We start from the raw sequence: 57,671 nt of genomic DNA on the forward strand, positions 1-57,671 counted from the left end.
GACGGCAGGTCGAGGTCTCCGGCGTCCTTGGCGGCGGCCTCGAACTCCTTGAGCGGCTTGCCGGTCCCCTTCGCCAGCGTCTTCAGGGTGTCGGACAGCCGCAGCCCCTCCTTGATCGTCACCGGGTCGTTGACCAGGCGCTTGTCCGGATCGAGCAGGGCCACCGCGGCCACGGCCGACATCTGGCGGCGCATCTTGTACTCGCCGGGCTGGAGCTTGTCGCTCTTCTGCGCGTTGGCGATGGCGTTGGCGAACGCCCTCGCGCTGGCCACGACGCCCTGGCGCTCGAGTTCGACGGCCACGTCGGAGGCGCTCTGCCCGTCCTTGATCTCGATGACGATCTCGTCGGTGCCCTGACCCGTGTAGTCGTCGGGCGTGATCGCGTCGTTGATCCAGTGGTAGCCGTAGTACCCGCCGCTGCCGAGAATGCCGGCGAGGACGACGAACGCGAGCAGCGGCGCCACGAACCGGCCTCTGCTGCGGCGCTTGCGCCGGCGTCGGGCCGCGCGTCTACCGCGCCGACTGGTCTCGTCGTCCTCGGCACCGAGCAGTGCGTTCAGGTCGAGATCGTTCATAGCTGCGCTGGCCAATCTCCCGGCGCCGCCCGCCTGACGTCAAGCGTAAGCGCCCAACCGGCTGGGGTCACCGAGCGGAACTGGGGGGGCCGCTGGGCATGGTCCCACGACCAGCGGAGATCTCTCTGGGCCATCGTAGAGGACAAAAAGGGGACATATGACCCAAATGTGAATCTTCGTACCGGAATGGGGGGGAGTCTATCGAACATCAGTTCGTCCCGAGGTTCTTGTTCAACTCTTCCCGGTATCTCACGAACTCGCTCTCTTTGTCGGTGAATTTGGTGATTCTATGGGCTGGATCAGTCGTCACGAACCAATGCCAATCGCCTTTGGCCGGGTTCAGCGCGGCTACCAGCGCCTTCTCTCCGGGGTTGGCGATGGGGCCCACCGGTAGCCCCTTGTGACGGTACGTGTTGTAGGGAGAGTCGACCTTGGTGTCCTTCTCCGAGACCTTCAGCGTCCGGCGGTTCTGGGCGTACAGCACCGTGCTGTCGATCTCCAGCGGGGTGTCCTTCGCCAGCCGGTTGTAGATGACCCGCGCGATCTTCGGGTAGTCGTCGTCGGTGCCGCCCTCGGCCTGGATGAGGCTGGCCACCGTCACGGCCTCGAACGGGGTCAGGTTCACCTGCTTCGCCCGTTCCTCCAGGCGCACGTGCCGGGCCGCCTGCCTGAAGCGCTCGACCATCGCGGCCAGCACGTCCACGGCCGTGTCGCCCGGCTCGACCTCGTACGTGGCCGGGAAGAGGAAGCCCTCCAGGCCCTTGGCGTACGAGGGAAGGCCGACCAGCTCCTTGTCGACGCCCTGGAGCTCGGCGAGCGGTATGCCCGTCGCCTTGGCCACACGGGGCAGCACCTCCGACACCCGCAGGCCCTCCGGCACCGTGACCCGTGTCACGACCCGGGACGCGGGCGCGAGCAGCAGGTCGAGCGCCGCCGTCGCGGCCATGCCCTTGCGCAGGCGGTAGTGACCTGGCCGCAGCCGGTCGCTCACCGAGCGGGCCTCCGTCGCCTCGACGAACGACTCGGCGCTCGCCACGACCCCCGCCTTCTCCAGCGTGGAGCCGATGCTCGCGGCACTGGAACCGGGCGTGATACGCACCGTCACGGCGCCACTGCCCGTCCCCTCGAAGTCCTCAGGACTGAGGTACGGCTTCAACCACACCACCGCGCCGACACCCAGCGCCAACGCCCCGACCAGTACCCCCGCCGCCAGCAGTCCCACCTGCCGCACGGCCCGCCGCCTACCGTCGGACGCCTGTGCCTCCGCGGCCGCCGGCACGCCGCCGTCGCCGCTTGGGCTGCCGTCGGGCGTCTGCCCCGCGGTACCGGACCTGTGGGCCGCCTGGCCGGGCTCGTCGCGCTCGGTGCTGCCCTCGGCATGCACGTCCGCGCGGCCTTCACGCCCTGCGGCGCCCTCCCGGCCCTGGCCGCTCGCGTGCTCCACCGGGCCTCGGCCGGACTCGTCGCCGCCCTGGCCGGACTCCGCAGGGCCTGGGACCGCGTCCGCGAGGCCGGGGTGAGGGCCGGGATCGGCAGTTCCTGGCCCGTCGGAGAGCCGGCCACCGTCTGTGGCGCCCGCGACGCCCGCGGGCGCGGGCTCCGTGCGGTGGTCGCCGTCTTGGGACGGCGCCGCCCCGGTCGCGGGCTCCGGATCGTCGAGGAACGGGATCATGTCACCCGCGTCGTCGTACTCGGGAGCGTCGTCGGGTGGCCTGTTCACACGACCACCCCGCCGGCCCGCCGGGCGTCCGCCCGGTTCCAGTGCCGGGCGTTCACGAGGCAGGTCCGTCGGCCGCGGTGGGCGGTTCGACGGGCCTGCCTGGTGGTCTTTCCGTGGCACGTTCTGAGTCGAGCGCGTCCTGCAGCAGCACGACCGCGGCCGCCTGGTCGACGACGCCGCGCTGCTTCTTGGCGCGGACGCCGCTGGCCCGCAGGCCGTGTTGCGCCGCGACCGTGGTGAGCCGCTCGTCGAACAGACGTACCGGTGTGGGCGCGAGCCGGGCCGCGAGCCTGGCGGCGAACTCGCGCGCCAGCCCGGCCGCCTGGCCCTCGCGTCCGGACAGCGAGGTGGGCAACCCCACCACGACTTCGATCGCCTCGTGCTCGGCGACGATCGCGGCGATACGTTCCAGATCGCCCTTGCCTCGCCGCACCGTCTCCACCGGCGTGGCCAGCAGCCCAGAAGGGTCGCTGCGGGCCACGCCGATACGTACGGATCCGACGTCGACGCCGATCCGTGAACCGAACCTCATGTCAGCCGAGCTGCCCCGCGACGGCGTCCTCAACCAGACGCAGCGCGTCGCCGATCGCCTCCGGTCGTGTGCCGCCACCCTGCGCGACGTCGTCCTTGCCGCCACCGCCACCCCCAAGAGCCTTGGCGGCGACGCCGACCAGCTGTCCGGCCCTGAGCCCCCGCTCACGTCCCGCCTCGTTGACCGCGGCAACCACCACGGGCCGGTCGGAGGGGGCGCCGGCGATCACCACGACCGCCGGCCGGTCGGCCGGGAACCTGCCACGCACATCAAGCGCGAGCTTACGCAGATCGTCGGCGCCGGTTCCATCAGGCGCGCGGTGCGTCACCACGGCGACGCCCTGCAGGTCGCGGGCCTGCGCGACGAGATCGCCTGCCACCTCGAGCACCTGGGCCGAGCGCAGCTTCTCGAGCTCCTTCTCGGCCGTGCGCAGCCGGGTGACGATGCCATCGATGCGCTCGGGCAGCTCTTCCCGACGCGCCTTGAGCTGCTCGGTGAGCTGGGCCACCAGCACGCTCTCGCGGGCCAGGAAGCGGAAGGCGTCGATGCCGACGAGCGCCTCGACCCGGCGCACGCCCGCGCCGACCGACTGCTCGCCCAGCACCTTGACCAGGCCGAGCTGGCCGGAGCTGTGGACGTGGGTGCCGCCGCAGAGCTCGCGGGAGTACTCGCCGATCTCGACGACGCGGACCTCGTCGCCGTACTTCTCGCCGAACATCGCGAGCGCGCCCATCGCCCGGGCCTCCGCCTGCGAGGTGTAGAAGGCGTTGACCTTGAGGTCGTTGATGAGCACCGCGTTGACCTCGTCCTCGACGTCGCGCAGCACGCTCGCCGGCACGGCGCCGGCCGCGGTGAAGTCGAAGCGGAAGCGGCCGGGCGAGTTCTCCGAACCGGCCTGCGCCGCGGTCTCGCCGAGCGCGTTCTTGAAGCCGCGGTGGACGAGGTGGGTGGCGCTGTGGCTGCGCGAGATCGCGCGCCGGCGCTCGATGTCGATCTCGGCCTGGGCCTCGTCGCCGACCCGGAGCTCGCCGCTGCGCACCTTGCCGCGGTGGACGACGAGCCCGGCCAGCGGCGACTGCACGTCGAGGATGTCGACGTGGGCCCCGCTGGTGCGGATCACGCCCTGGTCGGCGAGCTGGCCGCCGCCCTCGGCGTAGAACGGGGTGCGCTGCAGGACGATCTCGACCGTGGCGCCCTCGCTCGCGGTCGGCACGGACGCGCCGTCGACGAGGATGCCGACCACGCTGGTGTCGGCCTCGGTCTGGTCGTAGCCGAGGAACTCGACCTTGCCCGCGCTCTCCAGCAGGTGGCCGAAGACGGAGATGTCGGCGTTGCCGGTCTTCTTCGCCGCGGCGTCGGCCTTGGCCCGCTGCCGCTGCTCCTTCATGAGCCGGCGGAAGCCCTCCTCGTCGACCTTGAGGCCCTGCTCGGCCGCCATCTCGAGGGTGAGGTCGATCGGGAAGCCGTAGGTGTCGTGGAGCTGGAAGGCCTGGTCGCCGGAGAGCGTCGTGCCGGACTTGCGCTTGGTCTCCTCGACGGCCACGTCGAAGATCGCGGTGCCGGTGCGGAGCGTGCCGAGGAAGCTCGCCTCCTCGGCGTCGATGACCGCGTGGATCTGCGGCGCGTCGATCTTGAGCTGCGAGTACTGCTCGCCCATGACGTTGATCGCGACGTCGGTGAGCTCGTGCATGTAGCGGTCGTCGCCGGAGCCGAGCAGGCGCAGGTTGCGCACGGAACGGCGCAGGATGCGGCGCAGGACGTAGCCGCGGCCCTCGTTGCTGGGCAGCACGCCGTCGGCGACCAGCATCGTGCCGGTGCGGACGTGGTCGGCGACCACCCGCAGGCTCACGTCGGCGCGGTCGTCGCGCCCGTAGCGGGTCTTGGTGAGCTCGGCCGCCTTGTCGAGGATCTTGTAGGTGGTGTCGATCTCGTAGATGTTGTCGACGCCCTGCAGGATCGCCGCCATGCGCTCCAGGCCCATGCCGGTGTCGATGTTCTTCGCCGGCAGCTCACCCGCGACGTCGAAGTCGACCTTGGTGCGGACGGTGCTCAGCTGGTACTGCATGAAGACGAGGTTCCACACCTCGAGGTAGCGGTCCTCGTCGGCGACGGGGCCGCCCTCCTTGCCGTACTCCGGGCCACGGTCGTAGTAGATCTCGGAGCAGGGGCCGCCGGGGCCGGGCACGCCCATGTGCCAGTAGTTGTCCTCGAGGCCGCGGCGCTGGATGCGCTCGTCGGGCAGGCCGACCTTGTGGCGCCAGAGATCGTAGGCCTCGTCGTCGTCGTGGTAGACGGTCGCCCACAGCTTCTCCTCGGGGAAGCCGAAGCCGCCGTCGGACTCGGACCTGGTGAGCAGCTCCCACGCGAACGGGATGGCGTCGGACTTGAAGTAGTCGCCGAAGGAGAAGTTGCCCAGCATCTGGAAGAACGTGGCGTGCCGGGTGGTCTTGCCGACCTCGTCGATGTCGGGCGTACGGACGCACTTCTGCGCCGTGGTCAGCCGTGACGCCGGAGGCTTGCGCTGCCCCAGGAAGTACGGCTTGAAGGGCACCATACCGGCAGGGACCAGGAGGAGCGTGGGGTCCTCGGCGATCAGGCTGGCCGAGGGCACGACCTTGTGCCCACGCTCCTCGAAGAAGCGCAGGAAGCGGCGGGCGATCTCTGCCGACTCCATGGTGGCCATCCTTTGCGTTGAGTCAGTCGGGGTTGTCAGCTGCGGTTCTCAGCTGTGGTTCTCAGAGTTGCCGAGCCCGAAGCGTGCCCGCAACTCGGTTTCGCGCTCCGCGGCCTCGCCGAGCACGTCGTGGGTAAAGTCTCTCACCTGCCGGAGCATGCCCGTCGCGCGGTCGGCCGTACGGCGGGCGACGTGGTCGGGTTGCAGCGCCTGCAGCCTGCGCACCACCCACAGCGCGAGGAACGCGCCGAGCGACAGGTAGAACAGCCGCCTGATCACGACGGCCTCCCCTGGCGGACCGGGGGCCGCGGGCTCGTCGAACGGCGCACCTCGATGGCGCGGCGCACGCCGTGACCCAGCGCCGAGACCTTGATCAGCGGGCCGGTGAAGATGGTCTGCGTCACACCGGTGAGCTTGGCCGCATGGCCGGTGACCTGCTTCACATCGTGGGCGATGGCCTCGACGGCGACGAGCTGCCGGTTGGTCTCGGCGACCGTGCTGCTGACGTCGTCGAGCAGCGGCCCCAGCCGGTCGTTGAGCTCCGAGACCGCCTTGGTGGTGGCGGTGAGCAGCTTGGCCAGCCTGACCAGCACCATGACCATCACGCAGACCAGGACGATCCAGCCCACGGCCGCGATCAGCCCGGCGACCTCTCCAGCGGTAAGCATCCGCGTATCTCCCTCGTACGCTGGGCCGGAACGGCAAGACCCTATCGCGTTCGGGTGACAACGTTAGTCCGGAAATCGACCATGACCCGGCAGCCACGTCGGCCGAAACCCTTTCACGACGCCGGTACGCGTTCGGCGGACGACCAGCAGCAGCGGCGTGTCCCCCGTCAGGAGCCGCGGAGGAAGTCGCGGATCTTGGACCAGCGCTCGGCCACCGGCGCCTCGGCGCCGTGCCGCGTCGGCTCGTAGTAGCGCCGGTCGCGCACCTGCTCGGGCGCGTAGTCCTGGCGGACGAGCCCGTGGTCGTAGTCGTGCGGGTACTTGTAGCCCTCGCCGTGGCCGAGCTTGGCCGCCCCGGGGTAGTGGGCGTCACGCAGGTGGGACGGCACCTGGCCGATGAGCCCCCGTCGCACGTCGCCGATCGCGGCGCCGATGGCCTTGACCACGGCGTTGGACTTCGGCGCCAGCGCGCAGTGGATCACCGCCTGCGCCAGGTTGATCTGCCCCTCGGGCAGCCCGATGAGCTGCACGGCCTGCGCCGTGGCGACCGCGGTCTGCAGGCACGTGGGGTCGGCCATGCCGACGTCCTCGGAGGCGAAGATGACGATGCGGCGGGCGATGAAGCGTGGGTCCTCCCCCGCCTCGATCATGCGGGCCAGGTAGTGGAGCGCGGCGTCGGCGTCGGAGCCGCGCATCGACTTGATGAACGCGCTGATCACGTCGTAGTGCTGGTCGCCCTGCCGGTCGTAGCGGACGGCGGCCTTGTCGACCGCCTTCTCCACCACCTCGGCGGTGATGTCGTCGGCCAGCAGTGCCGCGGCCTCCAGGTACGTCAGCGACCGGCGTGCGTCGCCGCCCGCGAGGCGTACGAGATGGTCGAGGGCCTCGGGGGCCAGGGTGGCGCGGCCGCCGAGGCCGCGCGGGTCGGACACGGCGCGTTCCAGCACCGCGCGCACGTCGTCGTCGGACAGCGACTCCAGCGTGAGCAGCAGCGAGCGCGAGAGCAGCGGCGAGATGACCGAGAAGAACGGGTTCTCGGTGGTGGCGCCGATGAAGGTGACCCAGCGGTTCTCCACGGCGGGCAGCAGGGCGTCCTGCTGGGCCTTGTTGAAGCGGTGCACCTCGTCGACGAACAGGACGGTCTGGCGGCCCGTCATGCCGAGCTCGCGGCGGGCGTCGTCGATGGCGGCCCGCACGTCCTTGACGCCCGCCGACACGGCCGAGATCTCGACGAAGCGGCGCTTGGTGACGTTGGAGACGACGTAGGCGAGCGTGGTCTTGCCGGTGCCCGGCGGGCCCCACAGGAACAACGACATGGGGGCCTCGCTCTCGACCAGCCGCCGCAGCGGGGTGCCCTGGCCGAGCAGGTGACGCTGGCCGATCACCTCGTCGAGCGTGCGCGGGCGCATCCGCACCGCGAGCGGCTGCGGGGTGGCCTCCTCGGCGGCGGAATCGAACAGGCTGTCCACAACGCGAGATTACACGCTGGCCGCGGCCCACCGGTCCGCCGCCGGAGCCCGGCCCCCTACCCCCAGACGGCTCTCGCGCCGCTGTCGCCGGCCCGGAAGACGAAGTACGCCACCACGAGCGCCAGAGCCACCGTCAGCACGGTGAGGAGCACCGTGACGGGACGACCGAGACGGTCACGGCCCACCGAGTCGCGGGCGGGGCTGGTGGCGTACACCAGCAGGAGGGACGCGACGGTGAGGCCGAGCACCGACAGCAGCAGGGGCGTCGCGAAGCTCTCGTGGGTGGTGATGCGGGCGGCCAGTTCGCCCTCGGCCGTGCCGAAGCGGGCCTCCTTGAGTCGCTCGCCGCTCTGCCTGGCCGCGAACACCGCCAGGGAGCCGGCCGGCGCGAGCAGCACCAGCGCCCAGGCGACGTTTCCCCTCCAGCGGGGCACGAGCGCGTAGGCCACGGCGACGGCGACGAGCAGTGGCGTCAGCACGACCGCGAAGTGGATGATCAGGGGATGGGCCGGCAGGCCCAGTATCTGGTCGAACAAGGTCCCTCCTTTGGTGCTCATTTCAACTACGTGTGGGAGCGCGATATGGTTCGCGACCTCAGGAGTCAGTTCGCATGGCTTTCGCCACTTACGTCCGCCACATATCGAGGGCCGGTAGCATGCGCGGAGCTGTTAGGTCATGCGTTGGCAAAAGTGAAGGGACATAGCGGTGAGCGGCGACGACCGCCAGAACGAAGAAGACCGCCAGAGCGAGCTGGCGCGGGCGCACAAGGAACGGCAGGCCAAGCGAGCCTCCGAGCAGACCGGCAAGTCCAGGCGGAACACCTTCATCGGCGCCGGCGTTGCCGTGGTCCTGGTCGCGGGCGGCATCTTCGCCGCGACCACTCTGGTCGGCAAGAACGCGGACCCGGACCCGGTCGCGGCGGAGAGCAGTGCGTCCCCCACGGCTTCCACCGGGATCCTGCCCGACCCGTCGCCCACCCCGACGCGGACGGGCCCCGTGACCTGCTCCTACAAGCGGGACACCTCGGTGCCCAACAAGTTCGTCGGGCTGCCCCCCAGGAAGCCGACCGTCATGAAGTACAAGAAGATGACGATCGTCCTCAACCGGGGCACCGTCACCGTCGACCTGATGACGGACGCCGCGCCCTGCGCGATCAACTCGATCAATTTCCTGGCGAAGAAGAAGTTCTACACGAACATGAAGTGCCACCGCCTGGTCACGCCGGACGTCTCCGGCGTGCACATGCTGCAGTGCGGTGACCCGCAGGCCAAGGCCGACGGCAAGAACCCGACCGACGGCCAGGGCACGGCCGGCTACGTCTACGCCGACGAGAACATCGACATCCCGCTCGGCCAGGGCGTGGTGTTCATGACGCAGCCGGGCGACGCGGCGGGCCAGAACAACAGTCAGTTCGCCTTCTCCCTGTCACCCGAGAACCAGCAGATCGGCTCGGGCTACTCGGTCATCGGCATGGTCAGCGAGGGCATGGACACGCTGCTCGGCCTGGCCAGCAGCGGCAAGGACCTGATCATCAACGACAGCGACATCACCGGCGACGGCGGCACCACGGCCCCCAAGAACCCGGTGATCATCAAGCGGATCATCTTCTCCTGACCCGCGGCGGGACGGTCCTCCCCAGGCCCGTCCCGCACGGAACGCACGACAAAGGGCGGGCGTCGCACGCGACGCCCGCCCTTTGTCGTGTCTACTGCTGCTTGGGGGCGGCGTCGACGCCGGCCTCCTTGCGCTGCTCGGTCGTGATCGGCGTGGGCGCGCCGGTCAGCGGGTCGAAGCCCGAGGCGGTCTTCGGGAACGCGATCACGTCACGGATCGAATCGCCGCCGGACAGCAGCATGCAGATCCGGTCCCAGCCGTAGGCGATGCCGCCGTGCGGGGGCGGGCCGTACTTGAACGCCTCCAGCAGGAAGCCGAACTTGCTCTCCGCCTCCTCCTTGGAGATGCCGAGCACGTCGAAGACGCGCTGCTGCATCTCGGCCCGGTGGATACGGATCGAGCCGCCACCGATCTCCATGCCGTTGCACACCATGTCGTAGGCGTACGCGAGGGCCTCTCCCGGGTGGTCCTGGAAGTTGTCGGCCCACTCCGGCTTCGGCCCGGTGAACGGGTGGTGGACGGCCGTCCAGCCGCCCTCGCCGTCCTCCTCGAACATGGGGGCGTCGACCACCCACAGGAACGACCACTGCGACTCGTCGATCAGGCCGCAGCGCCGACCGATCTCGAGGCGGGCCGCGCCGAGCAGGTCACGCGAGGCGCTCCTGGCGCCGGCGGCGAAGAAGATCGCGTCGCCAGGAGCGGCGCCGACCTTGGCGGCCAGCCCGGACAGCTCCTCCTCCGACAGGTTCTTCGCGACCGGACCGCCGAGCGTGCCGTCCTCCTGCACGAGCACGTACGCCAGGCCCTTGGCGCCGCGCGAGCGGGCCCACTCCTGCCAGCCGTCGAGCTCCTTGCGGGTCTGCGAGGCCCCGCCGGGCATGACGACCGCGCCCACGTAGTCGGCCTGGAAGACGCGGAACGTGGTGCCGGCGAAGTAGTCGGTCATCTCGACGAGCTCCTGGCCGAAGCGCAGGTCGGGCTTGTCGGAGCCGAAGCGGGCCATGGCGTCGGCGTACGTCATGCGCGGCAGCGGCAGCGGGATCTCGTAGCCGACGATCTCCTGCCACAGCCGCCCGATCAGCTTCTCGCCGACCGCGATGACGTCCTCCTGGTCGACGAAGGACATCTCGACGTCGATCTGGGTGAACTCGGGCTGCCGGTCGGCCCGAAGGTCCTCGTCGCGGTAGCACTTGGCCAGCTGGTAGTAGCGCTCCAGGCCGGCGACCTGAAGGAGCTGCTTGAACAGCTGCGGCGACTGCGGCAGCGCGTACCAGTTGCCGGGCTGCAGGCGCACCGGCACCAGGAAGTCGCGCGCGCCCTCGGGCGTGGAGCGGGTCAGCGTGGGCGTCTCGACGTAGACGAAGCCGAGCTCGTGCATCACCTCGTTGGCGAGGTAGGTCGCCTTGGAGCGGACGCGCATCGCGTTGGCCACCTGCTGGCGGCGGATGTCGAGGTAGCGGTACTTCAGCCGCGCCTCCTCCGACACCCCCACGTTGCCCTCGATCGGGAACGGCAGCGGCGCCGACTCGCTGAGCACCTCGACGGTGTCGGCCACCACTTCGATCGCGCCGGTCGGCAGCTCGAGGTTCTCGTTGCCCTCGGGCCGTACCCGGACGTTGCCGACGACCTTCACGCAGTATTCGGCGCGCAGGTCGTGGGCGTGGTCCTCCTCGCGGAAGACCACCTGCGCCGAGCCGGAGGCGTCGCGCAGGTCGATGAAGACGACGCCGCCGTGGTCACGGCGACGCGCCACCCATCCCGCGAGCGTCACCTGCTGCCCGGCGTGCTCCTCACGGAGCGACCCGGCCATATGCGTGCGGATCACTGCACTTTCCCTTCATATGGAGAGGAGGGGAAGGGAAGCGGCGATCCGGCCCGCGCCGACCTGCGGATCACTTCACCTTTCCCTTCAGAACGTCGACGACCTGGGCCAGCGGCACCTCGGCCTGCTCGGCGGTGGCCAGGTCTTTCACTTGCGCGACCTCGGCGGCGAGGTCACGCTCGCCCAGGATCAGCGCGTACGCGGCACCCGAGCGGTCCGCACCCTTCATCGCGCCCTTGAGCCCCTTGCCGCCGAATGCCATGTCGGCGCTGACGCCCGCCCGGCGCAGCTCGTTGACGAGCTGGAACATCCGGCGGCGGGCGTCGTCACCCAGCGGGACACCGTACACCTGCACGCGCCTCTGCGTGGCGTCGTCGTCGAGCAGCCCTTCGGCCTCCATGGCGAGGAAGGTGCGGTCGACGCCGAGCGCCCAACCGACGCTGGGCAGCGGCGGGCCGTCGAGCATCTCGCTGAGGCCGTCGTAGCGGCCGCCGCCACCGACCGCCGACTGCGAGCCGAGCCCGTCGTGGACGAACTCGAACGTGGTGCGCGTGTAGTAGTCGAGGCCGCGCACGAGCCGCGGGTCGTCCTCGAAGGCGACGCCCTCGGCGGCCAGCAGCGTGCGGACCTCCTCGTGGTAGGCCTTGCAGGCGGCGCAGAGGTGGTCGACCACCAGCGGCGCGCCGGCCAGCTGCGCCTGCACCTCGGGCCGCTTGTCGTCGAGCACCCGCAACGGGTTGATCTCGATGCGGGCCCGGGTGTCGTCGTCGAGGTCGAGCCCGCGCAGGAACTCCTGCAGCGCCGCCCGGTAGGCGGGCCGGCAGTTCTTGTCGCCGAGCGAGTTGACGAGCAGCCGTACGTTCTTCAGCCCGAGCGAGGCGAAGCCGCGCACGCCGAGCACGATCAGCTCGGCGTCGAGCGCCGGGTCTTCCGAACCGAGCGCCTCGGCCCCCACCTGCCAGAAGTGGCGGTAGCGGCCCTTCTGGGCGCGTTCGTAGCGGAACTGGCTGCCGGAGTACCACAGCTTCACCGGCAGCTGGCCGGTGTGCAGGTTGTGCTGCAGCACCGCGCGCACGACCGAGGCGGTGCCCTCGGGGCGCAGCGTCAGGGAGCGGCCCGCCTTGTCGGGGAAGGTGTACATCTCTTTCGAGACGATGTCGGTCGACTCGCCCACGCCCCTGGCGAACAGCTGGGCGTCCTCGAAGACCGGCGTCTCGATGTAGCCGTAGCCGGCCCCGCGCAGCGGCGCGGCCAGCGCCTCGCGTACGGCGAGCACGCGCTCGGAACGCGGGGGCAGCCAGTCGAAGGTGCCTTTCGGTGCTTGGAAACTCATGAGATCCCCTGTGTGGGACCGGCGTGCGGCGCCGCCTCTTTCAGGTACGGGTTGGCGACGCGCTCGCGGCCGATCGTGGTCTGTGGTCCGTGGCCCGGCAGGACGACCGTATCGTCAGGCAGCGGCAGACACTTGGTAGCCAGGCTGCGCATGATGGTCGCGTGGTCGCCACCGGGAAGATCGGTGCGGCCGATGGAGCCGGCGAACAGCAGGTCGCCCGAGAACATGATGGCGTCATCGGGCAGCCGGAAGCTCACCGACCCCCTGGTATGGCCGGGCGTGTGGTCGACCACGAGTTCGAGACCGGCGAGCCGGAGCACGGCCCCGTCGGACAGCTCGCGCACGTCGTCGGGCTCGCTCAGGGTGAGGCCGCCGAACAGCGACTCGCTCGTGCCCGACCAGCCGGCGGCAGGGTCGGAGAGCAGGTGGCGGTCGTCGGGGTGGATCCACGCGGGGATGTCACGCGCGCCGCAGACCGGGGCCACCGACCAGACGTGGTCGAGGTGGCCGTGGGTGAGCAGGACGGCGACCGGCTTGAGCCGGTGCTCGCGCAGCAGCTCGTCCACGCCGTCGGTGGCGTCCTGACCTGGATCGACGACCACGCACTCCTCACCGGCGGCGGGCGCGACGACGTAACAGTTGGTCTGGAAGGCCCCTGCGGGGAAGCCGGCGATGAGCATCTGCCTCAGGTGATCTCGTCGAAAAGTCAATGGGAATGTAACCGAAGGGTACCGGTGCGGGTCGCCGGGCTGCGAATCATTACCCGTTGGCCGATACGATTCGCCCACCTCAGTTGATTGACTATGGGAGGCAAAGCGGTGGCCACGGGGAAGGACCGACAGAGGCAGCTGGCGCGCGAGCACCACGAGAGGCAGCTGCAGCGCCGCGCCGAGCACGAGCAGAAGGCAAAGCGCACGGCGATCATCGGCTCCACGGCGGGTGTGGTGATCGTGGTGGGCGGCATCGTCGCCGCGGTCGCCCTGCTCGGCGGTAACGACGCGGGCCCGGAGGCGGCGTCCTCGGCGTCCTCCTCGCCCGCCGCCACGGAAGCCGCGTCGGCGGCCACGGGCCCGAAGCCGTACGATGCGGCGACCGGTACGTGCGACTATGCCCCCGACACCACCGGCGGGCAGGTCAAGGACGTCGGCACGCCTCCGACGAAGGTCTCGACGAAACCCGCCACGAAGACGATGACGCTCAAGACCAATCTGGGCGACATCGTTGTCGAGCTGGACAACGCCAAGGCTCCGTGCACCACCAACTCGCTGGAGTTCCTGGCGAAGAAGAAGTACTACGACGGCAGCAAGTGCCACCGTCTCGGCAACGACCAGTTCCCCATGCTGCAGTGCGGTGACCCGACCGCGAAGGCCGACGGCAAGAGCCAGGACGGCTCGGGCGGCCCGGGTTACGTGATGGCCGAGGAGAACCTTCAGGGCGCCCAGTACAAGCGCGGTGTGATGGCGATGGCCAAAACCTCGGCGCCGGGCTCCACGGGAAGCCAGTTCTTCCTCGTTTACGGCGACATCGGACTTACCCCCAATTACACGCCGGTGGGTACGATCACCAAGGGGCTCGACATCCTGGACAAGGTGAACAAAGCGGGCGTGATCGCCGACAGCGGAGACGGGACCGGAGCACCAAAGCAAACCGTCGAAATCAAAGACGTGACAATCACCGGCAAGAGCTGACGTAATACAAACTAGGGACGAAGTAGTCCCGAAGGGTCTGATGGATAGTGCGGGAGGACACGGTGAGCACCGACCCGTGGGGCCGGGTAGACGACGACGGCACCGTCTACGTGCGTACGGCTGAGGGAGAACGGGCCGTCGGGTCCTGGCAGGCCGGTGAACCCGAAGAGGCACTGGCCTACTTCCATCGCAAGTACGACGAGCTGGCCGGCCAGGTTCAGCTGCTGGAGCAGCGCGTCCGGGGCACGGACCTCGCTCCGGCACAGGCCGAGTCGAGCATCGCCAAGCTGCGCGAGGCCGTGGCCGACGCCCACGCCGTCGGCGACCTGGGCGCGCTGGTCGCCCGGCTCGACGGCCTGACCGAGCTCGTCGGCCGGCGACGTGAGGAGGTCAAGGCGGCCCGCGAGCGGGCGCGCGCCGAGGCCAGGACGGTCAAGGAACGCATCGTCGCCGAGGCCGAGCGCATCGCGGACGAGACCACCCACTGGAAGTCCGGCGGCGAGCGGCTGCGCCAGCTCATCGAGGAGTGGAAGGCGGCCGACCGCATCGACCGGGTCACCGAGGCCCAGCTGTGGAAGCGGCTCTCGGCCTCGCGCACGGCCTTCGCCAAGCGGCGCAAGGCGTACTTCGCGGGGCTCGACGAGCAGCGCGAGGGCGTGCGGGCGACCAAGGAGCGCATCGTCGCCGAGGCCGAGGCCATCGCCGGCTCCACCGACTGGGGTGCGACCGCCGCGGCGTACCGCGACCTCATGCAGCAGTGGAAGAGCGCCGGCCGCGGCTCGCGCGAGGTCGAGGACGAGCTGTGGGGCCGCTTCAAGGCCGCCCAGGACCAGTTCTTCCAGGCTCGCTCCGCGGTGTTCGCCGAGCGCGACGCCTCGCTCGCGGCGAACGCCGAGGTCAAGGAGCAGCTGCTGGCCGAGGCCGAGAAGATCCTGCCGGTGACCGACGTACGCGCTGCCAGGGCGGCGCTGCGCGGTCTCCTCGAGCGGTGGGAGGCCGCCGGCCCCGTGCCGCGCGACCAGCGCGACCGGCTCGAGGGCGGGCTGCGCAAGATCGACGACGCCGTGCGCAAGGCCGAGGACGCGGAGTGGAAGCGCTCCAACCCCGAGGCCAGGGCCCGCGCCCAGAGCACGGTCGACCAGCTCCGCACGTCCATCGAGCAGTTGGAGAAGCAGCTCGCCAAGGCTCAGGCCGCCGGGCGCGCGAAGGACGTCAAGGAGACCGAGGAGGCCATCACCGCCCGCCGCTCGTGGCTGGCGGAGGCCGAACGCACCCTCGCCGAGTTCAGCTGACCCGTCAGCCGGGCTCTCCCCCGCGAGCCCGCCCCGCCGTCCCCGGCAGGGCGGGCCTACGGCTCCCCCGGAGCGCCGGTCATCGCGGGGTTCGCGTCGGGTGATCGGCAGGCGCGGGCAGGGGTCGGAGATCTAGTCTGAGGGCATGGATCCCGTCACCGCCGCGCGCGCTCTCGTCGAAGAGCTGTTCCCGGGCGCCCTGTACGCCTTCGTCGGCGGCAGCGTGCTCACCGAGCGCCGCACCGGCACCTCCGACCTCGACGTCGTCGTGGTGCTCGACGGCCTGGCCGTCCCCTACCGCGAGTCGCTGCGGTGGCACGACTGGCCGGTCGAGCTGTTCGTGCACAGCGAGACCAGCCTCGAGGCCTACTTCGACAAGGACTTCGACCGGCGCCGGCCGACTCTGGCCCGCATCTGCGCCGAGGGCGCCGTGCTGACCGACCGCACCGGCGGACGGGCCAGCGACCTGCAGAGTGCGCTCGGCGAGCGGTTGTCGTCCGGTCCCGGCGGGCTCACCCCCGACCAGGCGGAACGGGCCCGCTACGTGCTGTCCGACCTGCTCGACGACCTGGCCGGGGCGAGCGATCCCGGCGAGGAGGCGTTCATCCGCTGGGAGCTCGTCCGCGCCGTCGCCGGCACCGCGCTCGGCCTGGGGCGCAGGTGGGAGGGCAGCGGCAAGTGGCTGCTGCGCGAGCTGCGCGAGCACGACCCCGTGCTCGCCGACGAGCTGCTCGCCGCCCACGACAACCCGGTACGCCTGGCCGCCGTCGCCACGTCCGTCCTCGAACGGGCCGGAGGACGCCTCTGGGAGGGCTACCGGGCCGAGGGCGACCCTTTCCACCAGGTCCTGCGGCACGTCCGCTCAGGAGAGCTCTCCGGCGAGACAGCGCAGAGTTCCGGCATGCGACGGCTGGCCGCCGTCAGCGGAGCCACGACCGGATCGGCCCGGCTGTGGATGGGCCAGACCCATGTCGCCCCCGCCACCCGGTCCTCCGACCACCACCACGGCGCCTCCGAGACGGCCATCTACGTGGTCAGCGGCACGCCGTCGTTCGTGTTCCTCGACGAGGGCAAGGAGACGCGCTTCGACGCCCGGCCAGGCGACTACGTCTTCGTGCCCCCGTACGTGCCGCACCGCGAGGAGAACCCCGACCCCGAGAACGAGGCCGTCGTGGTGATCGCGCGCAGCACGCAGGAGGCCATCGTGGTCAACCTGCCGAGCCTGGCCGGATAGGTCAGCTTCCGGCGCCGCTCACACGGTAGACGTCGAAGACGCCCTGGATGTTGCGGACGGCCTTGAGCACGTGACCGAGGTGCTTGGGGTCGCCCATCTCGAAGGTGAACTTGCTGATCGCCACCCGGTCGCGCGACGTCGTGACCGAGGCGCTCAGGATGTTGACGTGCTGGTCGGACAGCGTACGCGTGACGTCGGACAGCAGGCGTGGCCGGTCGAGCGCCTCGACCTGGATGGCCACCAGGAACACGCTGTCGTCGCTCGGCGACCAGCTGACCTCGACCAGCCGGTCGGGCTGCGACTTCAGCTGCTGGACGTTGGTGCAGTCGGCCCGGTGCACCGAGACGCCGTGGCCCCGCGTGACGAACCCGACGATGTCGTCGCCGGGCACCGGGGTGCAGCACTTCGACAGGCGTACCCACACGTCGGCGTCGCCAGCCACGACCACGCCGGCTCCGCCGGCGCCCCGGGGACGCCCACGCAGCCGGGTCGGCAGCGAGGTCTCGGCGATGTCCTCCTCAGCGCCCTCGACGCCGCCGATCGAGGCCACCAGCTTCTGCACGACCGACTGGGCGGCCACGTGACCCTCGCCCACGGCCGCGTACAGCGCGGACACGTCGGGATAGTGCAGGTCGCGGGCGAGCGCCAGGAGCGCCTCGCCCGACATGAGCCGCTGCAGCGGCAGGCCCTGCTTGCGCATGGCCCGCCCGATGGCCTCCTTGCCCGCCTCGATCGCGGTCTCGCGGCGCTCCTTGGAGAACCACTGCCTGATCTTGTTGCGGGCCCGGCCCGACTTGACGAACTTCAGCCAGTCGCGCGACGGCCCGGCGTCGGGCGACTTCGAGGTGAAGATCTCTACCGTGTCGCCGTTGCCGAGCCGCGACTCCAGGGGCACCAGCCGCCCGTTGACCCGCGCCCCGATACAGCGGTGACCGACCTCGGTGTGCACGGCGTAGGCGAAGTCGACCGGCGTGGCTCCCTCGGGCAGGGCGATGACCTGGCCCTTCGGGGTGAACACGTAGACCTCGGAGACCGACAGGTCGAACCGCAGCGACTCGAGGAACTCCCCGGGGTCGGAGGTCTCCTTCTGCCAGTCGAGCAGCTGGCGCAGCCACGCCATGTCGCTGCCCGGCTTGACCTTGCCGGTGGGGCCGGACGAACCGACCTCCTCCTTGTACTTCCAGTGCGCGGCCACGCCGTACTCGGCCCGGTGGTGCATCGCGTGGGTGCGGATCTGCAGCTCGACCGGCTTGCCCTCGGGACCGATCACCGTGGTGTGCAGCGACTGGTACATGTTGAACTTGGGCATCGCTATGTAGTCTTTGAACCGGCCCGGCACCGGGTTCCACCGCGCGTGGATCGTGCCGAGCGCCGCGTAGCAGTCGCGTACGGTGTCGACCAGCACGCGGATGCCCACGAGGTCGTAGATGTCGTCGAACGCCACGTCGCGCGCGATCATCTTCTGGTAGACCGAGTAGTAATGCTTGGGCCGGCCCTTGACCACGGCGCGGATCCGCGCCTCCCGCAGGTCGGCCGAGACCTTCTCGATGACCTCCTGCAGGAACAGGTCACGGCGCGGCGCCCGCTCCGACACCATGCGCGCGATCTCGTCGTAGCGCTTGGGGTAGAGCATGGCGAAGGCGAGGTCCTCCAGCTCCCACTTGATCGTGTTCATGCCCAGGCGGTGGGCCAGCGGGGCGAAGATCTCGAGCGTCTCGCGCGACTTCTGGTGCCGTTTGTGCTCCGGCAGGTAGCGCATCGTGCGCATGTTGTGCAGCCGGTCGGCCAGCTTGATGATCAGGACGCGGATGTCGCGCGACATGGCCACGACCATCTTGCGCACGGTCTCGGCCTGCGCGGCGTCGCCGAACTTGACCTTGTCGAGCTTGGTGACGCCGTCGACCAGGCTCGCGATCGTGTCGCCGAAGTCGGTGCGCAGCTCGTCGAGACCGTAGGCGGTGTCCTCGACCGTGTCGTGCAGCAGCGCGGCGCACAGCGTCTCGTCGTCGGTGCCGAGTTCGGCCAGGATCGTCGCGACGGCGAGCGGGTGGGTGATGTAGGGATCGCCCGACTTCCGCTTCTGGTCGCGGTGGTGGTGGGCCGCGACCTCGTAGGCGCGCTCGACCAGGCGCAGATCGGCTTTGGGGTGCGTGGCTCGGACGGTGCGGAACAGCGGCTCCAGCACCGGGTTCATCGCCCCGCCCCCGAACCGCCGTCGACGCACCGCGGGCACACCGGACGCCTCGGCGTTCTCGGTTACGTCGGACGCGACCACATCACGGGGCACACAGACTCCTCACGCAGCGGCTCCTCACGTTCGAGTCCAGATCCCTCCAGTGTATCCAGGCGTCGCACCTGGACTTTCGTGGCCCGGTCTCACACCACGTCTCACACCACGACGAGCGATCGCACGTCGATGCCCGTCAGCCGCTCGCGTCCCTTCAGGAAGCCCAGCTCCATCAGCACGGCGACGCCGACGACCTCGGCTCCTGCCCGTTCCACCAGCTCCACCGCGGCCTTCGCGGTGCCTCCGGTGGCCAGCACGTCATCGACGATGAGCACGCGGTCGCCGGGCGCGAAGGCGTCGCGGTGCACCTCGATGGTGGCCGAGCCATACTCCAGATCGTAGGACTCCTCAAGTGTCGCGGAGGGCAGTTTTCCCTTCTTTCGTACGGGCACGAACCCCGCCCCCGCCCGGTACGCCGCCGGAGCGGCCAGGATGAACCCGCGCGCCTCGATGCCCACGATCTTGTCGGCCTCGTGCGCCCCGGCCAGTTCGTCCACGACCGCGGCCATCGCGATCGGGTCGGCCAGCAGCGGCGTGATGTCCTTGAACACCACTCCGGGCTTGGGGTAGTCGGGCACGTCCCTGATGCGGTCGAGGATCAACGTGCTCAGCTCGGTCATGGCGCTCCTCCGCAGTTCTCACCGGCCGTGTGCCGGGCTCCATGATGGTGCATCACGATCGTCCCGCGAACCCCGCCGGGGCTGAGCGTCCCGCTGACGCCCGCGCGAGCCGTTCCGGCACACGAACGGCGCCCCCGCCCCCGGGAGGGGACGAGGGCGCCGTGGAAGCCGCCTGGGCGGGTTGTCAGCCGTTCGCTACGGCCGCGCTTTTTTTGTTGCCACCGCCCTTGCCGCCGCCCGTGGAGGCGAGCCTCCTGGCGATGGCCTGGTACTTCGGCTCGCGCTCCTTCAGCGTCACCAGCAGTGGCGTGGCCACGCAGATCGAGGAGTACGTGCCGACGATCATGCCGACGAACAGGGCCAGCGACAGGTCCTTCAGCGTGCCCGCGCCGAGCAGCGTGGTGCCGATGAACAGGATCGCCGCCACCGGCAGGATCGCGACCAGCGACGTGTTCAGCGACCGGATCAGCGTGTGGTTGAGCGCGTTGTTGGCCGCCATCGAGTACGTCTGCTTGGAGGTGTGGCCCAGCTTGGCCGTGACCTCCTTGATCATGTCGAACACCACGACCGCGTCGTAGAGCGAGTAACCGAGGATGGTCAGGAAGCCCAGCAGCGTCGCGGGCGTGACCTCGAAGCCCGACCAGGCGTAGATGCCGGCCGTGATGACGAGGTCGTGGATGAGCGCGACGATGGCCGACAGTGCCATCTTCGGCTCGAACGCCATCGACAGGTACAAGATGATCGCCAGCATGAACACGCCCAGGCCGATCCAGGCCTTCTGGGAGACCTCACCGCCCCAGGACGGGCCGATGGACTGGATGCTGATCTGCCCGACCGGGACGTTGTACTCCTTGGCGATCTCCGACTGCACCTGCGTCGTGGTGTTCTCCGCCAGGTTCTCGGTGGTCACCCGCCAGCCGTCGCCGGCCGACTGCACGATCGCCTGGTGCGCGCCCTCGCCGATGACGGTCTCACGCACCTGCTCGACGGTGGCCTGCGGCGCCTTGAACGAGAACACCGTGCCGCCCCTGAACTCCACGCCCAGGTTGAGCCCGTTGATCAGCAGACCCAGGATGGAGATCAGCAGCAGGATGCCGGACAGGCTGTACCAGAGCCTCCATTTGCCGACGAAGTCGACGTCGATCTCGCCTCGGTAGAGGCGGCGCCCCAGTCCCATGTCAGGCCTCCTGCGGGGTGGTCGTGCGGCCGCTGTGCGCGTCGCTCATGCGTTCGGCGTCGAGCCCCGACAGCGGGTGGCCCTTGGCGAAGAACTTCAGCTTCGCCAGCACGGCGATGAACGGCTTGGTGAACAGGAACACCACCACGATGTCGATCAGCGTGGTCAGGCCCATCGCGAACGCGAACCCGGCGACACCGCCCACCGCGAGGAAGTAAAGCACGATCGCGGCGATGAACATGACGGCGTCGGCGATCAGGATCGTGCGCCGCGCGCGGACCCAGGCCACCTCGACGGCCGCGCGGAGCGTCCGCCTGCCCTCCTTCATCTCGTCACGTATGCGTTCGAAGTACACGATGAAGGAGTCGGCGGTGATGCCGATCGAGACCACCAGACCGATGATGTGCGGCAGCGACAGCCGGAAGCCGGCGTTGTGGCCGAGCACGACGACCGAGGTGTAGGTGATGACCGTGGCCACCACGAGGCTCAGCACCGCGACGATGCCGAGGCCCCGGTAGTAGAGCAGACAGTAGACGACCACGAGGGCGAGACCGATCAGGCCCGCGATCAGGCCGCCTTCGAGCTGGTCCTGGCCGAGGGTCGAGGAGACCGTGTCGACCGAGCTGCGGTTGAACTTCAGCGGCAGCGCGCCGTACTTCAGCTGGTCGGCCAGGGTGGTGGCGCTGGCCTGGTCGAACCCGCCGGTGATCTCGGCGCGGCCGCCGGGGATCGGGCTGATGATGTTGGGCGCGGTGATCACGACGCCGTCGAGCACGACCGCGACCTTGTTGCGCGGCTCGGGCGAGTTGTAGGCCTCCTGGGTGAGCTTGCCCCAGGCGGTCGCGCCGTTGCTCTTGAAGTCGAGCTGGACGACCCACTCGATGGTGCCCTGGCGGACACCGGCAGAAGCGGTGTCGATGTCGGTGCCGACGACCTTGGCGACGTCGAGGACGTACTTGAAGCTGCCGTCGGTCTCGCAGGCGGCGTACTGCTTGTTGGGGTCGTCCTGGACGCCCTGGCCTCGGTTGGCCGGGTTGGCGCAGTCGAGCTTGTTGAACTGCTGCAGCACCGCGGGGTCGATGCCGTTGGGGTCGATGCCGAGCTCTTCCGGGGACGGCGTGCCGCTCTGGCCCGTCGGGCTCGGCGTCGGGGTGGCGTTCTGGCCCTTCTGGTTCTGGCCCCGCGCGTTGTTCTGGCCGGCGTTCTGGGCGTTCTTCTGGCCCTGGTCGGCGTCGGCGTTCTCGCCCCGCGTCTTGCCCTGGCCTGCGTTCTGACCGGTGTTCTGGCCGTTGCGGCCCTGCGCGGGCGGCTCGGTCGGGTCAGCCGCGGGGGACTTGGCCGAAGCGCCGTTGGTCAGCGCGGACGAAAGCGCCTTGCCCGTCGGGGAGGCGCTCGGCTGCGAAGCGGACGGCTCGGCCGACGGACGGGCCGAACCGTCCGGCGCCGACCCCGTGGGCGAGGCCGTCGGGGTCGGCGCGTTGGTGGCGAGCTCCTGCGGGACCTGCGTGGGCGCCATGGCGAGCACCTGGCGGAAACGCAGCTCCGCGGTGGTGGCGACCAGCTTGATGGCCTCGCTCTGTCCGACTCCCGGGATGGAGATGATGATGTTGTCGCCGGACTTGGCGACCTCCGCGTCGGAGATTCCGGTGCCGTTGACCCGGTCGCGGATGATGTTGACCGCGCGGTCGAGGATCTCCTCCGGCGGGGCCGCGTTGTTCTGGGTAACGGGGGACAGAGTCACCGTCGTGCCGCCGGCGAGGTCGAGCCCCAGCTTGGGCGTGTACGCCTTCTGCAGGAACATCGTCCCGCCCAGGGCGAGGATGAGCGCCACAAGCACGAGGAGCGTACGCCCCGGCCGGCTGTGACGGCTGGTCGATCGGGCCACTGGTCGTCAGTTCTTTCAGATAGAGGTTTGTCGCAGAGCTTAGTCAGGACCGCTTGGTGTTGGAGTCCTGGTCCCCGTTCTGCTCCACGGCGGCCTCGGACTCCGTCTTGCCCTCCTCGTCGGGCTCGTCGGCCGGGGCGTCAGCAGGCACCACGACGCGACCGATCGCGGCCTTGATCCAGCGGGTCTCGACCCCCGGCGCGACCTCGAGGATCACGTCCTCGTTGTCGACCGCGACGACCGTGGCGAACAGGCCGGTGGTCGTCATGACACGGGAGCCGGGCGTCAAGGAGTTCTGCATCTTGACCGCGTCCTGCTGACGCTTGCGCTGAGGGCGGATCAGCAGGAAGTAGAACACCACCACCAGCAGAATCAGCGGCAGGATGCTAGTGAGTTGGTCCATAAGGGGCGACCTTCCGATTCTTGTACAGGAGTTGACACCGGCCTGGCACCGGAAATTCCGTGCGCAGCGTCGGGCCGCGCCGCTCAGCCCGTCAGCCTACACAGGCAGCCAAGGCTCGGAGTGTAGGCGCTTGTTGCGAAACGCGGCAACGAGGCAGCGTTTTGGCACGCGGGGAAGTTCCCATTGTGAAACGGTTGCAACCGATCTGTGATCAGGTGAAATCGGGAGCACCGAACACATCCGGCGGAGGGGTCATACCCAGATGGATCCAGGCAGCCGCGGTGGCCACCCGGCCCCGTGGCGTCCTGGCCAGCAGACCTTGGCGTACAAGGAAAGGCTCGGCCACCACCTCGACCGTCTCCGGCTCCTCCCCCACGGCCACGGCCAGCGTCGACAGGCCCACCGGCCCCCCGCCGAAGTTCTTCAGCAGGGCGCCGAGGACCGCACGGTCGAGCCGGTCGAGCCCTTCGGCGTCAACTTCGTAAAGATTCAATGCCGCTGAGGCAATTTCACGATTAATTACCCCATCGGCGCGCACGTCCGCGAAGTCGCGCACCCGTCTGAGCAGGCGGTTCGCGATTCGGGGCGTGCCCCGCGAACGCCGCGCGATCTCAAGGGCGCCGTCGGCCGGCAGCGTGACGCCGAGCAGCCCGGCCGAGCGCTGGAGCACCTGCTCGAGCTCGGCCACCTCGTAGAAGTCCATGTGGGCGGTGAAGCCGAACCGGTCGCGCAGCGGGGCGGGCAGCAGCCCGGCACGGGTGGTGGCGCCGACGAGGGTGAAGGGCGCGACGTCGAGCGGGATGGCCGTGGCGCCGGGCCCCTTGCCGACGACGATGTCGACCCTGAAGTCCTCCATCGCGAGGTAGAGCATCTCTTCTGCGGGCCTGGCCATGCGGTGGATCTCGTCAATGAACAGCACCTCGCCCTCGGTGAGGGTCGACAGGATGGCCGCGAGGTCGCCGGCGCGCTCCAGCGCCGGGCCGGAAGTGACGCGCAGCGGGGCGTTCAGCTCGGCTGCGATGATCATGGCCAGCGTCGTCTTGCCCAGCCCAGGGGAGCCGCTCATCAGCACGTGGTCGGGTGGCCGTTGCCGGCGCAGCGCGCTCTCGAGGACCAGCGACAGCTGCTCACGCACGCGGGCCTGGCCGATGAACTCACTCAGGCGTTTGGGCCGCAGCGCCGCCTCGACCTGCAGGTCGTCGCCTCCGGCGGCGGGCGACAGCATCTCCCGTTCAAAGCCCACGCCGGCCTCCACTCCCCTCGATCTCGTCGGCCATGTCACGCCCGCCCGCAACGCCCGCCACCGGGCGGGGCAGCGGGGGCGTCGGTGCGATCATCGGATGCTCAGCGCTCGCAGGGCGGCCTTCAGCAGGGCGGCGACCTGGGGCGAACGGCCGGCCGCGAGCTCGGCCTCGGCGTCGGGCTCCACGACGGCGATCGCCTGGTCGGCGTCCTTGCCGGAGTAGCCGAGGCCCACGAGGCCCGAGTGCACCTGCTCGCGCCACGGCGCCACGCGCTGCTCGCCGTTGAGTGCCGCGTTGAGCGCCGCCTCTGGCGTGCCGAGCCGGTCCTTCAGTTCGAGGACGATGCGCTGCGCGCCCTTCTGCCCGATGCCCGGCACCTGCGTGAGCGCCTTGAGGTCGGCGGCGGCCACGGCGGTGCGCAGCCCGTTGGGCGTGTGCACGGCGAGCATGGCCAGCGCCAGCTTCGGGCCGACGCCGCTGGCCGTCTGCAGCAGTTCGAACACGGCACGCTCGTCGTCGGTGGCGAAGCCGTAGAGGGTGAGCGACTCCTCGCGCACGACCAGGGACGTGGCCAGCCGGGCCTCGTCGCCCACGCGCAGTGTCGCGAGCGTGCCGGGCGTGCAGTGGACGAGCATCCCGACGCCGCCCACCTCGATCACGGCTCCGTCGGGCGCGATGGCCGTCACCTTGCCCGCCACCGATGCGATCACGGCCGACCGCCTCCTGTCACTGCTTCACCCTCGTACGACCTGGGAGTATCCCGCACTTGCCGACCGCGGCGCGCGGGAACGGGACGGGCTCGCCTCACGGCCGGGAACCGCCGCGGCCGGCCCGGGCCATGGCCTCGGCCAGACGGTGCTGGGCCCCGCCGCGCCAGATGTGGCAGATGGCCAGGGCGAGCGCGTCGGCCGCGTCGGCCGGTTTCGGCATCTCCGTCAGCCGCAGCAACCGGGTGACCATGGTGCCGATCTGCTTCTTGTCGGCCGTGCCGCTGCCCGTGACGGCGGCCTTGACCTCGGACGGGGTGTGCAGTGCCACCGGCAGCCCGCGGCGGGACGCGCACAGCACCGCGATGCCGGCCGCCTGCGCGGTGCCCATCACCGTACGGACGTTGTGCTGGCTGAAGACCCGCTCGACGGCCACCGCGTCGGGACGCACCTCGTCGAGCCAGCGCTCGATACCCGCCTCGATGCCGACGAGCCGGGCGCCGAGCTCTTCGTCGGCCCCGGTGCGCACCACCCCGACGGCCACCAGGGACAACGGCGCCCCGGGCCGACCTTCGACCGCGCCGAGGCCGCACCGGGTCAGCCCCGGATCGACGCCCATCACCCGCATCGGCATGCCCTCCGCCCGCCCGCCGAACACCTGTTCGCACGAGACTCTACCGCTGCCCGGCCGCCCGCGCACCGCGTGACACCCAACCGGCAGGGGCTGTGCGAGCGCCGTCCGTCAGAAGTAGTCCAGCATGTACGGCTTGGCGGCGAAGGCGGCGTCGAGGGCCTCGTCGTGTCGGTCGTCGCCGGTCATGAGGCCGCTGAGCCGCAGCGTGGCCGTGGGGACGCCGGCGTACAGGGCGGACAGGCCGTTGGCCCGGAGCCGGGGGCCGGGACCGTCGGCCGGCGTGGCCGCGCCCGAGCCGCCCGAGACCTCGAGCCGCCACGTGCCGTCGCCCCTGACCGGGTCGTCGACGGAGAGGACCGCGTCGCAGGACACGTGCGCGGGGAAGCCCCTGCGCTCCACGGCGGCGGGGACGTCGATCACCCGGAACATCCACCTGACCTGGGTGACCTGCTCCTTCGTCCGCTCGCGCAGCAGCCACAGCACCGGGTCGTCGGGGGCCACGGGGGCGACGACGTCGCGCGCGACCGAGGAGGCGGTGCCGACCAGGGACCACAGGGCGCGCAGGGTCTCGCCGGAGCCCGCGACGAGGTTGTCCACCCGGATGTCCTCGCCCTTCCAGCGGTAGCCGGCGTAGCCGTCGTCGGCGAGGTAGAGGAAGGCGTCCTCGTTGTCCAGCCAGACCGCCCAGGTGCGCTCGTCCCAGGAGACGGGGCCGCTGGAGCGGTTCGCGGCGTGGACGCGGTGGAGCACCGACACGACCTCTGCCGCGTCCGCCGGCCCCATCCGGCGCAGCTTGACCTGCCCGGTCTGCGGGATCCGGCGCAGCTGCTCGGCGGGGAGGCGCACCATGTGCTGGGCTCCGGCGTGCTCGTAGCCGAGCCCGCGGTAGATCGCGGTGGTGGCCGGGTAGAGCGCGGAGACGGCGTCGCCGAGCTGCGCGGCCCGCTCCATGACGGTTGTCATGAGGCGGGTGCCGAGGCCGCGGCCACGGTACTCCGGGTTGACAGCGACCCCCGCGACCCCCGCCATCGGCTGCGGCCGGCCGTGCCACCACTGCGTGAACCGGCGCAGCCGGGCCGCGGCGGCCAGCCGGTCGCCATCGAACGCGCCCAGGTAACGCCCCTCCGCCAGGGTGGGCAGCACGGCACGGCGCCATTGCTCGCGCTCGTGCGCCGGGATCGGGCCGAAGGCGCGCCTGCGCGCGTCGATGACGTCGTCGAGGTCTGCCTCGGTCAGGTCGCGTATCTCCACAAGCAGCAGACTCTACGCAGCGGGCGGGCCAGGCCGCCAACCGGTTACGCCGCCCCTGACGATCGCGAGCCGGTCGAGGTAGAGCAACTGGGCGGCCACGAGGGCGGCCAGCGCGACGCCGACCACGAGCAGCGGCGTGGCCGCCCCGGCGTCCGGCGTGCGGACCGCCTGCGCGCTGAGCTGGCCGGCCTGGGCGACCGCGGTGGTGAACAGCTCGGGCTCCTGGGCGACCAGCAGCGGCCACAGCAGGTCGTGGGCGTTCACCAGCGTGACCGCGCCGGCGAGGATGCCCGCCATGGGCAGCGACGGGAGGACAACGCCGCCGAAGAAGTCGCGGCCGGCGCGTTCGGACAGGCCCCTGCACAGCAGCGTGAGGACGAGCAGCGCAGGGACGCTGACCAGCACGGGCGGCACGAGGGCGGGGAAGGTGTCGACGAGATCGAGGTTGAGCATGTTCTGCCAGTTGGCGCCGCCGAGGACGCCGGTGCCGGCGAACAGCCACGGCGCGAAGAGCAGCAGCAGCCACTCGCTGTACCGGCCGATCGGGCGCAGGCCGCCGATGCCGAGGGCGCCGAGGTAGGCCACCCCCACCGACACGATCGCCCCGACGAGGGCGGGCACCCAGGTGTTGACCTGGGCCTGCAGCTCGCCGGCCGGGGAGCCGGGCGAGGCGAGCACGCCGTCGATCCAGGGCCAGGCGCACACGAGGCCCACGGCCACCACGACGATCAGCGTCGTCACGCCGACGGCCACCGCGACGGGTCCGCCCGCCCGCCGTACGGGCGGCACGGGCGCAGGCGGGAGGTCCTTCACCGGCCCCGACGACCACTCGGGACGAAGCGCGGGCGCCGCACCGGGGAACACCGCCCCGCCGCCGTACGGGCCTGCGGCCGCCCCGACGCCGTACGGGCTGGGCGCCGCGCGCTCGGCCCCGATCCGGGCGTCGGAATCCGGAGCCGCGTCGGGCGAGGTCAGGGTGATGCGCAGCCGGAAGGCCACCGCGACGAGCGTGGCGGCGATGCCCAGTGCGGCGAGGATCACCCACGTGAGCGTCGAGACGGCCGCACCCGGGCCGAACTCGGCCAATCTGAAGGCGTAGTCGTACGACAGACCCGCCAGCGTCTCTGTGGCGCGCTGAGGGCCGCCGTGGGTGAGCACCATGCCGAACGAGAACGCCTGGAGCCCCACCGCGACGACGGCGAACGCGAGCATGATCGTGACGGCGAGCATCGCGAGCCCCGGAGATCCGCCCCGCAGCACCGGCAGGTACGCGATGAGGGCCAGCGCGCACACGACGCCGAACGTGGCGGCCGCGACGATCAGCCGGAGCGTGCCGGGAGCGGTGGCCGCCTCACGCAACCCCTCGGCGAGGGTCACCACGCCGGACGCGTTGGGCGTGAGGCCGCGCATCCAGGCCGCGGCGATCCCGACGGGCGCGAACGTGACGACGGCGAGCGAGAGCGTGATGCGCCCTGCCCGTCTGGGCCAGGTGCCTGCGCGGTCGAGCGCCAGCGCCAGCAGCGGGCCTACCACCACGGTCACCAGCAGCGGGATCACCGTCAGGGACAGCGTGAACCCCAGGGCCCGCCAGAACTCGCTGCCGCCGAGCAACTCGGCGTAGTTGGCCGGACCGGCGTAGCTGATGTCGCGCAGCACGCCGCCGCTCTGAAAGCTGAGCCAGATCGTCTGTGCCGTGGGCAGGACGAGCGTGATGAGGGCGCCGAGCAGCGCCGGCACGGCGAGCAGCCAGCCGAGCGCCGGGGAGTGCGCCTGTGGGTGGTGGGGGGAAGTCACGACGCCCGACCCTACGCCGAGCGACCCCTTTCACGCACGCCCGGCCTCGCCGTACGTCGCCCGCCGCCTCACGAAAAGGCGGTCGGGCCGGCGCGCGGACCTCGTGCGCCGGCCGGGTGCGACTAGTCGAGCGCCGCGAGGACCTCGTCGGAGACGTCGAAGTTGGCGAAGACGTTCTGGACGTCGTCGCAGTCCTCCAGCGCGTCGATGAGGCGGAACACCTTCTTGGCGCCCTCCTCGTCGAGGGGCACGCTCATCGTGGGCAGGAAGCTCGACTCGGCCGAGTCGTAGTCGATGCCGGCCTCCTGCAGCGCCTTGCGCACCGGCACGAGGTCTCCGGCCTCGCAGACGACCTCGAAGGAGTCGCCGATGTCGTTGACCTCCTCGGCGCCCGCGTCGAGGACGGCCATCAGCACGGTGTCCTCGTCGAGCCCGTTCTTGGGGACGATCACGACGCCCTTGCGGTTGAACATGTACGACACCGAACCGGGGTCGGCCAGCGAGCCGCCGTTGCGGGTCAGCGCGACGCGGACCTCGGAGGCGGCGCGGTTGCGGTTGTCGGTGAGGCACTCGATGAGCACCGCGACCCCGCCGGGCGCGTAACCCTCGTACATGATCGTCTGCCAGTCGGCGCCGCCGGCCTCGAGGCCGCCGCCACGCTTGCGTGCCCGCTCGATGTTGTCGTTGGGCACGGAGTTCTTCTTCGCCTTGAAGATGGCGTCGAAGAGGGTGGGGTTGGCGTCCGGGTCAGGGCCACCGGTCCGGGCCGCCACTTCGATGTTCTTGATGAGCTTGGCGAACAGCTTGCCGCGCTTGGCGTCGAGCGCGGCCTTCTTGTGCTTCGTCGTCGCCCATTTGGAGTGGCCGGACATTACCTAGAGCTCCCTCACCATGTCTACGAAGTAACGGTGCACGCGGACGTCCCCGGTGAGCTCGGGATGGAACGACGTCGCGAGCAACGGCCCTTGACGGACCGCGACGATCCTATCCCCAGGCTCGCACCTGCCCAGCACTTCGACGTCCGCGCCGAGGGATTCGACCCATGGCGCGCGGATGAACACGGCGCGCACGCGCTCGCCGGCGAAGTCGAGATCGGACTCGAACGAGTCGACCTGGCGGCCGAAGGCGTTGCGCCTGACCACCATGTCGATGCCGCCGATGGTCTGCTGACCGGCGATGCCGTCCTCGATGCGGTCCGCCAGCATGATCATGCCGGCGCACGACCCGTAGGTGGGCATGCCCTCCTTGATGCGGACGCGCAGCGGCTGCAGCATGTCGAAGGTGTCGGCGAGCTTCCACATCGTGGTCGACTCGCCGCCGGGGATGACGAGGCCGTCGACCGCGTCCAGTTCTGCCGGCCGGCGCACCGCGACGGCCGTGGCGCCTGCCTCCGCGAGCATGCGCGCGTGCTCGCGCACGTCGCCCTGGAGAGCGAGAACACCGATCGTGGGCACAGTCGATCCTTCCGTCCGGGTACGGGTTTCCGACAATTCAACACCAGGCGGACCCGGCATCTTCCGCCAGGGGACGCGCCGTCGGCGCCGCGCAGGTCGACACGGGTGACCGCGCGGCCATGCGGCGTCGAACGGGTCAGGTCGAGGGCGCGGTGCCGGCCTCGCGGACCAGGTGGTCGGCGTCCACGCGGACCAGGGCGCGCAGGTGGTGGCGCCGGGTGACGAGGACGCCCATGCCGATCACGCAGCAGGCCGCCCCCACCCAGTACGGCAGCCCGGGGCTGATCTCCTCGCCCAGTTCGGTGGCGATGAACGGGGCCAGCGCGCCGCCCATCCAGCGGACGAAGTTGTAGCCCGCGGAGGCCACGGGCCGCGGGGCGTCGGAGACCTCCATGGCCGACTCGGTGAAGACGGTGTTGTTCAGGCCGATGGGGATGCCGGACAGGACGGTGAACACGATGATGCCGACGTGTCCCGACAGCGCGATGCCGATCTGGAAGACGGCGAGCAGCCCGAGCGCCAGGTGCAGCACGTTCACCGACCCGATCCTGCGCTGCAGCGGCGGCGCGGCGAACACCGACGACAGCGCGACGCACACGCCCCAGCCGAAGAAGACGGTGCCGAGGCCGTACGGGGACAGGTCCAGGATGAACGGGGTGAAGGCGAGCAGCGTGAAGAAGGCGAAGTTGTAGAACAGCGCGGTGAAGGAGGTGGTGGCCAGGCCGCCGTGGGCGAGCGCCCGGATCGGGGCGCTGATCTTGGTCTTCACCTCAGGCTTGGGCGTCGACCTGAGCAGCGTGGCGATCAGCACGAAGCCGACGGCCATGAGCGTGGCGGTGCCGAAGAACGGCGCCCGCCAGTTCCAGTCGCCGAGCGCCGCGCCGAGCAGCGGGCCGGTGGACAGGCCGAGGCCGAGGGCCGACTCGTACAGGATGATGGCCGACTCCGCGCCGCCGCTGGCGGCGCCGACGATGACGGCCAGCGCCGTGGCCACGAACAGGGCGTTGCCGAGGCCCCAGCCCGCGCGGAACCCGACCAGCTCGGCGACGCTGCCGGAGGTGCCGGCCAGCGCGGCGAACACGACGACCAGCGCCAGGCCGGCCAGCAGGGTGCGCTTGCCCCCGATACGGCTGGAGACCCAGCCGGTGATGAGCATGGCGACCGCCGTGACCGTGAAGTAGCTCGTGAAGAGCAGCGACACCTGGCTCGGCGAGGCGTGCAGGCCTTGGGCGATGGACGGGAGGATGGGGTCGACCAGGCCGATGCCCATGAAGGCGACCACCGCCGCGAAGGCGGTGGCCCAGACGGACATGGGCTGGCGGAGGATTCCGCCGGATCGCACGCCGGATTCCACGAATGCTCCTTACCTACGAGCGGCCGAGCTTCTCCAGGACGGGCAGGGCGGCCGCGAGTGTGGCGCGCTCGTCCTCGGTGAGCGCGGCCAGTTCCACGGTGAGGCGAGCGATCCTGACCGTCCGGACGGCTTCGAGGCGTTGCCGTCCCTCGGCGGTGAGCTCGACCGTCCGGACGCGCGCGTCGGCGGGGTCGAGGCCACGGGTCACGAGGCCTGCGTCCTCCAGCCGGTTGACCTGGACGGTCATGGTGGGGAGTTGCACGGCGTGCTCCTCGGCGAGCTCCGTCATGCGGCGCGGGCCGTGCTGGAGCGAGCCGAGGACGCCGTACTGCTGACTGGTCAGGGGCTGACCGGCGGCGGAGCGCCTGAGCAGGAAGACCAGGTGCCGCAGCACCTGGGAGAACTGCTCGGCCAGGTGGGTGGGATCGTCCCTCATGCTGAGGTGAACTAACTTAGCATGCCTAATATTTCCGGACATGACCCCCGACCCCACCCAACACACCGCCACGCGGCCCCGGACGTGCGGGACTGCGCGCATATGACCCCCGACCCCACCCAACACACCGCCACGCGGCCCCGGGGTGCGGGGGCGCGCGGCGGGGCTGCAGGTGGCGGGGCTACGGGCGGTCGGTTTCCCGGCGGACGGTCTCCTCGACCGACGTCTCGTGCCGCGTGCGCAGGGTCGGGTCGAGCGGCCGCAGGTACGTCTGCCGCACGCCCGGCACCCGGTCCTCGACCACGAACGTGGCCCGGGTGTAGGCCGCGGCGTCGGGCGTCCGCACCCGCGGCACGACCTTGAAGTCGGCCGTCAGCTGGTCGCGCTCGATCCTGGTGAGCACGTAGCCGCGCTGGTTGTTGTAGAACCGCAGGTGCGGGTTGATCGACAGGAACGGGTTCTGGGCAGGGTCGGCGTCCGCTCCGTCGCCGCCGGTCGTGATCGACGTGGTGGCCAGCTCCGACCCCACGGTGGGCCCGGTCGGGTCGTCGTAGTCGAGCTTCAGGTCGCTGGCCCAGTGCGCGTGCACGTCACCGGTGAGCACCACCGGGTTGCGCACCTTCGCGTCGATCCAGCCCTGGGTGATGCGCTGCCGGGAGGCGACGTAGCCGTCCCAGGCATCCTGCGAGGTGACCTTGGCGGGACCGGCGTCCTTGTCGCGCTGGGCGAAGAACACCTGCTGTCCCAGGATGTCCCACCGCGTGCGCGACCGGCGGAAACCGTCGAGGAGCCACGCCTCCTGCTCGGCGCCGGTGATCGAGCGGGCCGGGTCGGCCGCTGCCGGGCAGTCGCGGTAGCCGTCACCGCAGGCCTGGTCGTCGCGGTACTGACGGGTGTCCAGCATGTGGAACGTGGCGGTTCTGCCCCACCGGACGCGCCGGTAGAGCTGCATGTCGACGCCTCGCGGGACGGAGGCGCGGCGCAGCGGCATGTTCTCGTAGTACGCACGGAAGGCCGCCTCGCGCCGGGCGAGGAAGTCCGGCTGCGGGTTCTGCGGGCGTTCGTGCACCTCGTCGGCCCAGTTGTTGTCGACCTCGTGGTCGTCCCAGACGACCAGCCACGGCGCGGCGGCGTGCGCGGCCTGCAGGTCGGGATCGGCCTTGTACTGGGCGTGGCGCTGCCGGTAGCCGGCCAGGGTCTGCGTCTCGGGGCCCTCGTGGTCGCGGACGTTGCCGCCGGGGGCGGTGTAGGTGTTGCTGGTGTACTCGTACTGGTAGTCGCCGAGGTGCAGGACGAGGTCCGGCCGCTCCTCGGCCAGGCGGCGGTAGGCCGTGAAGTAGCCGTGCTCGTACTGCGCGCACGACACGAACGCCATGGACAGGGCGCTGCCGTACGACGCCGGGTGCGGGGCCGTGCGGGCGCGGCCGAGCGGCGAGACGTACGGGCCCATCCGGAAGCGGTACCAGTAGTCGGTGTCGGGGCTCAGCCCGCCGACCTCGACGTGGACGCTGTGCCCCCACACGGGGGCGGCCGTGGCGACGCCTGACCGGGCGACCCGGCGGGCGCGTTCGTCGCGGTAGACCTGCCAGCGCACGGAGAAGGCGCGCTGCGGCATGCCGCCGAACCCGTCCTCGGCCAGCGGTTCCTGGGCCAGGCGGGTCCACAGCACGAAACCCTGATGGTCGGGGTCGCCACTGGCGACGCCGAGCGTGAACGGATCGGTACGCAGCTCGCGTGAGGCGAGCGCCGGGTCGGGGTCGGCGTACGCGGGGACGGAGGCGGGGACAGAAACGGGGACTGCGGCGGCGATCCCCGCCGCCAGGCCGGTGACGAGGAAGTGCCTGCGGTTCGGGTGTGAAAGGGTGGGCTGCTGCACGCGATCAAGGGTGCCGAAGGCCTCCGAGCCCGGCCCGGCCCTTGACCGGGCGGTGAACCGGGCACAACGAAAAGACGACATCCTGCGTCGATGTCGCCTTCTCCGAGACCTTCTGTCGCGGGCGGGCCGCCGGGCCCGCCCGCTGTGCGCGAGAGCCGAGGGCTCCTACCAGCCGCGCTCCGCCAGACGGTGCGGCTGCGCGATCTCGTCGACGTTGATGCCGACCATGGCCTCGCCGAGGCCGCGCGAGACCTTGGCGACGACGTCGGGGTCGTCGTGGAAGGTCGTGGCCTTGACGATGGCCGCGGCGCGCTTGGCCGGGTCGCCCGACTTGAAGATGCCCGAGCCGACGAACACGCCCTCGGCGCCGAGCTGCATCATCATCGCGGCGTCGGCGGGGGTGGCGATGCCGCCCGCGGTGAACAGCACGACCGGCAGCTTGCCGGTCGTGGCCACCTCGACGACCAGCTCGTACGGCGCCTGCAGCTCCTTGGCGGCGACGTACAGCTCGTCGTCGGGCAGCGAGGCGAGGCGCTTGATCTCGGCGCGGATGGTGCGCATGTGCGTCACGGCGTTGGAGACGTCGCCGGTGCCGGCCTCGCCCTTGGAGCGGATCATGGCCGCGCCCTCGGTGATGCGGCGCATGGCCTCGCCGAGGTTGGTGGCGCCGCACACGAACGGCACGGTGAACTGCCACTTGTCGATGTGGTTGGCGTAGTCGGCGGGCGTCAGCACCTCGGACTCGTCGATGTAGTCGACGCCGAGCGACTGCAGGACCTGGGCCTCCACGAAGTGGCCGATGCGGGCCTTGGCCATCACGGGGATCGAGACGGCGCTGACGATGCCGTCGATCATGTCGGGGTCGCTCATCCGGGACACGCCGCCCTGGGCCCGGATGTCGGCGGGCACGCGCTCCAGGGCCATGACGGCGACGGCGCCGGCGTCCTCAGCGATCTTGGCCTGCTCGGGAGTGACGACGTCCATGATGACGCCGCCCTTGAGCATCTCGGCCATGCCGCGCTTGACGCGCGCGGTTCCGGTGACGGGGGTGCTTTCTGGCGTGCTGCTGGACACGGTCATCCTCACGGGCTCTCACGGCGAATCGGTATGTTGTCACGACCATCGTAGGTCCTGACGGACCCGTCACCAGACATGCCACTATGTCAGGATCCATCCGGATGGCCCTACAGCATGTCGTCAGGGAATGACGGGCTTGCGGCTGGCCAGCGCCACCCAGACCTGCCCGGGCGCGAAGTTCAGCGGCTCGCCGCTCTCGGTGGTGAACGTCGTGCCGCCGTCCTCCGATTCCCGCTCCCACCTCGCCTTGTACGCCATGCCGTCACGCAGCACGATCGCCGTCCCCTTGCCGGTGGTGTGCACGAGCGGCGTGTAGCTCTGGTTGAAGTCGTGGAACTCGGAGCGCTCGGTCTTGGTGTACTGCACGACCACGGTCGGCGCGCTGAGCTGCCCGCCCTCGGCCGCCATGTCCTTCTTGCCGTCCTGCGCGATCATCCACTGCTTCTTCGCCTCCGACCAGGTGAAGGTGAAGCGCGCGGCGGGCCACCTGACGGTGTACGACTTGCGCGGGACGCCGCCCTCGGCCGGCGGGTCGCCGAAGGTGAAGCCGATGTCCTTGGCCCTGCTCGCCTTCGGCGCCTTGGCCAGCAGCTGTTTGGTGTCGGCGAACAGGTTGTAGGGCGCGAAGCGGCCCGGCTGGCGGAAGTACGCGCCGGGATTCCTGGTGTCGCCCACGTCGAACAGCGAGGCCTCGGCGATGAACGGCAGCAGCTTGGTCTGCGCGCCCGAGTAGGCGAAGGCCGGCTTGCCGAACTGCGGCGCGATGTGCAGGTCGGAGATGCGGGCGCTGCGCACCGGGCCGACCTTGGGCGGCAGCTTGGAGGAGAAGATCGCCATGAGGCGGGTGAGGCCGGCCTCGACCTGCTCGACGTAGACGATGTCGGCGCTCTTGAGGCCGAGCTGCGGCTTGCCCGCCGAGGTGTTCTCGATCTTCACCGCCAGGACGGGCCTGAGCGACTGGTACGGCTTGCCGGTGAACGGGTGGGTCTTGACCGGCTCCGGCTCCTCGGTCGGCGCCACCGAGGCGGCGTCGGGGGCCTTGCCCGGCGCCGGCTCGTCAGGGGAGCAGGCCGCGACGGGCAGCACCACGGCCGCTCCGGCCAGCCAGACCGTGATCATCCGGGGAAGCCGCACGTGAAACTCCTTGCTTGGGCCCGTAAAACGGGATGAAGCTTACTGGCTTCCCCAAATGCGGTCATTCTGCTGACATGGTCGCGGGCGGATTGTCATCAATTTCGAAGAATTGGGGGTACGCGGTGTGCCCCGCCAGGCGCAGCGTCCTCGCCAGCCAGCGGCGCTGCGCCGTACGGGTGACCGCGACCGCGTTGTTGTAGAAGCGGCGCGAGTAGACCACCTTGGCCACAGCGGTGTCGAGCTCCTCCAGCAGCACGCGCCCCGCCTGCGACTCCGACAGCCTCTCCCGGAAGCGCTCCTGGTCGACCACCGCCCGCAGCGCCCCTGACAGGTCGCTCTCGGCATGCTCGCGCTCCTCCGGCCCGGCGCTGCGCGCCTCGTGGGCCGCCGCCGCCAGCACCAGCGACGTGGCCGGGTCGAGCAGGCGCGATCCGGCCAGCTCCAGCACCACGGCCCGACGCCGCATGAGGGCGGCGTCCAGCGACTCCTGGGCGAGCTCGAGCCTGATGTGCAGCCGGTCGAGGCGGCCCGCCCGCCAGGAGATGTACACCGCCGTCAGCACGACGACGATGCCCACGATCAGGACGATCAACGTCGTGGTCACAGGTCTTCCTCCACCCGGCCGGCCCCGCTCGTGGTCACGGTCTCGTAGACCCGTACGACGTCGCGGGCCACCGTGGACCAGTCGTACTTCCTGACCGCCACGAGCGCCTCGGCCGCCAGCTTGTGGCGGCGCTCGGGGTCGTCGAGCAGCGCGGCGGCCTCGCGCGCCAGGCCGGCCGCGTCGCCGTTGGCGAACAGCGCGCCCGCCTGCCCCTCCCCCAGCACCCGCCGGAAGGCCGGGATGTCGCTGGCCAGCACCGTCGCCCCGGACGCCATCGCCTCGGCCAGCACGATGCCGAAGCTCTCACCGCGGGTGTTGGGCGCGCAGAACACGTCGACCGAGTGGTACGCGCGGATCTTGTCGGCCTCGCTCACCATGCCGAGCACGGTCACCCGGTCGCGGAACTCCCTGGGCACCCGGTCGTAGACGTCCTTCTCGTCGCCCGGCCCGGCGAGGAGCAGCTTGAGATCGGGACGCTCGGCCGCGAGCAGGCGGAAGGCGTCGAGCAGGATCGGCAGGCCCTTGCGCTCTTCGTCCATCCGGCCGAGGAAGCCGATCGTGGCGCCGTCGGGGCCCCAGCCGTCGAGCGGCTCGGCCTCGGTGTACCGGGCGACCGTCACGCCGTTGGGGATCAGTACCGCGTCACCGCCGAACTGCTCGACCAGGCTCTTGCGGGCCGCATCGGACACCGCGATGCGCCCGCTCAGCTTCTCCAGCGCGCTCTGCAGTAAAGGCTCGGCCACGGCGATGGCCCGCGACCGCTGGAACGACGCGTGGAACGTCGCCACGATCGGCCCCCGCGCCGCCCAGCAGGCCAGCACGCCGAGGCTCGGGATCAGCGGCTCATGGATGTGCAGCACGTCGAAGCGCCCGGTGCGCACCCAGCGCCGCACCCGCGCGGCCGACAGGAAGCCGAACGACATGCGCGCCACCGACCCGTTGTACGGCACCGGCACCGCGCGGCCCGCGCCGGTCACGTACGGGGGCAGCTCGTCGTCGTCGGCCGCCGGCGCGATCACCGAGACCTCGTGCCCCTGGGCCACGAGCGCCTGGGCGAGGTCGTCGATGTGCTGCTTGACCCCGCCGGGCACGTCCCACGAGTACGGGCACACGATGCCGATCCTCATCGCCGCAGGTCCTCCAGCCAGAGCCGCTGCAGCATGTGCCAGTCTTCCGGGTGCTCGGCGATGCCCTTCTCGAACACGTCGGTCATGCGCTGCGCGACGGCGGCGACCTTCTCCTTGCGGCTGCCCTCCTCGGGGACGGGCACCTCCTCGTGGATGTGGATGCCCCAGTCGTCGCCCACGAAGTAGACGACGGCGGGCAGCAGCGCGGCGCCGGTCTGCACGGCCAGCAGCGGCGGCCCGGCGGGCACCTTGGTGGTAGCGCCGAAGAAGCGCACCTCGACGCCGCTCTTCGTCAGGTCGCGCTCGGCCGGCAGGCAGACGGCACCGCCCTTGCGCAGCCGCATGGCGAGCGTGCCGAAGTTGTGCCCGTCGCCGCCGGTGAGCGGCAGCACCTCCATGCCGAGGCCCTCGCGGAAGGCGACGTAGCGCCGGAAGAGCGACTCGGGTCTCAGCCGCTCGGCCACGGTGGTGAACGGGTGGCCCACGCCGACAAGCCAGGCGCCGGCCGCGTCCCAGTTGCCCATGTGGGGCAGCGCGAGGACCACGCCCCGGCCCTTCGAGAGGTTGTCGAAGATGTGCTCGGCGCCGATGACGTGCGTGCGGCGCACGATCTCGGCGGACCTGATCGACGGCAGCCGGAAGATCTCGTGAAAATAGCGGAGATAGGACCGCATGCCCGCCCGGGTGAGCTCGGACAGCTCACGGTTGCCCACCTCGAGCCCGGTCACCCTCGCCAGGTTGGACTCCAGCCTGCTCACCGACTTGCCGCCGCGGCGCCAGACCAGGTCGGCGAGCAGCCGGAACACCGCCGCCGTCGGACGTTCCGGCAGCAGCGGCACGAGCTTCCACCCGGCCGCGAAGCCGGCCGCCACGATCCGGTCGCCGAACGACACCTTCTCGCTCATGTCTCCCTCGTCTGCTGGTAGACCGCCATCGCCCGCTGCACCACGGTGACGACGCTGGCCGCCGCGAGCAGCCACATGCCCGCCGGCAGCACGTACGGAACCCCGAGCCCGGCGAGGAAGGTCGTGACCAGCGCCACGACAAGCCGTTCCGGCCGCTCGGCGATCCCGACGTCGGCCGTCAGCCCGAGCCCTTCCGCCCTGGCCTTGGCGTACGAGACCAGGGTGCCCGCGATCAGGCAGCACAGCGTCACCGCCGTCATCAGCGTGTCGCCCCGCGCGACGAAATACAAGATCAGGCCCGCGAAGATGGCGGCGTCGGCCACCCGGTCGAACGTGGAGTCGAGGAACGCACCCCACGTGGAGCCGTTCTTGCCGCCGAGCCGGGCCACCACGCCGTCGAGCAGGTCGAACAGCACGAAGAAGGTGATGACGAGGGCTCCCCACGCCAGCCGGCCCAAGGGGAAGAAGATCAGGGCCGCGACGATGGTGCCGAGGGTGCCGAACGCCGTGACGGCGTTCGGGCCGATCCCGAGGCCGACGAGTGCCCGGCCCAGCGGGGTGAGTATCCGGGTCATGGCCGGGCGCAGGAGTTTCAGCATCGCGGTCCGATCGTAGGCCATCCCGAACCCGACGCCTTTCTTTGCCCCACACCCCTTGTGATATCCGCCACAGGGGTATTTGGTGAACACACCGCGTCCAAGCGGTTTCTACTCCCCGCTCGGGCGCGGCGTTGGAACCAACCGACGTACGCGGGAGGCTGATGTGGCGGAGAGAAACGCAGGAGGCGCCGCGGGAGCCGCGGGCAGGGCGCCCGCGGCCGACAGGGCGGATGCGATTCGCAATGTCGTGCTGGTCGGCCACTCAGGAGCGGGCAAGACGACCCTCGTCGAGCAGCTGCTGGCCGCGTCCGGGACCATCCAGCGCCCCGGGCGGGTGGAGGACGGCAACACCGTCAGCGACTTCGACGAGGTCGAGGTCAGGCAGCAGCGGTCGGTCAACCTCGCGGTGGCCCCGCTGATCCACCAGGGCGTCAAGATCAACCTGCTCGACACGCCCGGGTACGCCGATTTCGTCGGCGACCTGCGCGCCGGGCTGCGCGCCGCCGACGCCGCGCTGTTCGTGGTGTCGGCCTGCGACGGCGTCGACGGGCTCACCAAGATGATCTGGGAGGAGTGCGCCCAGGTCGGCATGCCCAGGGCCGTCGTCATCACCAAGCTCGACCACCAGCGGGCCGACTTCGACGGGGTGCTGGCCACCTGCCAGGACGCGTTCGGCGACGGCGTGGCCCCGCTGTTCCTCCCGGTGATCACCAACGGTCACGTCAACGGGCTGATCGGGCTGCTGACCCAGAAGTTCTACAACTACGCCACGGGCGACCGCGCCGAGAAGGAGCCGGGGCCCCAGTACGCCGCCCAGCTGGAGCAGTACCGCGGCGACCTCATCGAGGGCATCATCCAGGAGAGCGAGGACGAGTCGCTCATGGAGCGCTACCTCGCGGGCGAGCCCATCGACGCCGTCGCGCTCATCGGCGACCTGGAGAAGGCCGTCGCGCGCGGGGGCTTCTTCCCGGTGCTGTGCACCGGGCTCGGCGTGGGCACCACCGAGGTGCTGGAGCTCATCACGCAGGGCTTCCCCTCGCCGCCCGAACACCCGATGCCCGAGATCACCGACCTGTCCGGCAAGCCGGTCCAGGACATCACCTGCGACCCCGACGGCCCGCTCGTGGCCGAGGTCGTCAAGACCACGAGCGACCCGTACGTCGGCCGCATCAGCCTCGTACGCGTCTTCTCCGGCACTCTGCGTCCCGACATGACCGTGCACGTGTCCGGGCACGGCGGCACCGAGCGCGGGCACGAGGACCACGACGTGGACGAGCGCATCGGCACGCTGTCCTGCCCGCTGGGCAAGCAGCAGCGCACGATTCCCAAGGGCGTCGCGGGCGACATCGTGGCGGTAGCCAAGCTCTCGCGCGCCGAGACCGGCGACACGCTGTCCGAGGTCGATCGCCCGATGTGCATGACCGCCTGGACCATGCCGGAGCCGCTGCTGCCGGTGGCGATCAAGGCGAAGTCGAAGGCCGACGAGGACAAGCTGTCGCAGGCCCTCGGCCGGCTCGTCGCCGAGGACCCGACGCTGCGGCTGGAGAACAACGCCGAGACCCGCCAGCTCGTCCTGTGGTGCATGGGCGAGGCCCACACCGACGTGGTGCTCGACCGGCTGGCCAAGCGCCACGGCGTCGAGGTGGAGCGGGTCGAGCTGCGGGTGCCGCTGCGCGAGACGTTCGGCGGCACGTGCCAGGCCATGGGCCGCAACGTCAAGCAGACCGGCGGCCACGGCCAGTACGCGATCTGCCACATCGAGGTCTCCCCGCTGCCGTCCGGGTCCGGCTTCGAGTTCGTCGACAAGATCGTCGGTGGCGTGGTGCCGCGGCAGTTCATCCCGTCGGTGGAGAAGGGCGTGCGCAGCCAGATGGAGCGCGGCGTCGTCGCCGGCTACCCCATGGTCGACGTGCGCGTCACCCTGTACGACGGCAAGGCGCATTCCGTCGACTCCTCCGACATGGCCTTCCAGGTCGCGGGCCAGCTCGCGCTGAAGGAGGCCGCCTCCAAGGTGCCCACGCTGCTGCTGGAGCCGGTGGACGAACTGTCGGTGCTGGTGGCCGACGACTACGTCGGATCGGTCATGTCGGACCTGTCGTCGCGGCGCGGACGCGTGCTCGGCACCGAGCCGGTCGGGCAGGGCAGAACCCTAGTCAAGGCCGAGGTGCCGCAGCTGGAGATCACGCGGTACGCGATCGACCTGCGCTCGCTGTCGCACGGCACCGGCACCTTCCACCGCAGCTTCCTGCGGTACGAGCCGCTGCCGCCGAACCTCGCCGGCAAGGTGACCACCACCGTGTGAGACGCCCCTCTGGCCACGCCGGGAGGGCCTCGTCCCTCCCGGCACGGCTTTCACCATTCATCACAACAGCATCACGAACCGATTTCGATTTTCCGTACCGGGCATCGCCGGCCAGCTGCCACACTGGTTGGCATTATGCGTACTGGACGGCCCCTCCTAGCTGCTGCTGTTCTCGCCGTCGCGACCACCTCGGCCGCGTATGCCTTCGGCCCTGACGCGAAGAACGCCGCAGCGAGCGAGAAGAAGACGACCACCGCCGCCGCGCCCTCGGCCTGCGATGCCGACGCGCGTTACCCGAAACGGGAACTGCGGGGAGTGTGGATCGCCACGACCCAGAACATCGACTGGCCCTCCAAGAAGGGCTTGCGGCCCGAACGACAGCGGGCCGAATACATCAAGATCCTCGACAACGCCGCCAAGCTCAACTTCAACGCGGTCTTCGTCCAGGTCCGGCCGGCTTCCGACGCGCTGTACAAGTCGTCGCTCGAGCCCTGGTCGCAGTACCTGACCGGCACCCAGGGCAAGGACCCGGGCTGGGACCCGCTGCCGTTCCTCATCTCCGAGGCCCGCAAGCGGGGCATGGAGTTCCACGCCTGGTTCAACCCCTACCGCGCCTCCTACGGCTCCGGCGTCGCCGACCTGTCCCCCGACCACCCCGCCCGGAAGCACCCCAACTGGACGGTCGCGTACGGCGGCCGCCTCTACTACAACCCCGGCCTGCCTGCCGTGCGCGAGCACGTGGTCAAGGTCATCACCGACGTCGTCAACCGTTACGACGTCGACGGCGTGCACTTCGACGACTACTTCTACCCGTATCCGGAGGCCGGCGCGACGTTCGACGACGACGCCGCCTTCCGCAAGTACGGCAAGGGCAAGAAGCTGGCCGACTGGCGGCGCGGCAACGTCAACACCCTCGTCGCCGAGGTCGACCGGGCCGTCCACCAGGCCAAGAGTTACGTGAAGTTCGGCATCAGCCCGTTCGGCATCTGGCGCAACAAGTCCAACGACCCCACCGGCTCGGCCACCTCCGGCATGTCCGCGTACGACGCGATCTACGCCGACGCCCGCGCCTGGATCAAGTCCGGCACCGTCGACTACGTGCTGCCGCAGCTCTACTGGCCGCGCGGGCACCGCCAGGCCGACTACAAGACGCTGGTCCGGTGGTGGTCCGACGAGGTCAAGGGCAGCGACGTGCAGCTCTACATCGGCCACGGTCTCTACCGCGTCGGCTCCCGTGACGATCGGGCCTGGACCCGGCCGGGCGAGCTGGCCGCCCAGGTGGGCCTCAACCGCGACACCAAGCGGGTCGACGGCTCGGTGTACTTCAGCGCCAAGCAGCTCCTGACCGACCCGCTGAAGGCGCTCGACCGCGTCGCCCGCGCCCACTACAGCCGTCCGGCGCTGCCTCCTGCGACGCCCGGCTCGGACGGGCAGGCCCCGGCGGAGCCCCAGAACGCGAAGGCGCAGGCGGCTCCCGGGGGCTCGAAGGCGCAGGGCGCGACGCTGTCGTGGGCCCCGGCGCAGGGCGCCCGCGCCTACGCCGTCTACCGCCTGCCCGACTCGGGCAAGGACTGCCACACCACCGACGCCCGCGACCTCGTCGCCGTGGTGGGCGACCCGACCTACGCCGCGAAGTCCCCCGGCACCTACCTGATCACCTCACTCGACCACTCCTCCCGCGAAAGCAACGCCGTGCAGGTGAAAGTGAGCTGACTCCTCCCTCGAAAACAACGCACTAGAGGTGAAGGTGGCCGGCCCCTCCCGCCAGAGCGACGCGGAACGGGACCCCTCCCGCCAGAGCGACGCGGAACGGGTGAAGGTGGGATGGGGTTGTTCGTCCGTCCGGGGTGGGTACGTCCGCCCCGGCCGTCGACTGCGCCACTCGGAGGGCTCACGGGCGGGCGCTGCCGCATGAGAAGGTGGTCGCGGCCGGTGGCGCGAAGGCCTGACCGTGCTCTAGCGTGCCACCGAACTCAGCGACCACGGAGGACATCGGCGTGAGGCGTGCGCTCATCGTGCTGGCCGTTCTGGCCGGTCAGCTGCTCTTCGGGTACGGCCCCTTCACCGGCCCCGCCCGGGCGGACGACGCCTCCGGGCGGGTCGCGCTCATCGGCGTGCCCGCCCTGCACTGGAACGACCTCACTCCGTCCGACACGCCCCATCTGTGGCGGCTCGCCGCCGAGAGCGCGCTCGGGTCGCTGTCCGTACGCACGGTCGGCAACGTCACCTGCCCGTACGACGGCTGGCTGACCGTGTCGGCGGGCACCCGCTCGGCGTCCGGCTACCGGTGCGGCCGCCCGCCCGCCCCCGAGCCCCAGGGTGAGGGCGCGGTCATCCCCGGTTACCACTACCTCGCCGACGTGGCCGGGCAACGCTACGCCGGAACACTGGGCCAGACGCTCAAGGACGCCGGTCAGTGCTCGCTCGCGATCGGGCCAGGCGCCGCGCTGGCGCTGGCCGACCGGCAGGGCGCGGTGCCGCACTACCGCGACTCCCCCGCCCGGGTCACCACCGCCGACCTTGAGCGCTGCCGCATGATCGCGATGGACGCCGACAGCCTCGTCGCCCCCTACCTGAGCGGCGACCAGCTGCCCACCGAACCCGACGCGCTCGCCCCTGCCGAGCGCCGCCAGGCGCTGCGCCAGGCCGACGCCCAGGCGGGCGCGCTGCTGTCGATGCTGCCCGCCGGCACGACGGTGCTGCTGGCCGGCGTCTCCGATCACGGCTCGGTGCCGCACCTGCGGGTGACCGCCCTGCGGCAACCCGGCGCCGCCGGTCACCTGCTCGGCGCCGCCTCCACCCGCCGCGAGGACATCTCGATCCTGCCCGACCTGACCGCCACCGTGCTGACCGAGCTCGGCGTGCCCGTGCCCAGCACGGTCGTCGGCGTCCCGATGCAGGTGGGCGGCCCCGGCGCGACCGTCGACCGGCTGCGCCGCGCCGACGCCGGCGCCCAGACCATGCGTTCGGCGAAGGGCCAGTACTTCACCGCGCTCGCGGTCGTCCAGGTGCTGTTCTACGTCGGCGCGTTCCTGCTGCTGCGCCGGCGCCGCCACTGGCGCTGGCTGCGCATGGCGGCCGTGGCCGTGGCGGCGCTCCCCGTCACGTCGTTCCTGGTCAACCTGTTGCCGTGGAGCGATCACCTGGGCCTGTTCGGCGGCATGCTCGCCTGGTGGGCCGCGCTCACCGTGCTGGCGCTCGCCGGGCCGTGGCGGCGCAGGCCGCTCGGCCCGCTCGCCGTGGTCGCCGGCGTCACCGCGCTGACGCTCGCCGCCGACCTGCTCACCGGCACCACGCTGCAGCTCAACAGCTTCATGGGCTACAGCGCCGAGCAGGGGGCCCGCTACTTCGGCCTGGGCAACATCCCGTTCGCGCTGTTCGCCACCGGCACGCTGCTCAGCACCACGGTGATCGCCCACCGGTGGCCGGGCCGGGCCGGCGTGGCCGCGATCGTGGTGCTGGGGGCCATCGCGATGGCTCTCGGCGGCTCGGGGCTCGGCAGCGACTTCGGCGGCGTGATCGCGTTCGTTCCGGGCATCGCGGTGACGGCGCTGATCCTGTCGGGCAAGCGCGTCTCGCTGGTGAAGCTCGGCGCGTTCTGCGTGGCCGGCGGCGTGATCGTCATGGGCTTCGCCTGGTACAACTACCTGCAGCCCCCCGCCCAGCAGACCCACCTCGGCAGGTTCGTGGGGCAGATCCTGACCGGCGAGGCGTTCGACGTCATCTGGCGCAAGCTGCAGGCCATGCTCGGCACCCTGCTCAGCCCCAACCTGATGCCGATCGTGATCGTCGCCGTGGCGTTCCTCGTCTACGCGATCCTGCGGCCCGAGCAGGCGTCGGCGGGGGTGGTGCCGGCGGCGTTCGGCCACTCGCCTGCGCTGCGGGCCGGGCTCATCGGCACGCTCGTCAGCGGCGTGGTCGGGATGCTGGTGAACGACTCAGGCGCGGCCGTGCTGTCGATGGCGCTGGCGCTGGCCGTGCCGCTGCTGCTGGCCGCCGGCATCAGCGCGCTGGCGCTCGACCGCCCGTCAGTTCCAGGCGTTGGCGAGCAGCTGGCGGGTGTCACGCAGTAGCTGCGGCAGCACCTTGGTCTGGGCGACCACCGGCATGAAGTTGGTGTCGCCGCCCCACCGCGGCACGACGTGCTGGTGCAGGTGGGCGGCGATGCCGGCGCCCGCGACGTGGCCGAGGTTCATGCCGACGTTGAAGCCCTGCGCGCCGCTGGCCTTGCGCAGCGCGCGCAGCGACTTCTGGGTGAACTCCCCCAGCTCCGCCACCTCGCCCGCGTCGAGCTCGTCGTACTCGGACACGTGCCGGTAGGGCACCACCATGAGGTGGCCCGAGTTGTACGGGTAAAGGTTGAGCACCGTGTAGACAGCCACGCCCCTCGCCACGACCAGGCCGTCCTCGTCGCTCATCGTCGGGATGACGTCGAACGGGCACCCGTCACCAGGGCCGTTGCCGGTCGGCTTGTTCTCGCCCTTGATGTAGGCCATGCGATGCGGGGTCCACAGACGCTGGAAGTTGTCAGGGGCCCCGGCCCCTGCCTGATCGTGCATAACTAGCAGCATATTGCCACGGACAAACGGGGTGCCCGTCCGGCACAATCCTGATCACCCGTCGACAGGAGACCCCCCATGACCGAGACCGTCACCGACCACCCCACCGAGCAGCCCGACTTCGATCCGGAGCACGCCGCCGGGCAGCCCGACGGCGACGGGTCGCCCTCGTACATCGAGGCGCCCGACTCCGACTCGGCGGTGAAGGGCCGCATCAAGGTGGCCGACGAGGTGGTCGAGAAGGTCGCCGCCCTCGCCACGCTGGAGGTGGAGGGCGTCGCCGACATGGGCGGCGACCTCGCGCGGGCGTACGAGGCCGTACGCGACCGCATCGGCTACGGGTCGCGCCGCGCCACCCAGGGCGTCACCGCGCGGATCCACGACCGGGAGGTGGCCGTCAGCCTGGTGATCGTGGTCGAGTACGGCCACGTCGTCATGGACGTCGCCTCGGAGGTCAAGGACAACGTGGCCAAGAACGTGAGCCGGATGCTCGGCATGCGCGTCAGCGAGGTCAACGTGACGGTGGACGATGTCCGCCTCCCCGGCGACCCCGGCCCGTCCCGCCGCGACACCACCCCGGACGACCCGGCCCTCTCGACCACCTGACCCCACGCCCTCGGCAGGCGCGGCCCCTGCCCGTCGCGGGCAGGATCTGTCCCGGCCGGCCGAGCATGACCTGTCCCGGCCGGCATGGGCGTCCAGTGCGGAAGGCCCCCTGCCCCGCCCGGCGCGGGCGGCACCCGCTGTCACGTTCCGCGCCCACCTCGGCGAGGTGGGCATGCGGGGTCGCCTCGGTGAGGCGGGCGCGTCAGCCCCGCCCCGTAAAAAGACGCGGCGGGGCTGCCTGGTGGCGGCCCCGCCGCGTCAGAGCGCTGTGCGGTGCTGGGAACCCGTCAGACCTGGGTGCGGTGCGTGACGGCGTCGACGATCTCGGCGATCGCGTCGTCGATCGGGACGCCGTTCTTCTGCTCACCGTTGCGGTAGCGGAACGACACCGCACCGTTGGCGATGTCGTCGTCGCCCGCGAGCAGCATGAACGGCACCTTCGCCTTCTGCGCGTTGCGGATCTTCTTCTGCATGCGGTCGTCGGAGTCGTCGACCTCGATGCGGATGCCGCGCTCACGGAGCCGCTTGGCGACGTCGTGCAGGTAGGGCGCGTGGGCGTCGGCGATCGGGATGCCGGCCACCTGCACCGGGGCCAGCCAGGGCGGGAAGGCGCCCGCGTAGTGCTCGGTGAGCACGCCGAGGAAGCGCTCGACCGACCCGAACAGCGCCCGGTGGATCATGACGGGCGTCTGCCGGCTGCCGTCGGCCGCCTGGTACTCGAGCCCGAACCGCTTCGGCTGGTTGAGGTCGAGCTGGATGGTGGACAGCTGCCAGGTGCGGCCGATCGCGTCCTTCGCCTGGACCGAGATCTTCGGGCCGTAGAAGGCGGCGCCGCCCGGGTCGTCGACCAGGGTGAGGCCCGACTCGGTGGCCACGTGGCGCAGCGCCTCGGTGGCCTCCTCCCACTCGGACGGCTCACCGATGAACTTCTCGGAGTCGTCGCGGGTGGACAGCTCGAGGTAGAAGTCGTTGAGGCCGAAGTCGCGCAGCACGCTGAGCACGAACCGCAGCAGCGACTTGATCTCGTCGGCCATCTGCTCGCGGGTGGTGTAGATGTGCGCGTCGTCCTGCGTCATGCCGCGCACGCGGGTCAGGCCGTGCACGACGCCCGACTTCTCGTAGCGGTAGACCGAGCCGAACTCGCACAGCCGCAGCGGCAGCTCGCGGTAGGACCGCCCGCGCGCCCGGTAGATCAGGTTGTGCATCGGGCAGTTCATCGGCTTGACGCGGTATTCGGTGCCGTCGAGCTCGAAGGCCGGGAACATGTCGTCGGCGTACCACGGCAGGTGGCCCGAGGTCTCGAACAGCGACGACTTGGTGAGGTGCGGGGTGTTGACGAACTCGTAGCCCGCCTCGGCCTGGCGGCGGCGCATGTAGTCTTCCATCTCCTTGCGGATGATGCCGCCCTTGGGATGGAAGATGGGCAGGCCGCTGCCCAGCTCGGCCGGGAAGCTGAACAGGTCGAGCTCGGCGCCCAGCTTGCGGTGGTCGCGCTTCTCGGCCTCCTCCAGCAGGTGGAGGTATTCGTCCTGCTTCTCGCGAGACTCCCAGGCGGTGCCGTAGACGCGCTGCAGCTGCGGGTTCTTCTCGCTGCCGCGCCAGTAGGCGCCGCCGGAGCGCATGAGCTTGAACGCCGGGATCGAGCGGGTGGACGGCACGTGCGGCCCGCGGCACAGGTCTTTCCAGCGCAGCTCGCCCGACTTGGCGTCGAGGTTGTCGTAGATGGTGAGCTGACCCGCGCCCACCTCGACGGACTCCTCGTCGGCCGCCCCGCCCTTGAGCCCGATCAGCTCCAGCTTGTACGGCTCGGCGGCGAGCTCCTCACGCGCCTGGTCGTCGCTGACGGCCCGGCGGGAGAACAGCTGGCCCTGCTTGACGATCTCGCGCATGCGCTTCTCGATGCGCTTGAGGTCGTCGGGCTGGAACGCCCGCTCGACGTCGAAGTCGTAGTAGAACCCGTTCTCGACGGGCGGGCCGATGCCCAGCTTGGCCTCGGGGAACAGCTCCTGCACCGCCTGTGCCATGACGTGGGCGGTGGAGTGGCGGACGATCGCCCGGCCCTCGTCGCTGGAGATGTCGATCGGCTCGACCACGTCGCCGTCGGCCAGCGGGCAGGACAGGTCACGCAGCTCACCGTTGACCCTGGCCGCGATGACGGTGCGGCCGTCGGCCTCCAGCGCCTCGCCGGCCGTCGTGCCGGCCGCGACCACACGCTCGGCTCCGGCGAGGGTGATGCGTAGCTCGGCTGACACGGTGTCTCCCTTGGGATCGCCCTCGGTGCCCGGCACCGAGGCTGATACGAATGGTGAACACCGATGCTATCGCGGGCGAAACCCCAGCCTTGTCAGCTCCTTGCGGCTTCCGTGGAACACGTTGCGGTCGATGGGCCGGTGGTCGTACTGATGGATGGTCCAGTCACGCCAGGGGCGCGGCACGTCGGGCCTGCCACGCGGGGTCGCCGGGCTGGCGATCCACAGCGGGTATTCCGACAGCCCGCCGCAGTGTCCGTCCTGCGCGAACGTGTGGAAGGTGTAGATGAACGGCCGCACGCCGGTGTGCCGCTCGACGTAGCGGCACCACCGGCGCGCGTAGCGGGCGACGCGCTCGGCGCGCAGGCCGTCGTTGGTCTCCAGATCGAGGGCGATCAGGTCGCCGCGGCGCAGGCCGCCGGCCGACCTGATCGCGCCCAGGAAGTGGCGTGCCTGCTCGTACGGGTCGCCCTTGGGCCGGGCGAAGTGGTACGCGCCGCAGACGATCCAGCTTTCCCGCATGCCGTTCCAGTTGCGGCCGAACCACTTGTCGGTCCAGTCGCCTCCTTCGGTCGCCTTGGCGAAGGCAAAGGAGACTCCCCGCTCGGCGTGACCGGCCCAGTTGACCGTGCCCTGCCAGTTGGACACGTCGATCCCGTGCAGCAGACCCTTCATCTTGCCGGAGTTTATTGAGACGTCTCCTGATCAGCCCTTCGCCGCGCCGATCAGGACGGTTCGCGTACGTTCCCTGTTGGCGAACGGGGACGCGACGAAGTCGGTGACCCCTGCCTGGCGCAGTTCCTCCAGCTTGGCCAGCACGGTGTCCTCGTCGCCGACGATCGCCACGTCGCCCGGGGTGGCGGCGCCCTCGCGGTCGAGCATCGCCCGGTAGGACGGCAGCTGCCCGTACACGGAGAAGATCCGGTTGGCGCGCTCGACGGCGCCGGCGGGGTCGTCGGTGACGCAGACGGGCAGCGCGCAGACGATCCGCGGCTCGGCGCGGCCGGCCTCGGCCGCGGCGGCCCTGATCGTCGGGGCGATGTGCTCGGCGACGGTCTTCGGCCCGGTCATCCACAGGACCGTGCCGTCGGCCACGGTGCCGGCGAGCTTGAGCATCCGCGGGCCGAGCGCGGCCACCAGCACGGGGAGGCCGGCGCCCGGCGTGCCGAGCCGGATGTCGGCCTTGAGCGTCTCGCCCGTGTAGGAGACCTGTTCGCCCCTGGTGGCCGGGATGAGGATGTCGAGGTACTCCTTCATGTGCCGGCCAGGGCGCTCGAAGCTGTAGCCGAACATGTTCTCGATGACGACCTTGTGCGACAGCCCGACGCCCAGCGTGAACCGGCCGCCGAGCGCGGCGTTGGCGGTCATGGCCTGCTGGGCGAGCGCGGCAGGGTGGCGCGGGTAGGTCGGCACCACGGCGGTGCCGAGCTCGATGGGCGGCGCCTGGGCGCCCGCCGCGGCCAGGGCGGTGATGGCGTCGAGGCCGAAGATGTTGGACAGCCAGGCCGAGCTGAAGCCGTTCTCCGCCGCCTGGGCGATCTGGTCGCGGAGCTCGCCGATGGGGTCGTCGCCCTGGGGCTCGCTGAGCAGGTATCCGTAGCGCATGAAACAGAACTCTATTCTGGTAACGGCGGCGAATCCATCCCGCCGCCCCCACGGACCATGCCCGCGGCGGGCGGGGACGTGGCCGTGGCCGGGTGATTTGTAAAGTGACCTACATGACGCACGAACGCGCGGGACAGCCCGCCCGGCCTTCCGACCTGGTCGACGTCGCCAGGCTGGTGACGTCCTACTACGCACTGCGTCCCGACCCCGGTGAGGCGGGGCAGCGGGTGTCGTTCGGCACGTCGGGACACCGCGGATCGTCGCTGAAGACGTCGTTCAACGAGGACCACATCCTGGCCACGACGCAGGCGATCTGCGAATACCGGCGCGAACAGGGCACCGACGGGCCGTTGTTCCTCGGCATCGACACCCACGCCCTGTCGGAGCCCGCCCGCGTGTCGGCGCTCGAGGTGCTGGCCGCCAACGAGGTCGAGGTGCTCGTCGACGCGCGTGACGGCTACACGCCGACGCCCGCCGTCTCCCACGCCGTCCTCCGGCACAACCGCGACCGCCGCTCCGGTCTGGCCGACGGCGTCGTGATCACGCCGTCGCACAACCCGCCGTCCGACGGCGGGTTCAAGTACAACCCGCCGAACGGCGGCCCCGCCGACACCGACGCGACCTCCTGGATCCAGGACCGCGCCAACCAGCTCGTGGAGGACGGCCTCAAGGGCGTGCGCCGCATCCCCTACACCACGGCGGCCGGCAGGGCCGGGCGGTACGACTTCCTCGGCGCGTACGTCGACGACCTGCCGTCCGTGGTGGATCTCGACGCCGTGCGGGCGGCCGGGGTGCGCATCGGCGCCGACCCGCTGGGCGGGGCGAGCGTGGCGTACTGGGGCGAGATCGCCGAGCGCCACCGGCTCGACCTCACCGTGGTCAACCCGGAGGTCGACCCCACGTGGCGGTTCATGACGCTCGACTGGGACGGCAAGATCCGCATGGACTGCTCGTCGCCGTACGCGATGGCCTCGCTGATCGCCAACCGCGACCGGTACGACGTCTCGACCGGCAACGACGCCGACGCCGACCGGCACGGCATCGTCACGCCCGACGGCGGGCTGCTCAACCCCAACCACTACCTCGCCGTCGCCATCTCCTACCTGTACGCCCACCGCGACGGCTGGCCGGCCGGCGCCGGGGTCGGCAAGACCATGGTGAGCAGCGGCATCATCGACCGCGTCGCCGAGTCGCTGGGCCGGAGCCTGTACGAGGTGCCGGTGGGGTTCAAGTGGTTCGTCCCCGGGCTGCTGGACGGGTCGCTCGGGTTCGGCGGCGAGGAGAGCGCGGGGGCGTCGTTCCTGCGCCGCGACGGGTCGGTGTGGTCCACCGACAAGGACGGCGTCATCCTCGCCCTGCTGGCCGCGGAGATCCTGGCCGTCACCGGCGAGTCGCCGAGCGCGCACTACCGCAAGCTGGTCGGCCGGTTCGGGGAGCCCGCGTACGCGCGGGTGGACGCGCCGGCCACGCGCGAGGAGAAGGCCGTGCTCGGCAAGCTGTCGGCCGCGCAGGTGACGGCGTCGTCGCTGGCCGGTGAGCCGATCACGGCGGTGCAGACCTCGGCGCCCGGCAACGGCGCCGCGCTGGGCGGGGTGAAGGTCTCGACGCCCAACGCCTGGTTCGCGGCCCGGCCGTCCGGCACCGAGGACGTCTACAAGATCTACGCCGAGTCGTTCCACGGCCCCGACCACCTGGCCCAGGTCCAGGAGGAGGCCCGTTCCCTGGTCTCGGCCGCCCTGAACTGACCCGGGCCGCCCCTGGCCCATCCTGGGCGGCCGAGCGGATGGCGGGAAAGCGCCTTCCACGGGCCGCCACGTTTGGACTTGCGGGTCCAATTTTGCCGCTGCAGAGTGGGGTTCGCCCTGGCAGTCCAGGGCTCCCGCCCAGGTCGGAGGTGGTTCGCCCCTGCGCGGGAACACGGGGAGAACCATGGAACGGAGTGGACCATGTCCATGCGTCTTGAGGGCAGGACCGCCCTCGTCACCGGATCGACCAGCAACATCGGGCGCGCGATCGCCGAGGCGTTCGCCGCCGAGGGGGCGCACGTCGTCGTCTCGGGGCGCAGCGCCGAACGCGGCACGGAGGTCGTCGACGGGATCCGCGCGCGCGGCGGGCGCGCCGACTTCGTGCGGGCCGACCTCGACGGCAGCGCCGCCGCCTCGCGGCAGCTCGCCCAGGAGGCGGCGCAGGTCCTCGGTGGCCGGATCGACGTGCTGGTCAACAACGCGGGGATCTACCCCGGCGACGCCACGGCGGCCACCGACGAGCCCACCTTCGACCTGGTGTACGCCGTCAACGTCAAGGCCCCGTTCTTCCTCACCGCGGCGGTCGCGCCCGCCATGGCGGAGGCCGGCGGCGGAGCGATCATCAACCTGGGCTCCTGGGTCGCGCGCCTCGGCATTCCGGTCGGCGCCCTCTACAGCTCCACGAAAGGCGCCATGGAGACCCTGACCCGGGCCTGGGCGCGGAGTTCGGGCCGCGGGGCGTGCGGGTGAACGCGATCTCGCCGGGCGTCGTGCTGGAACCGGCTCCCGGAGAGGCCCACCCCGCCGAGGTGATGATGAACGGCACCCCCGCCGGACGGTTGGGAACCCCGGACGCCATCGCCAATGCCGCCGTCTACCTGGCCGGTGACGAGTCGGCCTTCGTGCACGGCATCGTGCTCGACGTGGACGGCGGGCGCACCACCGCCGCCGTCATCGCGGCCTGACGCGCCGTCACCGGCGCAACTGCGGGGGCGCTTCCGCGGGGACGCCCGTACGGCCGAGGTCGGCGCGGCGGCCGGCGGCGGCGCCGTCGCGGTAGCCCGTACCGCTCGTCGTGGGGACGCTGCGGCGGATCTTCGGGTAGCGGGCGGCCACCGCACGGTCGACCTCGGCCCGGCGGTCGGCGAGGACCAGCTCGGCGCCCGTGCCCGCGGCCTCGGCCGCGGCGCGCGACTCCGCCGCGCCGAGCAGCCGGTACACCTCGTCGGTGAACCCCAGCAGCCACGACCTGCGGTACGCCCGCACGGCCGTGACGCCCTCGGGCGGCCGGGCTCTGGCCAGGCCGGAGGCCATCTGCAGCAGCAGCGACGTGGCCAGCAGCTCGGCCCGTTCGAGGTCGGCGGCGAAGCCGAACACGTGCACCCGCTGCCCGTCGTCGCCGCGCCCGAGCAGCAGCGGACGGCAGCGCACCGCCTGGGCCACCAGGCTGACCAGGCGGGCCTTCTCCCTGGCCCACGGCCCAGGCACGGTGACGACACGGTCGCTGGGCGTCTGGCGGGTGCCCGCCGGGGGCAGCGCGTCGATGCCGTACTTGGCCATCAGGGCCGAGGCCGCCGCCATGAACGTGGCGCGCTCGTGCTCGTTGTCGGTGCGTTCGGCCTTGGCGAGCAGCTTCCTGACGCGTTCGAGCGTGCGCTCCCGCAAGCGTGCTCCTCCAGGACGTGCTCAGGACTTGGTCGTCAGCACCCGCCCGTCGTCGTCGATGGCCGGGAAGGCGCCGGTGTCGATGATGCCGTGCTGCTGGTACAGCGCCTCGATGAGGGCGTGGGCCCGCGGCTCCAGCTTCCACAGGGCACGATACTCGCGCGCCGTGGCCAGCGAGATGCCGATCTCGTGGGCGATGTCCACCGTGCGCGGCACGATGCCCTTGGCGATCTGGCGGTCCCAGAACTCGCGGGCGGCCCGCATGCGCGCCGCCCGCTCGGCCGTGCTGAGCACCTGCGGGGTGGTGTCGAGCACCATGGCGTCCTCGTCCTCGTCGCGGACGAGCTCGGCCAGCGCGGGCGGCAGCGCGGGCCGGGCGGGCACCGGGTGGTGGTCCGCATGGGGCTCCCACGGCACGCGGGGGTCGGCGTCGATGAGCGCGGAGGTGTTGTAGAGGGCGGCGATCTGGGCGAGCAGCGCCTCTTGACGGGCCGGGTCGACGGCCAGGCCGGTGTGCTCGACGGCCTGGTCCATGGCCTTGTCGAGCTTGGCGAGGGCCTGGCGCATCTTGCGCTCGGAGGCGCCGTTATCGCGCAGCGCCTTGGCGCGCTTGGCCGCGAGCGCGACCCTGGTGAGCCTGCGGTGCGCGTCGACCTCGCTGGCCGTACGGTCGCTGACCTCGGCCAGGCCCAGCCTGACCAGCAGCCGCTCGGGCGTCAGGCGCCAGTTGATGCGGCCGGTGCCGCGGATGCGGTGGCGTTCGATGGCCATGCCGCGCTCCCACAGCCAGGCGGCCACCAGCGGGGCGGCGAGCCGGAACACGGCCTCGGCCAGGCTGCGGGCGTCCATGCTGGACAGTACGGCGGTCAGGCAGGTCAGCACCCACACGGCGATGCCGTCGATGCCGGCGGAGAAGTTCTCGCGCATGTTGCGGCGGGCGCGTACGGCGGAGGTGATGATCGCGACCTCGATGAACGCGAACAGCAGCAGCCGCAGCGGGCCGTCGAGGCCGAGCACGTCACCGGAGAAGCGCCACATGCCCTGCGCGGACACGCCCGTGGCGATGGACGCGGCCACGACGGTGAGCACGTCCTCGACGGGCCGGGGGGCGACGTAGCGGGCGAACAGCCATGAGACGGCGCGCCAGGCGATGCGCGCCACCAGGAACGCGAGGACCAGCCCGATGAGGGCCAGCAGCGTGAAGACGGCCGTGGGGAGCGGCTTCTCTGTGACGAAAGCGGTGATTTCCTCGAATGTCGGCATCTGTCACTATCCGTGAGGCTCGAACTCCGGCTCTATGCGACGAGATCATCGCAGAATGTCGCCATCTTGTACGCCAAACAGCGCCTGCCGCCCCTTTTCTCCCACCTTTCCCTACCTTTGCAATCACCAGACCCGACTGGGACAACCCTTTCCACTCCTTAGACGGGACGAGAGCGGCAGCCCTCTCCGCCCCTCGCACTCGTCGGTCTCGGGTGCTGTGTGTGTTGGAGGGAGGAGACGCGACCCTTGCCCACGCCTGAGGTGCCGGGGAGGGAGAGGCCGAGGCCCTTGCCCACGTCCGGGGTGAGGGACGGGGCTTTTGCCCACGTCCGGGGTGAGGGACGGGGCTCTTGCCCACGTCCGAAGTGCTGGGGGAGACGGCCCTTGTCCACACCTGGAGCGCTGAGGGGACCCGGGCCTTGCCCGTGCCTGGAGCGCTGGGGGACGCGGCCCTGCCCACGTACGGAGTGCTGGGGTCCTTGTCCGTGCCTGGAGTGGGCGTGCGGGTGGGGAATGGGGGCTGGGTCGATCCTGTCCTTGATCGAGGAGGGGCCGGGGCGACGGGGCCGTACCCGATCGCTTACGGAGAGAGGTTCATGATCGGCTTTGGTCGGGGGGCTCGTCGAGGGGGTGACATGTAAATTCGTCCTTTTGGAGGGGCCCGTCGAGCGCTTCAGGTGGCAGCATCTACGAAAGGGATTTATCCCGACATTGTGTGATGTAGTGCAGCAGGACGGATATCGATGGCAGAGACAGACGACTTCCCGCTCGTTCAGTTCATGCGCGACGGCTTCGACCCCGTGGACGAGCTCGGCCGCATCCGCGCGGAACACCCGGTGTTCCCGATGCAGATGCCCGGCGACCAGACCGTGTACCTCGTCACCCGCTGGGAGGACGTACGCGCCGTCCTCGGCGACCACGAGCGCTTCAGCAACGACTTCGCCGGGGTGATCGGACTCGGCTCCAACCAGGAGGACCCGGGCGGGCTCGGCTTCCGCGACCCACCCGAGCACACGCGGCTGCGCAGGTACCTCACGCCCGAGTTCACGATGCGGCGGCTGCGCAGGCTGGAGCCCAGGATCGAGGCCCTGGTCGCGGAGTGCCTGGACCGGATGGAGGCCAAGGGCGCCGAGGTCCTGCCGGTCGACCTCGTCGAGGAGTTCGCGCTGCCCATCCCGTCGCTGGTGGTGTGCGAGCTGCTCGGCGTCCCGTACGGCGAGCGGGCCGCGTTCGAGAAGATCAGCCGCGACCGGTTCGACCTCAGCGCGGGGCCGGAGGCGTCGCTGCAGGCGATCAACGACGCGATGACGTACCTGACGGACCTCGTGGCCAGGGAGCGGCGCGACCCGGGCGACGGGCTGCTCGGCCAGCTGCTGCGCGAGCACGGCGACGAGCTCGACGACCGCACGCTCGCCAGCATGGCCGACGGCCTGCTGACCGGCGGCCACGACACGAGCACGAGCATGCTGGCGCTCGGCACGCTGTGGCTGCTGCGCAACCCGGAGCAGGCGGCCAAGGTGCGCGAGGTCGACGGCTACGTCGTGGACGTGGTCGAGGAGCTGCTGCGGTACATGACGGTCGTGCAGGTCGCCTTCCCGCGCTTCGCCCGCGACGATCTGGAGCTGCACGGCGTGCAGATCAAGAAGGGCGAGATGGTGCTCTGCTCGCTGGTCGGCGCCAACCGCGACCGCGCCCTCGGCGACGACATGGACCAGGTGCGGCCTGGCCGTGACACGGCGGGCTCCCATCTGGCGTTCGGCCACGGCATCCACCGCTGCATCGGCGCGCCGCTGGCGCAGATGGAGATGCGGATCGCCTTCCCTGCGCTGCTGCGCCGCTTCCCCGGCCTGCACGTCGCCGGCGAGGTGCCGTTCCGTGAGCTCGCCATCGTGTACGGCGTCAAGGAGCTGCCCGTCGCCTGGTAGGTCAGCATGCGGCCGCCTGGGGGCACGTGCTCCGATCAGGCGGCCGCGCGGCCTGATCGCCTGGGGCGATCAGTGATCCGGAGGTGTCGGGAAGGGTCCTACCCTTGACGACGTGACCGTCCTGATCGATCCGCCCCAGTGGCCCGGGCCGCGCGGCCTGATGTGGTCGCACCTCGTCAGCGACAGCTCGCTGGAGGAGCTGCACGACTTCGCGGCCCGCCTCGGGGTGCCGTCGCGGGCGTTCGACCGTGACCACTACGACGTGCCGGAGACCGTCCACGCCGAGGCGGTCGCCCTGGGGGCGGAGGCGGTGAGCTCGTACGAGCTGCTACGGCGTCTGATCGCCGCCGGGCTGCGCCGCCGCAAGCGTCGCTAGCTCGGCCGTCATGTTGGCTCGGGCCCGGTCCTCCCACAACGCGCGCGCCCGCGCCGTACGGAACAGCCGGGGTGTGGCGAGCAGACGGCGCAGCACCTGCGCGCGGCCCTCGGCGAACAGGTCGTCGGGCACGTGGGCGTACTCCTTCCTGACGGCGGCCGCGTAGGCGGCGTACCCGGAGGTGCCG

52 protein-coding genes (2 of these 52 cut by a window edge) are annotated in these 57,671 nt (G+C 70.9%); 13 read left to right on the plus strand and 39 right to left on the minus strand.

The genetic code is table 11. The features are described 5' to 3' along the window. The 8 genes from mltG (BLR04_RS09060) to BLR04_RS09095 form a co-directional block, all read right to left on the minus strand. On the minus strand, window positions 1-575 hold the 5' portion of the coding sequence (gene mltG, locus BLR04_RS09060; protein WP_090761698.1) for an endolytic transglycosylase MltG. It extends 574 nt beyond the left edge of the window; 575 of the gene's 1,149 nt are visible here — the first part of the coding sequence; the start codon lies at window positions 573-575; the stop codon falls past the left edge of the window. Window positions 576-783: 208 nt separating this feature from the next. Next, on the minus strand, window positions 784-2,295 hold the full coding sequence (gene mltG, locus BLR04_RS09065; protein ID WP_245740126.1) for an endolytic transglycosylase MltG: 1,512 nt from the start codon (window positions 2,293-2,295) through the stop codon (window positions 784-786). 52 nt (window positions 2,296-2,347) lie between these two features. Then, window positions 2,348-2,827: a Holliday junction resolvase RuvX gene (gene ruvX / locus BLR04_RS09070; RefSeq protein ID WP_090761700.1), complete on the minus strand. Its 480-nt coding sequence runs from the start codon at window positions 2,825-2,827 to the stop codon at window positions 2,348-2,350. 1 nt (window position 2,828) lies between these two features. Next, a complete protein-coding gene (gene alaS / locus BLR04_RS09075) occupies window positions 2,829-5,501 on the minus strand; it encodes an alanine--tRNA ligase (protein ID WP_090761702.1) in 2,673 nt (890 codons plus the stop codon). A gap of 48 nt (window positions 5,502-5,549) precedes the next feature. Beyond that, the gene (locus BLR04_RS09080) at window positions 5,550-5,780 is read right to left on the minus strand and encodes a hypothetical protein (RefSeq protein ID WP_090761704.1); all 231 of its coding nucleotides are present in this window, start codon (window positions 5,778-5,780) and stop codon (window positions 5,550-5,552) included. Beyond that, window positions 5,777-6,169, minus strand: a complete 393-nt coding sequence (locus BLR04_RS09085) for a DUF948 domain-containing protein (protein WP_090761706.1) — start codon at window positions 6,167-6,169, stop codon at window positions 5,777-5,779. The genes BLR04_RS09080 and BLR04_RS09085 overlap by 4 nt, the downstream gene beginning before the upstream one ends. 167 nt (window positions 6,170-6,336) lie before the next feature. Further along, complete coding sequence (locus BLR04_RS09090; protein WP_449291523.1) at window positions 6,337-7,578, minus strand: replication-associated recombination protein A; 1,242 nt, start codon at window positions 7,576-7,578, stop codon at window positions 6,337-6,339. A gap of 116 nt (window positions 7,579-7,694) precedes the next feature. Then, window positions 7,695-8,174 carry a DUF2231 domain-containing protein gene (locus BLR04_RS09095; RefSeq protein WP_090761710.1) on the minus strand — a complete coding sequence of 160 codons (480 nt, stop codon included), beginning with the start codon at window positions 8,172-8,174 and terminating at the stop codon, window positions 7,695-7,697. Between the two features lie 169 nt (window positions 8,175-8,343). Here BLR04_RS09095 and BLR04_RS09100 point away from each other — a divergent pair, with 169 nt between their 5' ends. Continuing rightward, the gene (locus BLR04_RS09100; protein WP_090761712.1) at window positions 8,344-9,252 is read left to right on the plus strand and encodes a peptidylprolyl isomerase; all 909 of its coding nucleotides are present in this window, start codon (window positions 8,344-8,346) and stop codon (window positions 9,250-9,252) included. A 91-nt stretch (window positions 9,253-9,343) separates the two neighbouring features. On the opposite strand, the gene aspS is transcribed toward BLR04_RS09100, so the two are convergent. The 3 genes from aspS to BLR04_RS09115 form a co-directional block, all read right to left on the minus strand. Continuing rightward, on the minus strand, window positions 9,344-11,077 hold the full coding sequence (aspS, locus tag BLR04_RS09105) for an aspartate--tRNA ligase (protein WP_090761714.1): 1,734 nt from the start codon (window positions 11,075-11,077) through the stop codon (window positions 9,344-9,346). A gap of 67 nt (window positions 11,078-11,144) precedes the next feature. After that, a complete protein-coding gene (hisS, locus tag BLR04_RS09110) occupies window positions 11,145-12,407 on the minus strand; it encodes a histidine--tRNA ligase (protein WP_090761716.1) in 1,263 nt (420 codons plus the stop codon). Next, entirely contained in the window at window positions 12,404-13,087 is a 684-nt protein-coding gene (locus BLR04_RS09115; RefSeq protein WP_090761718.1) for an MBL fold metallo-hydrolase, read from the minus strand. The genes hisS and BLR04_RS09115 overlap by 4 nt, the downstream gene beginning before the upstream one ends. Before the next feature lie 138 nt (window positions 13,088-13,225). Here BLR04_RS09115 and BLR04_RS09120 point away from each other — a divergent pair, with 138 nt between their 5' ends. The 3 genes from BLR04_RS09120 to BLR04_RS41655 all read left to right on the plus strand — a co-directional run bounded on the left by BLR04_RS09120 (window position 13,226) and on the right by BLR04_RS41655 (window position 16,621). Then, window positions 13,226-14,095 carry a peptidylprolyl isomerase gene (locus BLR04_RS09120; protein ID WP_342672261.1) on the plus strand — a complete coding sequence of 290 codons (870 nt, stop codon included), beginning with the start codon at window positions 13,226-13,228 and terminating at the stop codon, window positions 14,093-14,095. A gap of 62 nt (window positions 14,096-14,157) precedes the next feature. Beyond that, on the plus strand, window positions 14,158-15,387 hold the full coding sequence (locus BLR04_RS09125; RefSeq protein WP_090762233.1) for a DUF349 domain-containing protein: 1,230 nt from the start codon (window positions 14,158-14,160) through the stop codon (window positions 15,385-15,387). Window positions 15,388-15,532: 145 nt separating this feature from the next. Further along, a complete protein-coding gene (locus BLR04_RS41655; RefSeq protein ID WP_245740127.1) occupies window positions 15,533-16,621 on the plus strand; it encodes a cupin domain-containing protein in 1,089 nt (362 codons plus the stop codon). Between the two features lies 1 nt (window position 16,622). Here the strand turns inward: BLR04_RS41655 and BLR04_RS09140 are convergent, their stop codons facing one another. The 21 genes from BLR04_RS09140 to pgsA all read right to left on the minus strand — a co-directional run bounded on the left by BLR04_RS09140 (window position 16,623) and on the right by pgsA (window position 39,189). Further along, window positions 16,623-18,815 (minus strand): RelA/SpoT family protein, encoded by a 2,193-nt coding sequence (locus BLR04_RS09140; protein ID WP_090762237.1) that lies wholly within the window; start codon window positions 18,813-18,815, stop codon window positions 16,623-16,625. 194 nt (window positions 18,816-19,009) lie between these two features. Continuing rightward, complete coding sequence (locus tag BLR04_RS09145) at window positions 19,010-19,528, minus strand: adenine phosphoribosyltransferase (RefSeq protein WP_090761722.1); 519 nt, start codon at window positions 19,526-19,528, stop codon at window positions 19,010-19,012. Window positions 19,529-19,712: 184 nt separating this feature from the next. Next, window positions 19,713-20,705, minus strand: coding sequence for a protein translocase subunit SecF (gene secF / locus BLR04_RS09150; RefSeq protein WP_143021995.1), 993 nt, complete (start codon window positions 20,703-20,705; stop codon window positions 19,713-19,715). A gap of 1 nt (window position 20,706) precedes the next feature. Beyond that, window positions 20,707-22,542 carry a protein translocase subunit SecD gene (secD, locus tag BLR04_RS09155; protein ID WP_090762239.1) on the minus strand — a complete coding sequence of 612 codons (1,836 nt, stop codon included), beginning with the start codon at window positions 22,540-22,542 and terminating at the stop codon, window positions 20,707-20,709. 91 nt (window positions 22,543-22,633) lie between these two features. Next, complete coding sequence (yajC, locus tag BLR04_RS09160; protein ID WP_090761724.1) at window positions 22,634-22,993, minus strand: preprotein translocase subunit YajC; 360 nt, start codon at window positions 22,991-22,993, stop codon at window positions 22,634-22,636. Between the two features lie 211 nt (window positions 22,994-23,204). Then, entirely contained in the window at window positions 23,205-24,218 is a 1,014-nt protein-coding gene (ruvB, locus tag BLR04_RS09165) for a Holliday junction branch migration DNA helicase RuvB (protein WP_245740164.1), read from the minus strand. 108 nt (window positions 24,219-24,326) lie between these two features. Beyond that, complete coding sequence (gene ruvA / locus BLR04_RS09170; protein ID WP_090761726.1) at window positions 24,327-24,947, minus strand: Holliday junction branch migration protein RuvA; 621 nt, start codon at window positions 24,945-24,947, stop codon at window positions 24,327-24,329. Window positions 24,948-25,041: 94 nt separating this feature from the next. Beyond that, window positions 25,042-25,572: a crossover junction endodeoxyribonuclease RuvC gene (ruvC, locus tag BLR04_RS09175; protein ID WP_090762243.1), complete on the minus strand. Its 531-nt coding sequence runs from the start codon at window positions 25,570-25,572 to the stop codon at window positions 25,042-25,044. Window positions 25,573-25,686: 114 nt separating this feature from the next. Beyond that, a complete protein-coding gene (locus tag BLR04_RS09180; protein ID WP_245740128.1) occupies window positions 25,687-26,829 on the minus strand; it encodes a GNAT family N-acetyltransferase in 1,143 nt (380 codons plus the stop codon). Window positions 26,830-26,841: 12 nt separating this feature from the next. Then, on the minus strand, window positions 26,842-28,623 hold the full coding sequence (locus BLR04_RS09185; protein ID WP_090761728.1) for a carbohydrate ABC transporter permease: 1,782 nt from the start codon (window positions 28,621-28,623) through the stop codon (window positions 26,842-26,844). Between the two features lie 122 nt (window positions 28,624-28,745). After that, window positions 28,746-29,495 (minus strand): YebC/PmpR family DNA-binding transcriptional regulator, encoded by a 750-nt coding sequence (locus BLR04_RS09190; RefSeq protein ID WP_090761730.1) that lies wholly within the window; start codon window positions 29,493-29,495, stop codon window positions 28,746-28,748. A gap of 3 nt (window positions 29,496-29,498) precedes the next feature. Continuing rightward, a complete protein-coding gene (gene pdxT, locus BLR04_RS09195) occupies window positions 29,499-30,137 on the minus strand; it encodes a pyridoxal 5'-phosphate synthase glutaminase subunit PdxT (RefSeq protein WP_393492574.1) in 639 nt (212 codons plus the stop codon). Between the two features lie 76 nt (window positions 30,138-30,213). Beyond that, window positions 30,214-31,431: an MFS transporter gene (locus tag BLR04_RS09200; protein ID WP_245740129.1), complete on the minus strand. Its 1,218-nt coding sequence runs from the start codon at window positions 31,429-31,431 to the stop codon at window positions 30,214-30,216. Between the two features lie 13 nt (window positions 31,432-31,444). Further along, a complete protein-coding gene (locus tag BLR04_RS09205; protein WP_090761734.1) occupies window positions 31,445-31,867 on the minus strand; it encodes a MarR family winged helix-turn-helix transcriptional regulator in 423 nt (140 codons plus the stop codon). 181 nt (window positions 31,868-32,048) lie between these two features. Further along, complete coding sequence (locus BLR04_RS09210) at window positions 32,049-33,743, minus strand: alkaline phosphatase D family protein (RefSeq protein WP_245740130.1); 1,695 nt, start codon at window positions 33,741-33,743, stop codon at window positions 32,049-32,051. Window positions 33,744-33,908: 165 nt separating this feature from the next. Continuing rightward, on the minus strand, window positions 33,909-34,823 hold the full coding sequence (pdxS, locus tag BLR04_RS09215; RefSeq protein ID WP_090761736.1) for a pyridoxal 5'-phosphate synthase lyase subunit PdxS: 915 nt from the start codon (window positions 34,821-34,823) through the stop codon (window positions 33,909-33,911). Window positions 34,824-34,940: 117 nt separating this feature from the next. Continuing rightward, window positions 34,941-35,954, minus strand: coding sequence for a DUF3048 domain-containing protein (locus tag BLR04_RS09220; protein WP_245740131.1), 1,014 nt, complete (start codon window positions 35,952-35,954; stop codon window positions 34,941-34,943). Between the two features lie 61 nt (window positions 35,955-36,015). After that, window positions 36,016-36,558, minus strand: coding sequence for a LemA family protein (locus BLR04_RS09225; RefSeq protein ID WP_090761740.1), 543 nt, complete (start codon window positions 36,556-36,558; stop codon window positions 36,016-36,018). Next, on the minus strand, window positions 36,555-37,685 hold the full coding sequence (locus BLR04_RS09230; RefSeq protein ID WP_090761742.1) for a glycosyltransferase family 4 protein: 1,131 nt from the start codon (window positions 37,683-37,685) through the stop codon (window positions 36,555-36,557). Before BLR04_RS09230 ends, BLR04_RS09225 begins: the two co-directional genes overlap by 4 nt. Continuing rightward, window positions 37,682-38,590 carry a phosphatidylinositol mannoside acyltransferase gene (locus BLR04_RS09235; protein WP_090761744.1) on the minus strand — a complete coding sequence of 303 codons (909 nt, stop codon included), beginning with the start codon at window positions 38,588-38,590 and terminating at the stop codon, window positions 37,682-37,684. The genes BLR04_RS09230 and BLR04_RS09235 overlap by 4 nt, the downstream gene beginning before the upstream one ends. Next, window positions 38,587-39,189 carry a phosphatidylinositol phosphate synthase gene (pgsA, locus tag BLR04_RS09240; RefSeq protein WP_176903008.1) on the minus strand — a complete coding sequence of 201 codons (603 nt, stop codon included), beginning with the start codon at window positions 39,187-39,189 and terminating at the stop codon, window positions 38,587-38,589. The genes BLR04_RS09235 and pgsA overlap by 4 nt, the downstream gene beginning before the upstream one ends. A gap of 163 nt (window positions 39,190-39,352) precedes the next feature. Here pgsA and BLR04_RS09245 point away from each other — a divergent pair, with 163 nt between their 5' ends. The 3 genes from BLR04_RS09245 to BLR04_RS09255 all read left to right on the plus strand — a co-directional run bounded on the left by BLR04_RS09245 (window position 39,353) and on the right by BLR04_RS09255 (window position 45,564). Continuing rightward, on the plus strand, window positions 39,353-41,491 hold the full coding sequence (locus BLR04_RS09245; protein ID WP_090761748.1) for an elongation factor G-like protein EF-G2: 2,139 nt from the start codon (window positions 39,353-39,355) through the stop codon (window positions 41,489-41,491). Window positions 41,492-41,626: 135 nt separating this feature from the next. Continuing rightward, the gene (locus BLR04_RS09250) at window positions 41,627-43,204 is read left to right on the plus strand and encodes a glycoside hydrolase family 10-like protein (protein WP_090761750.1); all 1,578 of its coding nucleotides are present in this window, start codon (window positions 41,627-41,629) and stop codon (window positions 43,202-43,204) included. A 284-nt stretch (window positions 43,205-43,488) separates the two neighbouring features. Further along, on the plus strand, window positions 43,489-45,564 hold the full coding sequence (locus BLR04_RS09255) for a hypothetical protein (RefSeq protein WP_245740132.1): 2,076 nt from the start codon (window positions 43,489-43,491) through the stop codon (window positions 45,562-45,564). Here the strand turns inward: BLR04_RS09255 and BLR04_RS09260 are convergent. Then, a complete protein-coding gene (locus BLR04_RS09260) occupies window positions 45,520-46,050 on the minus strand; it encodes an HIT family protein (protein ID WP_245740133.1) in 531 nt (176 codons plus the stop codon). The genes BLR04_RS09255 and BLR04_RS09260 overlap by 45 nt on opposite strands. A gap of 78 nt (window positions 46,051-46,128) precedes the next feature. Between BLR04_RS09260 and BLR04_RS09265 the strand changes: the two genes are divergently transcribed. Then, window positions 46,129-46,656, plus strand: a complete 528-nt coding sequence (locus BLR04_RS09265) for an Asp23/Gls24 family envelope stress response protein (RefSeq protein ID WP_090761755.1) — start codon at window positions 46,129-46,131, stop codon at window positions 46,654-46,656. A gap of 287 nt (window positions 46,657-46,943) precedes the next feature. On the opposite strand, the gene thrS is transcribed toward BLR04_RS09265, so the two are convergent. The 3 genes from thrS to BLR04_RS09280 all read right to left on the minus strand — a co-directional run bounded on the left by thrS (window position 46,944) and on the right by BLR04_RS09280 (window position 50,510). Then, entirely contained in the window at window positions 46,944-48,908 is a 1,965-nt protein-coding gene (gene thrS / locus BLR04_RS09270) for a threonine--tRNA ligase (protein ID WP_090762249.1), read from the minus strand. Window positions 48,909-48,974: 66 nt separating this feature from the next. Then, window positions 48,975-49,580: a glycoside hydrolase family 25 protein gene (locus tag BLR04_RS09275; RefSeq protein ID WP_090761757.1), complete on the minus strand. Its 606-nt coding sequence runs from the start codon at window positions 49,578-49,580 to the stop codon at window positions 48,975-48,977. A gap of 30 nt (window positions 49,581-49,610) precedes the next feature. Beyond that, on the minus strand, window positions 49,611-50,510 hold the full coding sequence (locus BLR04_RS09280; RefSeq protein WP_090761759.1) for a TIGR03564 family F420-dependent LLM class oxidoreductase: 900 nt from the start codon (window positions 50,508-50,510) through the stop codon (window positions 49,611-49,613). Window positions 50,511-50,623: 113 nt separating this feature from the next. Here BLR04_RS09280 and pgm point away from each other — a divergent pair, with 113 nt between their 5' ends. The 3 genes from pgm to BLR04_RS42265 all read left to right on the plus strand — a co-directional run bounded on the left by pgm (window position 50,624) and on the right by BLR04_RS42265 (window position 53,220). Beyond that, window positions 50,624-52,255: a phosphoglucomutase (alpha-D-glucose-1,6-bisphosphate-dependent) gene (pgm, locus tag BLR04_RS09285; protein ID WP_090762251.1), complete on the plus strand. Its 1,632-nt coding sequence runs from the start codon at window positions 50,624-50,626 to the stop codon at window positions 52,253-52,255. Between the two features lie 201 nt (window positions 52,256-52,456). Continuing rightward, entirely contained in the window at window positions 52,457-53,005 is a 549-nt protein-coding gene (locus tag BLR04_RS09290; RefSeq protein ID WP_218128789.1) for an SDR family NAD(P)-dependent oxidoreductase, read from the plus strand. Beyond that, a complete protein-coding gene (locus BLR04_RS42265; RefSeq protein WP_218128790.1) occupies window positions 53,002-53,220 on the plus strand; it encodes an SDR family oxidoreductase in 219 nt (72 codons plus the stop codon). The genes BLR04_RS09290 and BLR04_RS42265 overlap by 4 nt, the downstream gene beginning before the upstream one ends. A gap of 7 nt (window positions 53,221-53,227) precedes the next feature. On the opposite strand, the gene BLR04_RS09295 is transcribed toward BLR04_RS42265, so the two are convergent. Together BLR04_RS09295 and BLR04_RS09300 are read right to left on the minus strand one after the other, a co-directional pair. Beyond that, complete coding sequence (locus tag BLR04_RS09295) at window positions 53,228-53,920, minus strand: DUF2786 domain-containing protein (RefSeq protein WP_090761761.1); 693 nt, start codon at window positions 53,918-53,920, stop codon at window positions 53,228-53,230. 21 nt (window positions 53,921-53,941) lie between these two features. After that, window positions 53,942-55,183 (minus strand): hypothetical protein, encoded by a 1,242-nt coding sequence (locus tag BLR04_RS09300; protein WP_090761763.1) that lies wholly within the window; start codon window positions 55,181-55,183, stop codon window positions 53,942-53,944. Between the two features lie 743 nt (window positions 55,184-55,926). Here BLR04_RS09300 and BLR04_RS09305 point away from each other — a divergent pair. Both BLR04_RS09305 and BLR04_RS09310 read left to right on the plus strand, forming a co-directional pair. Then, window positions 55,927-57,108, plus strand: a complete 1,182-nt coding sequence (locus BLR04_RS09305; protein ID WP_090761765.1) for a cytochrome P450 — start codon at window positions 55,927-55,929, stop codon at window positions 57,106-57,108. A gap of 112 nt (window positions 57,109-57,220) precedes the next feature. After that, window positions 57,221-57,484 carry a DUF4031 domain-containing protein gene (locus BLR04_RS09310; RefSeq protein ID WP_090761767.1) on the plus strand — a complete coding sequence of 88 codons (264 nt, stop codon included), beginning with the start codon at window positions 57,221-57,223 and terminating at the stop codon, window positions 57,482-57,484. Here BLR04_RS09310 and BLR04_RS09315 read toward each other — a convergent pair. After that, window positions 57,437-57,671, minus strand: partial view of an HD domain-containing protein gene (locus tag BLR04_RS09315; RefSeq protein ID WP_090761769.1) — the 3' portion only. Its footprint extends 398 nt past the window's final position; only the last 235 of its 633 coding nucleotides appear in the window; the start codon falls outside the window, past its right edge — the gene reads right to left on this strand; its stop codon occupies window positions 57,437-57,439. The two genes, BLR04_RS09310 and BLR04_RS09315, sit on opposite strands and share 48 nt — an antisense overlap.

Origin of the sequence: Nonomuraea maritima (assembly GCF_900100395.1) — a bacterium.
GTDB lineage: Bacteria > Actinomycetota > Actinomycetes > Streptosporangiales > Streptosporangiaceae > Nonomuraea > Nonomuraea maritima.

Bases quoted from the DNA above. Each gene is read 5' to 3' on its own strand.
- ruvX (WP_090761700.1), bottom strand. From the start codon at position 2,827: ATGAGGTTCGGTTCACGGATCGGCGTCGACGTCGGATCCGTACGTATC.
- alaS (WP_090761702.1), bottom strand. From the start codon at position 5,501: ATGGAGTCGGCAGAGATCGCCCGCCGCTTCCTGCGCTTCTTCGAGGAG.
- BLR04_RS09085 (WP_090761706.1), bottom strand. From the start codon at position 6,169: ATGCTTACCGCTGGAGAGGTCGCCGGGCTGATCGCGGCCGTGGGCTGG.
- BLR04_RS09090 (WP_449291523.1), bottom strand. From the start codon at position 7,578: ATGCGCCCGCGCACGCTCGACGAGGTGATCGGCCAGCGTCACCTGCTC.
- hisS (WP_090761716.1), bottom strand. From the start codon at position 12,407: ATGAGTTTCCAAGCACCGAAAGGCACCTTCGACTGGCTGCCCCCGCGT.
- BLR04_RS09115 (WP_090761718.1), bottom strand. From the start codon at position 13,087: ATGCTCATCGCCGGCTTCCCCGCAGGGGCCTTCCAGACCAACTGTTAC.
- BLR04_RS41655 (WP_245740127.1), top strand. From the start codon at position 15,533: ATGGATCCCGTCACCGCCGCGCGCGCTCTCGTCGAAGAGCTGTTCCCG.
- BLR04_RS09140 (WP_090762237.1), bottom strand. From the start codon at position 18,815: ATGAACCCGGTGCTGGAGCCGCTGTTCCGCACCGTCCGAGCCACGCAC.
- BLR04_RS09145 (WP_090761722.1), bottom strand. From the start codon at position 19,528: ATGACCGAGCTGAGCACGTTGATCCTCGACCGCATCAGGGACGTGCCC.
- secF (WP_143021995.1), bottom strand. From the start codon at position 20,705: ATGGGACTGGGGCGCCGCCTCTACCGAGGCGAGATCGACGTCGACTTC.
- yajC (WP_090761724.1), bottom strand. From the start codon at position 22,993: ATGGACCAACTCACTAGCATCCTGCCGCTGATTCTGCTGGTGGTGGTG.
- ruvB (WP_245740164.1), bottom strand. From the start codon at position 24,218: ATGCTGTCGCCCGCCGCCGGAGGCGACGACCTGCAGGTCGAGGCGGCG.
- ruvC (WP_090762243.1), bottom strand. From the start codon at position 25,572: ATGCGGGTGATGGGCGTCGATCCGGGGCTGACCCGGTGCGGCCTCGGC.
- BLR04_RS09190 (WP_090761730.1), bottom strand. From the start codon at position 29,495: ATGTCCGGCCACTCCAAATGGGCGACGACGAAGCACAAGAAGGCCGCG.
- pdxT (WP_393492574.1), bottom strand. From the start codon at position 30,137: ATGCCGGGTCCGCCTGGTGTTGAATTGTCGGAAACCCGTACCCGGACG.
- BLR04_RS09205 (WP_090761734.1), bottom strand. From the start codon at position 31,867: ATGAGGGACGATCCCACCCACCTGGCCGAGCAGTTCTCCCAGGTGCTG.
- pdxS (WP_090761736.1), bottom strand. From the start codon at position 34,823: ATGACCGTGTCCAGCAGCACGCCAGAAAGCACCCCCGTCACCGGAACC.
- BLR04_RS09230 (WP_090761742.1), bottom strand. From the start codon at position 37,685: ATGAGGATCGGCATCGTGTGCCCGTACTCGTGGGACGTGCCCGGCGGG.
- BLR04_RS09235 (WP_090761744.1), bottom strand. From the start codon at position 38,590: ATGAGCGAGAAGGTGTCGTTCGGCGACCGGATCGTGGCGGCCGGCTTC.
- pgsA (WP_176903008.1), bottom strand. From the start codon at position 39,189: ATGCTGAAACTCCTGCGCCCGGCCATGACCCGGATACTCACCCCGCTG.
- BLR04_RS09250 (WP_090761750.1), top strand. From the start codon at position 41,627: ATGCGTACTGGACGGCCCCTCCTAGCTGCTGCTGTTCTCGCCGTCGCG.
- BLR04_RS09260 (WP_245740133.1), bottom strand. From the start codon at position 46,050: ATGCACGATCAGGCAGGGGCCGGGGCCCCTGACAACTTCCAGCGTCTG.
- BLR04_RS09265 (WP_090761755.1), top strand. From the start codon at position 46,129: ATGACCGAGACCGTCACCGACCACCCCACCGAGCAGCCCGACTTCGAT.
- BLR04_RS09275 (WP_090761757.1), bottom strand. From the start codon at position 49,580: ATGAAGGGTCTGCTGCACGGGATCGACGTGTCCAACTGGCAGGGCACG.
- BLR04_RS09280 (WP_090761759.1), bottom strand. From the start codon at position 50,510: ATGCGCTACGGATACCTGCTCAGCGAGCCCCAGGGCGACGACCCCATC.
- pgm (WP_090762251.1), top strand. From the start codon at position 50,624: ATGACGCACGAACGCGCGGGACAGCCCGCCCGGCCTTCCGACCTGGTC.
- BLR04_RS09290 (WP_218128789.1), top strand. From the start codon at position 52,457: ATGTCCATGCGTCTTGAGGGCAGGACCGCCCTCGTCACCGGATCGACC.
- BLR04_RS09300 (WP_090761763.1), bottom strand. From the start codon at position 55,183: ATGCCGACATTCGAGGAAATCACCGCTTTCGTCACAGAGAAGCCGCTC.
- BLR04_RS09305 (WP_090761765.1), top strand. From the start codon at position 55,927: ATGGCAGAGACAGACGACTTCCCGCTCGTTCAGTTCATGCGCGACGGC.